Source organism: Arthrobacter sp. MYb224 (assembly GCF_002975455.1).
Lineage (GTDB): Bacteria > Actinomycetota > Actinomycetes > Actinomycetales > Micrococcaceae > Glutamicibacter.
Genome location: NZ_PCPU01000006.1, coordinates 115,343 through 171,287 on the forward strand (window position 1 = coordinate 115,343; position 55,945 = coordinate 171,287).

Annotated in this window: 58 protein-coding genes and 1 riboswitch (2 of these 59 cut by a window edge); of the genes, 26 read left to right on the top strand and 32 right to left on the bottom strand. The window is 59.8% G+C overall.

The annotated features are described in order from the left end of the window. Window positions 1-88, top strand: the end of a protein-coding gene (locus CQ017_RS12645; protein ID WP_105554009.1) for a sugar phosphate isomerase/epimerase. The gene continues 926 nt to the left of window position 1, outside the view; only the last 88 of its 1,014 coding nucleotides appear in the window; the start codon falls outside the window, past its left edge; it ends in the stop codon at window positions 86-88. A gap of 90 nt (window positions 89-178) precedes the next feature. Here CQ017_RS12645 and CQ017_RS12650 read toward each other — a convergent pair whose 3' ends face one another. The 7 genes from CQ017_RS12650 to uraD form a co-directional block, all read right to left on the bottom strand. Further along, window positions 179-784 (bottom strand): malonic semialdehyde reductase, encoded by a 606-nt coding sequence (locus tag CQ017_RS12650; protein WP_096282795.1) that lies wholly within the window; start codon window positions 782-784, stop codon window positions 179-181. A 190-nt stretch (window positions 785-974) separates the two neighbouring features. After that, window positions 975-2,186: an MFS transporter gene (locus CQ017_RS12655; RefSeq protein ID WP_105554010.1), complete on the bottom strand. Its 1,212-nt coding sequence runs from the start codon at window positions 2,184-2,186 to the stop codon at window positions 975-977. A gap of 73 nt (window positions 2,187-2,259) precedes the next feature. After that, complete coding sequence (locus CQ017_RS12660) at window positions 2,260-3,222, bottom strand: ROK family protein (protein WP_258133620.1); 963 nt, start codon at window positions 3,220-3,222, stop codon at window positions 2,260-2,262. Window positions 3,223-3,926: 704 nt separating this feature from the next. Beyond that, window positions 3,927-5,462, bottom strand: a complete 1,536-nt coding sequence (locus tag CQ017_RS12665) for a nucleobase:cation symporter-2 family protein (RefSeq protein ID WP_181150551.1) — start codon at window positions 5,460-5,462, stop codon at window positions 3,927-3,929. 77 nt (window positions 5,463-5,539) lie between these two features. Next, window positions 5,540-6,463, bottom strand: a complete 924-nt coding sequence (gene pucL / locus CQ017_RS12670; protein ID WP_096282801.1) for a factor-independent urate hydroxylase — start codon at window positions 6,461-6,463, stop codon at window positions 5,540-5,542. Window positions 6,464-6,467: 4 nt separating this feature from the next. Further along, the gene (gene uraH / locus CQ017_RS12675) at window positions 6,468-6,824 is read right to left on the bottom strand and encodes a hydroxyisourate hydrolase (protein WP_105554012.1); all 357 of its coding nucleotides are present in this window, start codon (window positions 6,822-6,824) and stop codon (window positions 6,468-6,470) included. Window positions 6,825-6,852: 28 nt separating this feature from the next. Then, a complete protein-coding gene (uraD, locus tag CQ017_RS12680; protein WP_105554013.1) occupies window positions 6,853-7,347 on the bottom strand; it encodes a 2-oxo-4-hydroxy-4-carboxy-5-ureidoimidazoline decarboxylase in 495 nt (164 codons plus the stop codon). A gap of 318 nt (window positions 7,348-7,665) precedes the next feature. Here uraD and CQ017_RS12685 point away from each other — a divergent pair, with 318 nt between their 5' ends. Next, window positions 7,666-7,851: a hypothetical protein gene (locus CQ017_RS12685; RefSeq protein WP_096282807.1), complete on the top strand. Its 186-nt coding sequence runs from the start codon at window positions 7,666-7,668 to the stop codon at window positions 7,849-7,851. Window positions 7,852-8,066: 215 nt separating this feature from the next. Here CQ017_RS12685 and CQ017_RS12690 read toward each other — a convergent pair whose 3' ends face one another. Next, window positions 8,067-9,068 carry an AEC family transporter gene (locus CQ017_RS12690; RefSeq protein ID WP_105554014.1) on the bottom strand — a complete coding sequence of 334 codons (1,002 nt, stop codon included), beginning with the start codon at window positions 9,066-9,068 and terminating at the stop codon, window positions 8,067-8,069. Window positions 9,069-9,236: 168 nt separating this feature from the next. On the opposite strand from CQ017_RS12690, the gene CQ017_RS12695 reads away from it, so the two are divergent. Both CQ017_RS12695 and CQ017_RS12700 read left to right on the top strand, forming a co-directional pair. After that, window positions 9,237-9,992 carry an SDR family oxidoreductase gene (locus CQ017_RS12695; protein WP_105554015.1) on the top strand — a complete coding sequence of 252 codons (756 nt, stop codon included), beginning with the start codon at window positions 9,237-9,239 and terminating at the stop codon, window positions 9,990-9,992. Window positions 9,993-10,070: 78 nt separating this feature from the next. Beyond that, window positions 10,071-10,469 carry a hypothetical protein gene (locus tag CQ017_RS12700; RefSeq protein WP_105554016.1) on the top strand — a complete coding sequence of 133 codons (399 nt, stop codon included), beginning with the start codon at window positions 10,071-10,073 and terminating at the stop codon, window positions 10,467-10,469. Here CQ017_RS12700 and CQ017_RS12705 read toward each other — a convergent pair. The 3 genes from CQ017_RS12705 to CQ017_RS12715 all read right to left on the bottom strand — a co-directional run bounded on the left by CQ017_RS12705 (window position 10,466) and on the right by CQ017_RS12715 (window position 11,764). Next, a complete protein-coding gene (locus CQ017_RS12705) occupies window positions 10,466-10,915 on the bottom strand; it encodes an SRPBCC domain-containing protein (protein ID WP_105554017.1) in 450 nt (149 codons plus the stop codon). The two genes, CQ017_RS12700 and CQ017_RS12705, sit on opposite strands and share 4 nt — an antisense overlap. A 42-nt stretch (window positions 10,916-10,957) precedes the next feature. Further along, a complete protein-coding gene (locus CQ017_RS12710) occupies window positions 10,958-11,212 on the bottom strand; it encodes a hypothetical protein (protein WP_096282817.1) in 255 nt (84 codons plus the stop codon). A 90-nt stretch (window positions 11,213-11,302) separates the two neighbouring features. Continuing rightward, the gene (locus CQ017_RS12715; RefSeq protein ID WP_105554018.1) at window positions 11,303-11,764 is read right to left on the bottom strand and encodes a MarR family winged helix-turn-helix transcriptional regulator; all 462 of its coding nucleotides are present in this window, start codon (window positions 11,762-11,764) and stop codon (window positions 11,303-11,305) included. A 138-nt stretch (window positions 11,765-11,902) separates the two neighbouring features. Here CQ017_RS12715 and CQ017_RS12720 point away from each other — a divergent pair, with 138 nt between their 5' ends. The 3 genes from CQ017_RS12720 to CQ017_RS12730 are packed head-to-tail and all read left to right on the top strand — an operon-like array spanning window position 11,903 to window position 14,292. Next, a complete protein-coding gene (locus CQ017_RS12720; RefSeq protein WP_105554019.1) occupies window positions 11,903-12,934 on the top strand; it encodes a tellurite resistance/C4-dicarboxylate transporter family protein in 1,032 nt (343 codons plus the stop codon). Window positions 12,935-12,943: 9 nt separating this feature from the next. Beyond that, window positions 12,944-13,945 (top strand): pirin family protein, encoded by a 1,002-nt coding sequence (locus CQ017_RS12725; RefSeq protein ID WP_096282823.1) that lies wholly within the window; start codon window positions 12,944-12,946, stop codon window positions 13,943-13,945. A gap of 14 nt (window positions 13,946-13,959) precedes the next feature. After that, complete coding sequence (locus CQ017_RS12730) at window positions 13,960-14,292, top strand: GNAT family N-acetyltransferase (RefSeq protein WP_096282825.1); 333 nt, start codon at window positions 13,960-13,962, stop codon at window positions 14,290-14,292. Here CQ017_RS12730 and CQ017_RS12735 read toward each other — a convergent pair. From CQ017_RS12735 to CQ017_RS12750, 4 genes are all read right to left on the bottom strand, one after another. After that, window positions 14,289-14,477 carry a DNA-binding protein gene (locus CQ017_RS12735; protein WP_096282827.1) on the bottom strand — a complete coding sequence of 63 codons (189 nt, stop codon included), beginning with the start codon at window positions 14,475-14,477 and terminating at the stop codon, window positions 14,289-14,291. The genes CQ017_RS12730 and CQ017_RS12735 overlap by 4 nt on opposite strands. Window positions 14,478-14,486: 9 nt before the next feature. After that, window positions 14,487-15,875, bottom strand: coding sequence for an MFS transporter (locus CQ017_RS12740; protein WP_105554020.1), 1,389 nt, complete (start codon window positions 15,873-15,875; stop codon window positions 14,487-14,489). Window positions 15,876-16,228: 353 nt separating this feature from the next. Beyond that, on the bottom strand, window positions 16,229-17,584 hold the full coding sequence (gene dnaB / locus CQ017_RS12745) for a replicative DNA helicase (protein ID WP_096282830.1): 1,356 nt from the start codon (window positions 17,582-17,584) through the stop codon (window positions 16,229-16,231). A 654-nt stretch (window positions 17,585-18,238) separates the two neighbouring features. Further along, window positions 18,239-18,739, bottom strand: coding sequence for a flavin reductase family protein (locus CQ017_RS12750; protein WP_105554021.1), 501 nt, complete (start codon window positions 18,737-18,739; stop codon window positions 18,239-18,241). Window positions 18,740-18,845: 106 nt separating this feature from the next. Continuing rightward, window positions 18,846-18,962, bottom strand: a riboswitch (SAM riboswitch). Between the two features lie 233 nt (window positions 18,963-19,195). Between CQ017_RS12750 and CQ017_RS12755 the strand changes: the two genes are divergently transcribed. The 5 genes from CQ017_RS12755 (at window position 19,196) to CQ017_RS12775 (ending at window position 24,037) form a co-directional block, all read left to right on the top strand. Beyond that, window positions 19,196-20,317 (top strand): sorbosone dehydrogenase family protein, encoded by a 1,122-nt coding sequence (locus CQ017_RS12755; protein ID WP_105554022.1) that lies wholly within the window; start codon window positions 19,196-19,198, stop codon window positions 20,315-20,317. 139 nt (window positions 20,318-20,456) lie between these two features. Further along, the gene (locus tag CQ017_RS12760) at window positions 20,457-22,067 is read left to right on the top strand and encodes an AMP-binding protein (protein ID WP_105554023.1); all 1,611 of its coding nucleotides are present in this window, start codon (window positions 20,457-20,459) and stop codon (window positions 22,065-22,067) included. An 83-nt stretch (window positions 22,068-22,150) separates the two neighbouring features. Continuing rightward, window positions 22,151-22,729, top strand: coding sequence for a dihydrofolate reductase family protein (locus CQ017_RS12765; protein ID WP_096282838.1), 579 nt, complete (start codon window positions 22,151-22,153; stop codon window positions 22,727-22,729). Window positions 22,730-22,935: 206 nt separating this feature from the next. After that, window positions 22,936-23,307: a hypothetical protein gene (locus CQ017_RS12770; protein ID WP_096282839.1), complete on the top strand. Its 372-nt coding sequence runs from the start codon at window positions 22,936-22,938 to the stop codon at window positions 23,305-23,307. A gap of 106 nt (window positions 23,308-23,413) precedes the next feature. Further along, a complete protein-coding gene (locus tag CQ017_RS12775) occupies window positions 23,414-24,037 on the top strand; it encodes a TetR/AcrR family transcriptional regulator (RefSeq protein ID WP_105554024.1) in 624 nt (207 codons plus the stop codon). 62 nt (window positions 24,038-24,099) lie between these two features. Here CQ017_RS12775 and CQ017_RS12780 read toward each other — a convergent pair whose 3' ends face one another. Then, window positions 24,100-25,575 (bottom strand): acetyl-CoA hydrolase/transferase family protein, encoded by a 1,476-nt coding sequence (locus CQ017_RS12780; protein ID WP_105554128.1) that lies wholly within the window; start codon window positions 25,573-25,575, stop codon window positions 24,100-24,102. Window positions 25,576-25,798: 223 nt separating this feature from the next. Further along, a complete protein-coding gene (locus CQ017_RS12785) occupies window positions 25,799-26,104 on the bottom strand; it encodes a helix-turn-helix transcriptional regulator (RefSeq protein WP_105554025.1) in 306 nt (101 codons plus the stop codon). A gap of 244 nt (window positions 26,105-26,348) precedes the next feature. Here CQ017_RS12785 and CQ017_RS12790 point away from each other — a divergent pair, with 244 nt between their 5' ends. Together CQ017_RS12790 and CQ017_RS12795 are read left to right on the top strand one after the other, a co-directional pair. Beyond that, a complete protein-coding gene (locus CQ017_RS12790; protein ID WP_105554026.1) occupies window positions 26,349-26,651 on the top strand; it encodes a PadR family transcriptional regulator in 303 nt (100 codons plus the stop codon). 9 nt (window positions 26,652-26,660) lie between these two features. Next, window positions 26,661-27,053, top strand: coding sequence for a hypothetical protein (locus CQ017_RS12795; protein ID WP_105554027.1), 393 nt, complete (start codon window positions 26,661-26,663; stop codon window positions 27,051-27,053). A gap of 71 nt (window positions 27,054-27,124) precedes the next feature. Here CQ017_RS12795 and rplI read toward each other — a convergent pair whose 3' ends face one another. From rplI to CQ017_RS12830, 7 genes are all read right to left on the bottom strand, one after another. Next, the gene (gene rplI / locus CQ017_RS12800) at window positions 27,125-27,583 is read right to left on the bottom strand and encodes a 50S ribosomal protein L9 (protein WP_096282849.1); all 459 of its coding nucleotides are present in this window, start codon (window positions 27,581-27,583) and stop codon (window positions 27,125-27,127) included. 17 nt (window positions 27,584-27,600) lie between these two features. Beyond that, window positions 27,601-27,840 carry a 30S ribosomal protein S18 gene (rpsR, locus tag CQ017_RS12805; RefSeq protein ID WP_026820365.1) on the bottom strand — a complete coding sequence of 80 codons (240 nt, stop codon included), beginning with the start codon at window positions 27,838-27,840 and terminating at the stop codon, window positions 27,601-27,603. A gap of 61 nt (window positions 27,841-27,901) precedes the next feature. Then, entirely contained in the window at window positions 27,902-28,489 is a 588-nt protein-coding gene (locus CQ017_RS12810; RefSeq protein WP_105554028.1) for a single-stranded DNA-binding protein, read from the bottom strand. Window positions 28,490-28,547: 58 nt separating this feature from the next. Then, entirely contained in the window at window positions 28,548-28,844 is a 297-nt protein-coding gene (gene rpsF, locus CQ017_RS12815) for a 30S ribosomal protein S6 (RefSeq protein WP_096282853.1), read from the bottom strand. A gap of 169 nt (window positions 28,845-29,013) precedes the next feature. Beyond that, the gene (locus tag CQ017_RS12820; protein ID WP_105554029.1) at window positions 29,014-31,110 is read right to left on the bottom strand and encodes an acyltransferase family protein; all 2,097 of its coding nucleotides are present in this window, start codon (window positions 31,108-31,110) and stop codon (window positions 29,014-29,016) included. Window positions 31,111-31,322: 212 nt separating this feature from the next. Further along, entirely contained in the window at window positions 31,323-31,874 is a 552-nt protein-coding gene (locus tag CQ017_RS12825) for an LURP-one-related/scramblase family protein (RefSeq protein ID WP_146112482.1), read from the bottom strand. 143 nt (window positions 31,875-32,017) lie between these two features. Then, on the bottom strand, window positions 32,018-33,298 hold the full coding sequence (locus CQ017_RS12830; RefSeq protein ID WP_105554031.1) for a M18 family aminopeptidase: 1,281 nt from the start codon (window positions 33,296-33,298) through the stop codon (window positions 32,018-32,020). Between the two features lie 311 nt (window positions 33,299-33,609). Here CQ017_RS12830 and CQ017_RS12835 point away from each other — a divergent pair, with 311 nt between their 5' ends. Further along, window positions 33,610-34,029, top strand: coding sequence for a lipopolysaccharide assembly protein LapA domain-containing protein (locus tag CQ017_RS12835; RefSeq protein WP_105554032.1), 420 nt, complete (start codon window positions 33,610-33,612; stop codon window positions 34,027-34,029). A gap of 65 nt (window positions 34,030-34,094) precedes the next feature. Here CQ017_RS12835 and CQ017_RS12840 read toward each other — a convergent pair whose 3' ends face one another. The 7 genes from CQ017_RS12840 to CQ017_RS12870 all read right to left on the bottom strand — a co-directional run bounded on the left by CQ017_RS12840 (window position 34,095) and on the right by CQ017_RS12870 (window position 41,938). Beyond that, on the bottom strand, window positions 34,095-34,796 hold the full coding sequence (locus CQ017_RS12840; RefSeq protein WP_105554033.1) for a response regulator transcription factor: 702 nt from the start codon (window positions 34,794-34,796) through the stop codon (window positions 34,095-34,097). 3 nt (window positions 34,797-34,799) lie between these two features. Then, a complete protein-coding gene (locus tag CQ017_RS12845) occupies window positions 34,800-36,089 on the bottom strand; it encodes a sensor histidine kinase (RefSeq protein WP_181148320.1) in 1,290 nt (429 codons plus the stop codon). Window positions 36,090-36,127: 38 nt separating this feature from the next. After that, window positions 36,128-36,958, bottom strand: a complete 831-nt coding sequence (locus CQ017_RS12850; protein WP_105554035.1) for an ABC transporter — start codon at window positions 36,956-36,958, stop codon at window positions 36,128-36,130. After that, window positions 36,958-37,890 (bottom strand): ABC transporter ATP-binding protein, encoded by a 933-nt coding sequence (locus CQ017_RS12855; RefSeq protein ID WP_105554036.1) that lies wholly within the window; start codon window positions 37,888-37,890, stop codon window positions 36,958-36,960. Before CQ017_RS12855 ends, CQ017_RS12850 begins: the two co-directional genes overlap by 1 nt. A 128-nt stretch (window positions 37,891-38,018) precedes the next feature. Then, entirely contained in the window at window positions 38,019-39,053 is a 1,035-nt protein-coding gene (locus tag CQ017_RS12860) for a YdcF family protein (RefSeq protein ID WP_105554037.1), read from the bottom strand. Between the two features lie 15 nt (window positions 39,054-39,068). Next, on the bottom strand, window positions 39,069-40,487 hold the full coding sequence (locus CQ017_RS12865; protein WP_105554038.1) for an NAD(P)/FAD-dependent oxidoreductase: 1,419 nt from the start codon (window positions 40,485-40,487) through the stop codon (window positions 39,069-39,071). Beyond that, the gene (locus CQ017_RS12870; RefSeq protein ID WP_105554039.1) at window positions 40,484-41,938 is read right to left on the bottom strand and encodes a glycosyltransferase family 87 protein; all 1,455 of its coding nucleotides are present in this window, start codon (window positions 41,936-41,938) and stop codon (window positions 40,484-40,486) included. The genes CQ017_RS12865 and CQ017_RS12870 overlap by 4 nt, the downstream gene beginning before the upstream one ends. Before the next feature lie 230 nt (window positions 41,939-42,168). Between CQ017_RS12870 and CQ017_RS18150 the strand changes: the two genes are divergently transcribed. The 8 genes from CQ017_RS18150 (at window position 42,169) to CQ017_RS12905 (ending at window position 50,588) form a co-directional block, all read left to right on the top strand. Continuing rightward, the gene (locus CQ017_RS18150; protein WP_181150391.1) at window positions 42,169-42,321 is read left to right on the top strand and encodes a hypothetical protein; all 153 of its coding nucleotides are present in this window, start codon (window positions 42,169-42,171) and stop codon (window positions 42,319-42,321) included. Between the two features lie 123 nt (window positions 42,322-42,444). Beyond that, on the top strand, window positions 42,445-43,611 hold the full coding sequence (locus CQ017_RS12875; RefSeq protein ID WP_105554040.1) for an acylneuraminate cytidylyltransferase: 1,167 nt from the start codon (window positions 42,445-42,447) through the stop codon (window positions 43,609-43,611). Between the two features lie 32 nt (window positions 43,612-43,643). After that, window positions 43,644-44,537 (top strand): N-acetylneuraminate synthase family protein, encoded by an 894-nt coding sequence (locus CQ017_RS12880; RefSeq protein ID WP_096282878.1) that lies wholly within the window; start codon window positions 43,644-43,646, stop codon window positions 44,535-44,537. Window positions 44,538-44,618: 81 nt separating this feature from the next. Next, entirely contained in the window at window positions 44,619-45,605 is a 987-nt protein-coding gene (locus CQ017_RS12885; protein WP_096282880.1) for a glycosyltransferase family 2 protein, read from the top strand. Continuing rightward, window positions 45,602-46,945: a polysialyltransferase family glycosyltransferase gene (locus CQ017_RS12890; protein WP_096282882.1), complete on the top strand. Its 1,344-nt coding sequence runs from the start codon at window positions 45,602-45,604 to the stop codon at window positions 46,943-46,945. The genes CQ017_RS12885 and CQ017_RS12890 overlap by 4 nt, the downstream gene beginning before the upstream one ends. After that, a complete protein-coding gene (locus tag CQ017_RS12895) occupies window positions 46,942-47,967 on the top strand; it encodes a hypothetical protein (RefSeq protein ID WP_105554041.1) in 1,026 nt (341 codons plus the stop codon). The genes CQ017_RS12890 and CQ017_RS12895 overlap by 4 nt, the downstream gene beginning before the upstream one ends. Before the next feature lie 8 nt (window positions 47,968-47,975). Then, window positions 47,976-49,208, top strand: coding sequence for a DUF6716 putative glycosyltransferase (locus CQ017_RS12900; protein WP_255248290.1), 1,233 nt, complete (start codon window positions 47,976-47,978; stop codon window positions 49,206-49,208). Window positions 49,209-49,502: 294 nt separating this feature from the next. After that, a complete protein-coding gene (locus tag CQ017_RS12905; RefSeq protein ID WP_105554042.1) occupies window positions 49,503-50,588 on the top strand; it encodes an inositol-3-phosphate synthase in 1,086 nt (361 codons plus the stop codon). Window positions 50,589-51,523: 935 nt separating this feature from the next. Here CQ017_RS12905 and CQ017_RS12910 read toward each other — a convergent pair. After that, window positions 51,524-52,972, bottom strand: coding sequence for a CCA tRNA nucleotidyltransferase (locus CQ017_RS12910; RefSeq protein WP_096282889.1), 1,449 nt, complete (start codon window positions 52,970-52,972; stop codon window positions 51,524-51,526). 124 nt (window positions 52,973-53,096) lie between these two features. On the opposite strand from CQ017_RS12910, the gene CQ017_RS12915 reads away from it, so the two are divergent. The 3 genes from CQ017_RS12915 to CQ017_RS12925 form a co-directional block, all read left to right on the top strand. Beyond that, window positions 53,097-53,636, top strand: a complete 540-nt coding sequence (locus tag CQ017_RS12915; RefSeq protein ID WP_105554043.1) for an NUDIX hydrolase — start codon at window positions 53,097-53,099, stop codon at window positions 53,634-53,636. After that, entirely contained in the window at window positions 53,620-55,377 is a 1,758-nt protein-coding gene (gene murJ / locus CQ017_RS12920; RefSeq protein ID WP_258133631.1) for a murein biosynthesis integral membrane protein MurJ, read from the top strand. The genes CQ017_RS12915 and murJ overlap by 17 nt, the downstream gene beginning before the upstream one ends. Window positions 55,378-55,475: 98 nt before the next feature. Then, window positions 55,476-55,945: the 5' portion of a hypothetical protein gene (locus tag CQ017_RS12925; protein ID WP_146112483.1), read on the top strand. Its footprint extends 1,117 nt past the window's final position; 470 of the gene's 1,587 nt are visible here — the first part of the coding sequence; the start codon lies at window positions 55,476-55,478; its stop codon lies beyond the right edge, outside the window.

Below are 55,945 nucleotides of genomic sequence, written 5' to 3' on the forward strand. Positions count from 1 at the left end.
ATTGGGTGCAGTTGAGGGGCTTGAGGTGGCCGCCAAGGTACTTCTCGACGCCGATGCTGCGCTGAGGTCTTCGCTGGCTACCCGCTAGCAAACTGGCTCAACAACTAGCGAAGCCCGGAATTCACGAAAATGAATTCCGGGCTTCGCTTGTGCGTTGCTAAAGTTCGTCGAGCGGCCCCTAGACAGTGCGGACGACTGCTTCGTAGTCGAAGCGGTCCTTTGGTGCACCGATTTCGCCTTCGGCTGGTTGGCCGATATTCAGGACCAAGAAGCTCTTCTGGTCGCCTTCTGGGAAGAAGGAAGCATCAATGGCGGAGAAGTCTGCACCGGTCATGGGTCCAACGGCGAAGCCCAGACTGCGTGCAGCCAGGATGAAGTAGCCTGCCTGCAGGTGGGCGTTGTTGTTGCCGGTGGAGGCAGTGAAGTCGGCATCGGCGTCGTACATGGCCTTGGGTGCGTTGTAGCCTGGCAGGAAGTTATCCCACTGCTCGTGCCATGCGGTGTCATAGCTGAGGATTGCCACCAGCGGAGCTGCGGCAGTCTTGGCCCTGTTGCCATGCGACAGCGCGTCGACCAGGTTCGCGCGTGCTGCGTCGGACCGTACGTAGGTCACGCGCAGCGGCTGGGAGTTGAAGGCAGTTGGGCCGAACTTGGCCAGCTCGTAGATCTCCTGGGCCTGCGCCTCGGTGACTTCGCCGGCGAAGGCGTTGGCGGTGCGTGAGTCGCCAAAGATGGAGTTGATCGCGCCGGAGCCGATCTGGGTTTCGTCAGATGCAATAGTCATACTCATACCTTTCGGATCGGCCCGCGGCCACTGGATTGGGCCACTGCCGGGCTCGGTCTTCTTCTACCGATATCCAACTAAGAACAGCTTCGCCTCATTCCAATTATTAGCGTGTTCTATGCAACATGGAGAACAGCGGCAAGCGTGAACCACGGCTTCTGGGCCAGCACCTGCCGAGCCAAATCCGGCCCTAAAAACTAGTTGAGATCACTCGATTCCCAGGACCGGCCCAGCGGCGATGCAGCTTGGCACAGCCGAGCGCACACAGCGCGATGGCTGCACCAAAGTAGGTTACCGCCATCGATTCGCCGCTGATCTGGCCTACCCAGCCCAGCCCTAAGGCACCCAGTGCAGTCAGTGCGTAGCCCAGCACCCAAAAGGCTGAGCTGGCGCTGCCTCGATGTCGCGGCTCAATGCGGCGCAACACGATTCCCAGGCCTACCGGGAACAATGCGCCGTGGCTCAGTCCCGCAACGATCAAGCCGGCAAGATACATCGCCATCGCCAAGCTTCCGCCAAGTCTTGGTGCTAGAGCTATCAGCACCGCACCAATCGCCAAGCCGGCATACCCTAGGTGAATTTTTTCGCTCACCAGCTTCCCTCCGGCCTTCTGGCCCACCGCCGTGGCGACAAAAATCAATGATCCGATGAGCCCCAGCAATCGCAGGTCCGTAATGCCGAAGGCACGGACCACCAAAATGGAAGTCATCGCGGTGCAACCGCCCATCACCGCGAAGCCCAAGGTCATCAGCCCGCCCACGCAGAAGTCGCGCAATGTGACGCGTGGCACCAGCGGAAGGCTGAGTTTCAATCCGTGTCCGCGGTGCATCACGCTGTCCGGGGCCATGGCAAGCAATGCGATGCACAGACCTGAAAGTACTGCGTGAACGCTGAAAGCAATCATCGGGACGGATGGGAAGAAGAAGGTCAGAAATGCAGCCAGGGCTGGCCCGCTGCCCAGACCCACCATATTGGCCACGCTGGAAATGCTGGCACCGCGTCCGGAGCTGGAGACCAGATCAGTCAGATAGGCGGTCGCCGTTCCAGTGACCAGCCCGGCACACACCCCGGAAAGGGTGCGGGCAATGAACAGCATGGGTGCCTCGGCGGCCATTGCATAGAGTATTCCGCTGGCGGCCGAAGCGAGAAGCCCCAGGATCATGACGGGTTTTCGGCCAATGGCATCAGATAGGGAACCGAAGATGCACAATACCGCGAGCACCACGATGGCGTATATCGCAAAAAGTTGCGTTGAGGCGGCGGTGCTTAGGCCGTATTCATCCTGAAGCATCGGATACAACGCGGTGGGCATCGTGGTACCGCACATGGCGACCGCATAGGTCCCCAAAACGACAGTCAAGGGCCAGCCGCGGATTCGGCTTGGTTTTGTGCGCAGGACCATGCCAAGACCTCGCTCCCATGTTGCGTAACAACCCGAGCCTAGATAAGTCCTAATGTCCTGTCAATGTTATTCATTATTGTTGCTGATTAAACCGCGCTAAATCAGCAGCCCCAATCAGTCCGGCCACCGGGCCCAATTCCGCCTGGCTGATCTTCGCAAAAGGACGGTATCCCCTGCCAGGCAGGGTGCGGCGATAGGTCTCCTCCGCCGTGGAAACCAGTTGCTTCGACGCAGCACCCAAACCGCCACCGATAACGACGGTTCCCGGGTCCAGAACCGAGACCAGATTCGAGATGCCCAGACCAAGCCATTCGCCCATATCCGCAATGAGATCGGCACAGGCCGGGTCGCCCTCTGCGGCAAGTCGAGTTACCTCTGCGCCGGTGACGGCCTCCGGGTCATCGTCCACGGCCTCGCGCAGCCGGAAGGCCACCGGCGATTTGCTGCGCACAAGTTCGGCTCCTTCTCGGCCCAAGGCATTGCCAGAAGCGTATTGCTCCCAGCAACCGCGGTTGCCGCACGCGCACCGATGGCCGCCGGGAACGATCACCTGGTGCCCGAATTCTCCAGCAATGCCGGACTTGCCTCGGTGGATCTGCCCTCCGAGGATCACTGCCCCGCCGATTCCCGTTCCGAGGGTCAGGCACACCATATCGCTCTCACCGCGGCCTGCGCCGAAACGGTGCTCGGCCCAGCCGGCAGCGTCAGCGTCATTTACCAGAGTCACCTCGTGTCCAACGAGCTTCATCAGGCGGTCGCGCACCGGTTCATTTCGCCAGGACAGGTGGGGGCTGAACAGCACATTCTGCCCCTTGCGGTCCATCCAGCCAGCAGCGCCAATACCCACCGGCAACGCTTCGTTGCCCTCCGAGAGCTCGCGAATCATCTCAGCCAGGGCACGTTCTGTCCCCGCCACATCATGGTCGGGCGTCTCGCGGCGGATCTGCCCGAAGGCGTTCCCCTCTTCGTCCACGAGGGCTGCAAGGATTTTGGTGCCACCGATGTCAACGCCGATGGAAAGATTTGCTGGACTCACAGTCATCCAGCTTAGACCCTCGCAAAACGCCGACAGTTCCAATGCGCCGCTGGTGCCTAGGACTGTTCACGCGCAGGCGCGACCTTCCACGCGTTGCCCACCATCTGGCATCCCTGCGAATTCAGGACTCATGCAGGCTATTTACCGCCAGCTACGATTCTTTTCGACCCGCCCCCGCCAAGCGGGCTGCTCCCGAACGATTCAGGGTCTAAACTCCGGGTTAAATGATTGGCTACAAGGTAGCATCCGCTCGCGAGATGTCGCAGTCCGGGAAGACACCCAACGGCTAAGGGCTGAATTGGGGTTTGTACCATTTCCGAGATTTCCCTCGCTTACCATGCCCACTGCTCATAGTGCGGAAAACGTCGAGCGGAACGTGGCCGCACCAGGTTCGAATTCGTGCAGCATGCACCGGAAGGATCCGTCCCAGGGCCTCCATAGGAAATCGGTTCACTGCGCCCATCGACCAAGGAATTCAATGCATTGCTTGTTTCCATGGGAACGCCCGAATTCAATGCCCTCGGGGTCCGCTGGTAGACCATCTTCGCTGCCGCGGGCATCATCGCCCGCGCAAGTGCGGCCGGAGAATAGTTGGAGCACAAATGAAAGTGCTCGCAAACCGGGGTTTGCGAGCACTATCCGCTGATGGTTATTTCTCGTCATCGAGCACTTCGTCGACGCTGGGGGCAGGTTCAGCCGTTTCCTCAGTGTTCCGCGGTTTTGGCAACTCTGGGTACAGGCATCTCGATGGCCCCCGTCTGGATCTGCTCGAATTCTTCCGGCGTGACCACGGGGATCTCGTAACCCTCTTTGTCGATGAGCTTTCCACCTTCATAGTGGTCTCCCTCTATCAGCCCGCAGATTTCTTCGCGCTTCACCATGCGCGGCGGGGCGGCGGAGAACACCGAAGAGTTCTTCGAATTCCCGAATTTCAGTTCGTTGAATAGCAGGTTCAACAGCACCGCCATGATCGCGGCCGAAGAGATCCCCGAGTGGAAGATCGTTTCGAACCAGCTTGGGAAGCTCGCATAGAAGTCCGGCTTGACGATCGGGACGCAGCCAAAGGAGATCGATGCGGCCACGATGACTAGGTTCATCCCGTCATATTTGATCTTGGACAGGGTTCGAATTCCGGAGGCGGCTACGGTGCCGAAGAGCACGATTCCGGCACCGCCGAGCACCGGGGTAGGAATCGCGGCGACCACACGCCCCAGGATCGGCAGCAGGCCGAGCACCACCAGAATGCCGCCACCGGCCGCGACCACGAAGCGGCTGGTGATCCCGGTGATGGCCACCAAACCGACGTTCTGCGCGAAGGCCGACTGCGTGAAGGTGTTGAACAGCGGAGCCAAGGCCGAGGAGGCCATATCGGCACGCAGCCCGTCGGCAATGCGCTTTGAATCCACCCGGGATCCGGCGATCTCACCGACTGCCAGAATATCGGCGGTGGTTTCGGTCAGGATAACCAGGACCACGATGGTCATGGAAATGATTCCGCCCAGCTCAAAGACCGGCATGCCAAAGGCCAGCGGCTGCGGGAAGGCGAAGACCGAGCCGGTACCGACCGCGGAGAAATCTGCCATCCCGAGCAGGGCCGCGGCCACGGTGCCGAGGACGATAGCCAAAAGGATCGACATCCGCGAAATTGCGGCGTTGCCGACCTTGGAAAGCAGCAGCACGGCGAGCAGCGTACCGGCGGCGAGCCCGATGTTCGGCAAGGAACCGTAATCGGGAGCCTCGGCGCTTCCTCCCATGGCCCAGTTCGCCGCGACCGGAGTCAGCGAGATGCCGATCATCGTAATGACCACCCCGGTGACCACCGGCGGGAAGTACCTAATCACCCGCGCGAAGAACGGCGCGATGAGGAACCCGATGAGCGCGGCAACGAGAACCGCGCCGAAGACCGCCTGGATGCCTCCTCCCCCGTTGACGATGGCAACCATCGTGGCGACCGAGGCAAAGGAGGTTCCCTGGACCAGCGGCAGCTGAGCTCCGAAGAAGGGAATTCCTACAGTCTGCAAGATAGTTGCCAGCCCGCCAATGAACAGGCAGCTGGCCACGAGCAATCCGACTTCTTCGCTGCTCAGCCCCGCCGCACCGCCGATGATCAAGGGCGGGGCGATGATTCCCCCGTACATGGTCAGGACATGCTGAAGCCCGTAGGCCAGTGACTTGCCAAATGGTAATTTAGCGTCCTCTGGCCGTAGTGCTTTGATAGATTCATCAGGTGTAGCGCTCAAGGCTGACCTCCTACGTCAGTCGCTGCCATAAAGGGTGTGCCGGTGTGTCCGCACCGGCACACCCTTTTCACATCGGGTTAGATAAATGCAGGGATATTGGCCCACACCGGATGGTTGACCTCGGTTCCCTCGCGGGAGAGGGTTGCTTCGATCAGTCCATAGGGCCGATCTGCGGCAAAGAACACTTCATTTGGGTTGTCCTGGCCGAAGACTTCCAGGTCCACCAGGAAGTGGTGCTTGTTCGGCAGGGACATCTTGATCTCTGCAATTTCCGGATGCGCCTCAAGAACCGCTTGGCCCATGTTGTACATGCTCTGCTGCAGCGCGTACGAGTGGGTCTGCGCAAACTGGGTGAGCATCAGCGAACGCACCGAGCTGTATACGGCGTCGTAGTCGATGCCGGCCGCGACGGCCTCCGGGTTATAGCGCCAGCGGGCGGTGACATCGGTGGCCAGGATGCGGTCGGTGGTTTCCTTCAGCGTCGTGTACCGATCAACCGGGAATCCGTGGAACTCGCTGCCCGTGGACTTCAGGACGGTGAGGCCTTCCAGCCCCGCGACGATGCTCTTTTCTCCGTCGGACCCGATTTCCAGGACGGCCGTGCGAATTTCGGACTTGTTCTGCGAGAAGGCGTGGTCGTGATCGTTGATGCGGTCCCAGAAGAACTGCTGCGCCGCCCATCGGCCACCGGTGATCCAGTCGAATTCGCCGGTGAAATGATTTCCCAGCTGAACCAGGAAGTCTTCGATAGCGCCCACGCCGTTGCGGGCCAATCCGTAGACGGTGTTCTTCTGGGTGTCGGTGGGTACGACTCGGGCGTTGTCTCCGTCGATGTGGGCGGCCGTGAAGTCGCCGTGCAGCTGGCTGGTGACGTTCAGATCCTGGATCTGGTGGCGATCGGTGTCGCGGGTGATTTTTACCAGGCGGACCTCGGCCTTGCCATACTGGTTGGATCCAAGCACGATCTTGGTTCCTGCTGGGGCATTGATTTCGGTAGTCATGGTTCTAACTTCCTCGGTACGTGGAATATGCAAACGGGCTGATAAGAAGAGGTACGTGGTAATGCTGGTCGACGTCATTGACGTAAAAGTCGATGCTTACCGCGGGGAAGAAGCTTTCCGTTCCCTGCTTCCCGAAGTAGTCGCCGGTTTCGAAGGAAATCCGGTAGCGTCCTGCTTCAACCTGAGCCGGCCCCAGAGTCTTGATGCGGCCGTCCGCATCGGTGAGTCCGGATCCGATTTCTTGCCAGCCGGATGCCCTGTTGGCTTCCAGCGTGGCCTTGACACCGGAGGCAGGCCTCCCGGTCCCGGTGTCGAGAATGTGGGTGGTGATGTGACTGCGTACTGCGGTCGATTCATCCATGAAGTACTCCTTAGCTCAAGGGTTGGCTTTAGCCACTGACCGCGCTGGACATGCGGAGCAGCGCAATCGCACGCAACTGCTCGGCTACTTCGCGCAATTCGGTGTCCTCGTCATTGCCGAGGCGGCGTTCGCATTCGGCGAGGATTTCATTGCTGCTCCGCCCCGCGGCACGGATGAGGAAAACCCTGTTGAAGCGGGCTTCATAGCGGCGGTTGGCTTCGGCCAGACGGGAGGTGACATCGTCATCGAGCCGCAGGCTTGCTTGCTCGCCCCGGGAGAGCGAAGCTTCGGCGGAATCTCCCTGAGCCCGCTCGCCGATGCGGGGGTGATGCGCCAGCGCCGCAGCGATTTCTGACTCGCCAAAGGGCGCGGCACTGCGTTGGGCTGCGGCCGTTAGCGCAGCACTGTCTGCATAGGGGCGTGCCGCCACAAGCTCGTTGATCCAACGCTCCACATCGAGGCATGGCCGCAAGACGGCGGCAGCGTCTGCCTCGGGTAAGTTGTTAAAAACATGCAGGTCCATCGGGTGATCAGCTCTTTTCTTACACCACGATCCGATGGCTGAACACCCTTACCACCGATGGTTCTATCGGCTTCGACTCGATGTTTTTGGATCGTGGAATCTTCGTTCCACTACTGTAAGCCAACTCACACTACCTCCGTCAAGTGGTTTTCGAGGGAAATTTTTTGAAGTGTGATTTATTGTCGGAAATTTCGGTCGCAGGGAAGTTTTTAGGCCGATCCCCTTGCCAGGAGCCGCGCTCACCCGACATACTGTTTTCGTAGGACAAAAATAAACTTCCGCATTACGGAATCAACTTATCGCAAAAGGAGGGTCGCCATGACCGCCAACCAGTCGGCAAGCATCAACTACTCACCTAAGGAAGCGCGGGTTCTCTCGGCGACCGCGGCGCTCCAGACGGGCATGTTCCAGCCAATCGAGAATCTGGACCCTGACATGTCCCCGCGGGCACGCATCAACACTTCGGCACCGAGCTTCCTGGACCGCCTGCTGCGCAGAAACTAGTTCGCCGACCCCTAGGGGTGCAAAACTTCATAAAGGCCATGTTCCGGAGGCGCCGAGCATGGCCTTTATGTTCTTAAATGGCCCACGTCAAACGGACGTGGGGCTCAAGGGAGGCATCGAAAGATCATTGCGCTGCGTGCTTGGCGCCAGGATCGTTCCACGAACCCGCTTCGGCGCGAGCTTCAACCATGAAGAGAAGTGCTGCCCGCGAGGATCTACTTGAGCACCAGCTGCGCCAAGACCGGAAGCGCGATTACCGACAGGGCGCAGGTAATCACGATGGCCAGCGCCGTCGGCTCACCATCGCCGGTGTCATTGTGAGCCATGATGTAGGCCGTGGCGGAGGTCGGCATAGCTGCCATAAGCACCGCAGTGTTGAACCACATCGATTCGAGATCCGGCGCGAATATCCAGAGCATCGAAACGGTCAGCAGAGGCAAGGCCGCCAGCTTGCCAACCACCATGACCAGCATGGTTCGCTTGGCTCCACGCACCTTGGTATGCGCCGTCCCCGCCCGCCGGTCCAGGGTGCGCTGAACGGTGCGCCGCAAGGATAGACCGATTACGAACAAGGCTCCGGGGGCTGCCGCGGCGGCAATGAGGTCTACGGTGTCATCAAGCGGTTTCGGAATGGGGATCCCCCACATCACCACTGCTCCGCCAAACACCATGGCCCAGGTAACCGGGCTATAAAGCAGTGCATTGCGAACCGTCAACGCGATCCGGCGACCGCTGGGCTTATGCCTGTTTCCCGGGCCTGCCGGCATCATCAGCTGGGCCAAGATGGGAAAACCCACCATAAAAATAACGTTGTGGACCAGCTGCCCCATGCCTGCGGCGAGACCGGCTTGGCTGCCGAGCACCCCGAGAACTACCGGAATTCCCAGATAGGAGACGTTGCCAAAGCTGGTGCTGAGCATGCCAGCCAGGCTCCGCCCGCGCTCTACGCGCAACACATAGCGGAAAAGGACCCAACAGATGAGGGCGAATGCCAACGTCGAGACGATGCTGACCCACAGGAAATCGAACGGAACTCCCCGACTAACATCGGCCCGGGCAACCACCTTGTACAGCAATGCAGGCAGTGCCACGTAAAAGACAAAAACGTTCAGAGCCGGTTCCACGCTGGGCGGGAATTTCGGTGAATAACTGACCGCGTAGCCAATGAGCATCACGAAGAACAGCGGCAGGACACCGAACAGCACGTCGAGGAACACAAGACTCCTTCAAAGTTCATTTTTGAGTCTTTCCAAGCCTAGTTGTCCTTCCCGCGGCAACCTGCATCGGCTTCGCTGGACCTGCCGAACTTCAGGCATGCTCCGGCGGATTCACATACGCGGCTGCCATGGCACCTGCGACTAGGCTAGATGCCAAAAGGAGTTAATATGCCATCTGCAAACATGCCGACGTCCAGCATCCTGATCACCGGAGCCGGCTCCGGCATAGGTCGGGCCACCGCACGGCTGCTACTAGCCCAGGGCTGGAATGTGGTCTTGGCCGGACGCACCGAACAGACACTGCAGGAAGCAGCACAAGGCCACGGCAACGCTCTAGTGGTCCAAGCCGATGTCTCCTCCGCCGAAGAGGTTCGATGCCTATTTGCGAAGGCGACCGAGCATTTTGGTCGTCTCGATACGCTATTCAACAATGCCGGAACGTTCGGTCCCGCGGTCTCCATCGATGAGCTAAGCGCGGAGGACTGGGAGAAAGTCTGCCAGGTGAACCTGACCGGAGCGATGAATTGTGCCCGCGAAGCTTTTAAGCATATGAAGCTGCATGGCGGCGGAAGAATTATCAACAATGGATCAATTTCCGCTCAAGTGCCCCGACCACGGTCGGTGGCCTATGCAGTTACCAAGCACGCCATCACGGGGCTGACTAAGTCCATTGAACTCGATGGCCGCCCGTTTGGCATCTGCGCTTCACAGATCGACATCGGCAACACTGCTAGCGACATCATGGACGAACTCGGCACCTCGCAAGGAGCCTTGCAAGCCGACGGCTCGCGCAAGGTTGAGCCAACATTCGACCTGCAACAGGCAGCGCAAGCCGTAGCCTTCCTGGCTAACAGCCCACTCACCGTCTCGGTCAATCAGCTCACCATTACCGCTGCAGGGATGCCCTATATTGGCCGCGGTTAGTTCGCTTTGCGCGCGGAGTTCAGCTGGTGGCTATAGTGGGACGAACCGTTTAGAGTCCAAATTCAGGCAAGTGAGAAGATGAGCGCCGAACCGTCAGCAATGCAAGTGAGCTATCCGGAGAATTGCGGTAATGCCCCACGGCATCTGGTGATTCAGGAAGTGATCGTGGCGCTGCACGGGCGAGATCTGGATCATCTCAGGCTGTGGCTCACCGAGGACATTGAATGGGAAATAGTTGGCTTTGAAACGCTGCACGGGATCGAGGCGCTCTGTAGCTGGGTAATGATTTCAGGAGATACGAAATCACTCGAATTCAAAAGCGTGCTCACTCACGGTCGCGAAGGAAGCACCGATGGAAATATCACCAACGGTCAGGATATCTCCGCGGCTTTTAGCCATGTGCTGCGCTTTACCGGAGCAGCGAAAACCGCACGGATCAAGTCCGCGCGCAGCTATCTGGTGTCGAAGCCAATTTAGAAGTACTCGGCCAAGAACGATTCAAGCTTTGCAAACGCGGAATTCCAGGCCTTTTGGCTGCTCTCGATGACTTCATGTGGCAATGGGCCCTGCGTCAAGGTCACATAGGTCTGGCCGGCAAATTCCTTGAAGTCCAGCTTGGTGTGAATGACCAGATCCAGCGTCATCTCATGCGGACCATCGGCGCTGGCCAGGCATACCTGTTCGTCAAAGATCGTGACCACTGCCTTGAGCGGCACCTGAGCTTCCGGGTTATCGCTTTGTGCCATGGTCAGCTCATGGCGTCCCCCGACCTTCGGCTCGAGAATTACCGAGCCCTCCTGCACCGTCCAGCCATGCGGTCCCCACCACTGCGTAATAATCTCCGGTTCGACGAATGCGGCCCAGACCGCAGCACGAGGAGCGGCGAATTGCCGGGACAAGACAAGTTCATTCATTTCCTGCATACTCGGATTTTACCGTGCTCTCGGCGGGGAATCTAAAGCCGGCTATTTGGGGCGACGGGATTCCATGCGGCTAGCGGTATATACGGTTAGCTCATCGGCCTGAGTTCCGGCGGCCTCGTGGGCGCGCAGCACCATCATGGCGCGGTCCCATTTAATGCGTTCGCGTGGGCTGGTCATGATCGAGCGTTCGGCCGGGCCGAAAATACTCAACCCCAAATACTTCAGGCGCCATCGGGCACGATATCCAAGACTCAAGCCGGTGGTGTCGCTGATGATGGGCAGTGGTGACTCGTCCATGGGGAAACCTCAATTTGTCAGGGCGCCGGAGCCAATTGCGTCCGTGACTTAAGCCTACTCCAATAGTTGGTGCACCAACTATATCCTTAATCACTCGGCGGGCGCCGCGATTCCCGCGTCCACCACATCGCCCAGAATCTTGCACAATTCAACGACTTTTTGCTCGCTTAAGTTCAGCCGACTCAGCATCTCATGGGGAATATCCAACGCCTGCTCACGCAGCATTTCACCCTTCTGGGTAGTCTCAATCAAGATCGCGCGTTCATCGCGCGGATTCTTTCTGCGCTCGAGCAATCCGGCTTTTTCAAGGCGCTTGACCAGCGGGGAGAGCGTCCCGGGATCCAGATGCAGCTTTTCGCTGAGCTCCCGCGCACCGATTGGAGCAGATTCCCACAGGGCCAGCATCACCAGGTATTGCGGGTGGGTCAGCCCCAATGGGTCGAGCACCGGCTTATAAGCTGAAATCACCGATCGTGAGGCGACAGCCAGTCCAAAACACAACTGCCGCTCAAGCTTGAGCAGATCATCACGACGAAGATTGGAGCTGTCCACGATGTTTTGTTCTCCTTGGGGTTCATGCCGGTACCGACACTAAGATCGTACGCCAGCATCCTGAGACGGGGCTTGGCGGCAGAGCGCCACAGGCGTTAGCCTCAACATCTCGGCAAAGAAGACTTCAAGGAGACCTAGGTGAACCCAGAACTGCGTGCTAGCCGCTCACGATTCACCCGATGGGTAGCCACCCTTGCCCCGTCGGTATTCTCCAGCGTGATGGCCACCGGCATCGTAGGCATGGGTCTGCTGCTTTCCGGGTTCTCCGCCCTCGGCCAGGCTTTCTGCATCCTGGCCGGTATCATGTTCCTCGGACTACTCACGGTGCTGGTCCTGCGCGTCGTGCGCTATCCGACGGCGGTGCAAATTGATGCGCTGAACCCGGCCGTTGGTTTTGGGTTCTTCACCGTGGTCGCGGCCTCGAATGTCCTAGCCCTCGCACTGGCGGTTTTGAAGCTCCCGGGCGCCGCACTGACCGCGCTGATATTCGGGACGCTCATTTGGCTGATCACCACCTACGCGATTCCCGCCGGGCTGGTGCTGCATGAACGTCCGGAACCGGCACTGACCCACGCAAATGGGTCGTGGTTCCTCTGGGTGGTGGCCACCCAATCCGTTGCCGGCGGATTAGCGCATCATACGAGCTTCGGCGCCTGGGCCGCCATGCTTGCCTTAGCTATCTGGTTGCTAGGCTGCGCGCTCTATCTGCTGACCGCTACCCTCGTGACGGTGCGCATGATCCGCTATCCGAACCGCGCCGAGACGCTTTCACCGACGTATTGGATCTTCATGGGGTCCACCGCGATCAGCGTATTGACCGGTTCGCAACTACTCGGCTTGGCAAACCGCGGTGAGATTCCGAACTGGCTGCAAGCAAATATCGCCTTTACCACCTTGGCGTTGCTCGCCATAGGGTTATGGTTCATCCCCCTGCTGCTGGTCTTCGGAATCTGGCGGCACATCATCCACCGCCACCCGCTGAGCTATGAAACGGGCCTTTGGGCGATTGTCTTCCCGCTGGGCATGCTCGCCACCGCATGCCTTTCCCTGGGATCAATACCGGATTTCTCGGCTCTCTTTACGCTGGGGCAGATAGTGATTTGGGTGGCCGTGGCCAGCTGGGCGGGAACCATCGCCCTATGGGTGGCACGAATCAGGCATCCTGCCTAGTCTTAGGTTATGAGCAACCTTGAACAGGCACCGGCGGAAATCGACTGCAGCAACCTCGATGCACGCTCAGAGGTTCAGGCGCTGGAGCCCCGCCCAGTCCCCCTCGGTGGCCCGCGAGCCATGACGGTCTCCCGGACTCTTCCGCAGAAACAGCGCAGCCTGATCGGCGCGTGGTGCTTCCTCGACCACTACGGACCGGACGACGTAGCGCTCACCGGCGGGATGAACGTTCCACGGCATCCGCACACCGGACTGCAGACCGTCTCCTGGCTCTTCTCCGGCGAAATCGAACACATCGACTCGGCCGGGCATAAGGCCAAAGTGCGCCCCGGTGAATTGAACCTCATGACCGCTGGATACGGAATCACGCATTCCGAAATGCTCTGCGAAGAAACCACGATCTTGCACGGAGCCCAGCTATGGACCGCCCTGCCTGACCGGGTGCGCAATATGGAACCAACCTTCGAAAATTACCGTCCCGAACCGATATACGGCCAAGGATGGATGCTCAACGTTTTCCTCGGCACTCTCGCGATTGGCGAGCAGAGCCTCACCTCCCCGGTGAAGACGCATACCGAACTCAGCGGGGCCGAACTGCACCTCGACCCGCATACCGAGGTCGAAATCGTGGTCCCCGCACATCACGAACACGGTGTACTCGTTGATCAGGGCCGCCCGACGGTCAACGGCAAACCACTTGAGCACCGCGAACTGGGCTTCGTCCGGGCCGGATGCACCACGCTGCGCATCACTGCCGGCGAGCAGCCGGTCCGCGCTTTGCTGATCGGCGGAGAGCCGCTGAAAGAGGAGATCCTCATGTGGTGGAACTTCGTGGGACGCAGCCATGAAGAAGTCCTCGCATTCCGCGCGCAGTACCAAGCGGAAATCGGCGCCGAACCAGGAGACAGCTCGGAGGACCGCTTTGGCCCATTTCCGGAAAACACTCCCGCGCCATTGCCGGCGCCGGCGCTACCTACCGTCCGACTACGTACACGAGTTAACCCCTCCTAGAAAGCGGCCACCAAATGAGCGAAATCACCCCTGTTTTCCTGCCCGAACGTCGGCGATATGCACTGGACGATGATGGAAAGGTCATTGGCGCAACCCACTTTCGAGAATTCACCGGTTCCGCTGGCACCGAGCGGATCTTTTTCCACACGACCGTGGACGAAGAATACGGCGGACAAGGACTGGCCAGTGTGCTGGTGAAATTCGCGTTGGACAACACCATCGCCGGTGGAGCCAAGATCGTGGCAGTTTGCCCGTACGTCAAGGCCTATGTCGCTAAGCACGCCGAATACCAGCCACACCTCGTCGCGACGACCCCAGAGCACCTGAAAGTCCTGCCACGCGCCTAGCTGCGCAGCTCAAGACCCTGCTTGTCCAGGGCTTCACGGAGGATGCGCAGCGCTTTTGGTCCGACGCCATGCAACCGAAGCAGCGCTTTCTCGCCGGTTTCGCCCGCTTGTTCGAGGCTCGTGATACCAGCGCTTAGCAGCGCCCTGGTGGCCGGTGCGCCGATGGCTGGGAGCTCAGTTTCCATACGCCTGGGCTACTTAGGGCCAGCCGCCGCCGGGGATTCGATCCGCGGCGTAACGACCAGCAGTACGATGATCAGGAACAACGAGAAGGCAAAGACCGCGGCGAAGCCCAGCCCCACTGCCACCGTGGCGAAGATGACCCCGCCAAGCGCGGTCACTCCCGCGTTGCCCAGCGCATCCGCCATGGTCATCGCCGAGGAGTTGAACCCTTGTTCCTGCTTGCCGGAGAGGGCCAGCATATTCACGTTTTGGCGTGGGAAGATCATTCCCATTCCAAATCCGCCTATCGCCCAACCAACCACGATGATGGCCACCGACGGGTGGAACAACGCGGCATAAAGCGCGGTGGAGATGGCGAACGCCCCGGCCAGGGCGCCGATTCCGATGCATGCGGAATTGCTTAAACGTTCACCGGCTTTCCCCTGCAGCCACGAGCCCAGGGCCCAGGACAATGCGGAGGCGGTGAGCACCAGACCCGCGCGGTCCGGAGGCAGAAAATAGTCTTCGCGCAGCAAATACGGCAGGTAGACCTCTGTGCCGAAAAATGCTCCAGCCACCAGCGATCGGGTCAGCACCGTGGCTGGCATTCCACGCCGGGCGCTGAAGGTCCCTACGGGCAGCAGCGGCCGGATCGCCAACAGGGCGAGCGCCAACGCTGACAGCAGGGCGACGACGGAGGGCCACCCATTGTCCATGAGCCCAAGCAGGTTCATGGCGATCACCGAAGCCCCGGTGAACCCCGCGAGCAGTAGCCGCTTGATGGAGACCGGACCGAGGGTTGCATCGCGTGCAGAATCCATGCGATGCAGGGTCGGGATGACCGCCACGATCGCGAAGGCGATGAAGATCAGCACCCCAAGGAATACCCAACGCCAACCGAGGTATGTGGCGATCAGGCCCGCAATCCACGGTCCGAGCAACGCCGGGATCACCCCGGCGGCGGCGAAAAGTGCGAAAATTTTGCTGTGCAATTTTGCCGGATATGCCCGAGCGATCAGCACAAAGATTGCCACGGTCACGGCGCCGCCACCGATGCCTTGCAAAATTCTTCCGAGGATCAGCACCTGCATATCCGCCGCGGTGCCGCAGATAAGCAGGCCGCCGGCAAAAATAGCCACGGAAGCGTACAGCGGAATCTTCGGGCCTCTTCGGTCCGAAACCTCTCCCGCAGCAACCATGCCAAGCATCGCGCTGGCAATCGGTGCGGCAAAGGCCAGCGCGAAGTACTTCTGTCCATCGAGCAGCTCACTGACCAGCGGCATGATCGTGGAAACCGCCAACGCTTCGAAACCCACCAAGAAGACCAGGACGAACATGCCCAGGGTGGTCGCCAAATATTTGGCGGCATAGATCGACTCAACCGTTGCGGAATCTACCGCAGAGTCACGTGGTGATGGCATGCGGCCATTCTTTCATTGAACTTCTCGGACGCCGATTCGGCACCGATGGTTAGTGGATGCACCGCATGGCTTTGTAAGCTGAACCCATGCTTAACGAAGATACGCGTCGCCGACTGGTCAAGATCACCGCGCTCTGCCTAGCGCTGATGGTGGGAGCTACCGGGATACTCTCCAGCGGTGTCCTTGGCCTTTTCTAGGCAGCCAGCCCCACGCGCGGCGCGAATGGACGGCGCTTTCAGCACTATCATCGGCACGAAGCCATGCACGGAGAACGCAGCTGAACCAAGGGGCAGGGCCAAGAAATCTTGCGGATTTCTGGACCCTGCCCTGTGCCGTAGGCCTGCCTCGGCAGGCTAGCCGTCGTTCTGCATGTTGCTGAAGCGCGAATAGTGGCCCTGGAACGCCACGGTGATGGTCTTGGTGGGGCCGGCACGGTGCTTTGCGATGATCACGTCGGCTTCACCCGGACGGTTTTCCTTGTCGTAGACATCGTCACGGTGCAGCAGGATTACCATATCGGCGTCCTGCTCGATCGATCCCGATTCACGAAGGTCCGAGATCATTGGTTTCTTGTCGGTGCGCTGCTCGGAACCACGGTTCAGCTGCGAGAGGGCAACCAGCGGAACATCGAGTTCCTTGGCCAGCAGCTTGAGGTTACGCGAGAACTCGGACACTTCCTGCTGGCGCGATTCCACGCGCTTGCCCGAGCTCATCAGCTGCAGGTAGTCGAGGATGATCATGCGCAGCTCGTTGCGCTGCTTCAGCCGTCGGCACTTGGCGCGGATTTCCATCATGGACATATTCGGCGAATCGTCGATGAACAGCGGAGCTTCGTTCAAGCGACCCATCGTGGTCGCAATCTTCGTCCATTGTGCGTCTTCCACCGAACCCTTGCGCAGATCCTGCAGCTGGATGGATGCTTCTGCCGAGAGCAGGCGCATCGCAATTTCGTTGCGGCCCATTTCCAGCGAGAAGAAGACGGTGGCCATATTGTTCTTAATTGCCGCGGAACGGGCGAAGTCCAGGGCGAAGGTCGACTTACCCACTGCGGGGCGGGCGGCGATGATGATCATCTGACCACCCTTCAACCCCTGGGTCAGTTCGTCGAATTCGTAGAACCCGGTTGGCACGCCGGTAATTCCGTCGCCGGCGTTCGCCGCATTCTCGATCTCATCGACGGTTCCCTCGATGATGTCGCTCAGGCGCACGTAGTCTTCGCTGTTGCGGTTCTCGGCGACCTTGTACACCTCGGCCTGCGCCTCGTTGACGATCGCGTCAACCTCACCATCGGGCGAATAGCCCATCTGGACGATCCGGGTCCCGGCATCGACCAGTCGGCGCAATACGGCGCGTTCGCGCACGATTTCGGCGTAGTAGCCGGCGTTCGCGGCGGTGGGCACCTGCTGGATGAGGTTGTGCAGATAGGCGGCGCCACCCACGCGGGCGATCTCGCTGCGCTTGGTGAGCAGATCGGAGACCGTCACGGCATCGGCTGGTTCGCCTCGTCCGTAGAGATCGATGATTGCGTCAAAAATGGATTCATGGGCCGGGCGATAGAAATCTGTTCCGCGCAGCGCCTCGACCACGTCGGCGATCGCATCCTTCGACAGCATCATGCCGCCAAGAACCGACATTTCGGCAGGAATATCCTGCGGCGGGGTGCGACCCGCTTCCGAACCCTGACTCTCGTAGACCGGCTCCGCGCTCATAACTGACACTTCCATCCCCTATTGACCCTCTGGGAAATACCCTTGTGCCATGATGGCAACACTCAAGCATGTCACCGCCAACCGACGTTATCGTGTCGGCGGTACCTGTGGATATATCAGTCCCAAAGCCAACAGTAGGTCTCTTATCCATAGCCGCAAACTCTGTTATCCACAAGATCTGTGGATAATCCCCCTCTAGCTGTGGATGACCCTGTGTGCGACTTGGGGAGAAGCTTGTGGATTACCCCACTTAAGTTGTGCTAATGACTATCTGACTTGGAGTTTGTTGTTTGCACACCTGTGGATAGAAAGTTAATTTCTTTGTAGAGTCAACCTTCGCAAATGACGTTATCCACAGCATAACTCGCGGGATTCCGGTGTTTTCAACCTGCTTCATCGACTTATCAACGTACCATCCACAGAGGTGTGGATAGTTTTGTGGAAAGAATCTTCGTGAAGAACGCGGTAGTCACCGCTCCAAAAAGCTACTGAAACGTAACTTCGAGGCGAGTAATCCACAATTCGATGCAGAGCACCCCTCTGCGGTCATATGAACTTAACGCGCCCGCGCGGTCCAAGCTTGCCGGGCCAGTTAAACGACTGCGCGCCACTTGTCAGCGAAAATGACAGGTGGCGCGAAGCGAAGACAACTATTTAGACGAGTTCCGGGACTGGTAACGAGTGAAATCGTGAATCATGGAAAATCGACGGTGAATGCTCGGCGACCTTATGGCCATGGACCTGCAACAGGATGACCCAATGGTCTCCGGCCTCAACCTCACTGTAGATCGTCGTGTCGAGCCACAGCGTTGAGTCATGGATGAACAACGAGCCGTCGTCGCTGGTGTGGGTGTCCACACCGCGGAATCGATCTCCGCTCTTGGAAGCGATCTGCCTGCAGACCCCTTCATTGCGCTCGCTGAGCACCGAAACGCCGATTCGATTTGCGTCCCGCAGCTTCGGCCAAGTGTTCGAGGTTTTCTGCACGGCAAACATCACCAACGCCGGTTCCAAGGAAACCCCTACGGTGAATGAGGAGGCGACGATTCCCGTCTTTTCCCCGTTGACTTCGGCGCACAGAGTGGCAATTCCCGATGGGTGCTGGGCGAAAACCTTGCGCAGCGTCAGTGCGTCAAGTTCTTGATTCAAAGACATGCCTTGACTTCCTTTGCTTCATGCCCACCGGTACGGCGACGGTCGGCGGCAGGCTAAAGCAGCTTTGACTTGCTCTTACCCGCCGTCGAAGGTTTAACGCCTCGATGTGCGGTACTTGTATCGTGCGGTGTTGCGCGACACCGAATCTTCACCTGGAGCACCCCGCTACCGTATAGAGGGTTGCCGGCCAGCTAGCCAGGGCCTTTAGCTGACGCTCATGATTCTGATTAAAACGATATTGGCCTAAGCTCCCGCGCGTCAAACAAATTGCTTCGCAAATCGAAATATTCAACCCAAAATTCGATGAGCCACAAGTATTCGAGGGTCCATCGGAAATTTATTCAATCACAGGAGGGTTCGGATGCGGCTGCGCGGCCCGCTGATACCGCTCCCCTTCGGTGCGATACGAAGCGCCCAGCCTCTTGCATAGCGAACGGATCTTGCTAGCCTGAAACCATGCGGCCTCGAATAGCTGGTAATCCGAAGATCACGGTTTTCCTTGGAATTCTCGCCTGCGCCGCGATGCTCACCGGATGCGCCGCCGAAGCACCGCGTTCCCCCGGCGCCACGTCAAGCAGCAGGGCAGTCGATACCAAGTCGCCCGAACCGCGAAGGATCGCAGCCGAGCTAGCCGCCCCCTGGTCCATGGTCTTCGCCGAAAATACGCTGATCGTTTCAGAACGCGATTCGGGGCGGATCGTGGAAATAGATTCAGCGGGCAATGCCCGGCAAATCATCCGCTTGGACGACGTAGTTCATGGTGGCGAAGGCGGACTGCTTGGGCTGGCCTTTCAACAGCCCTACCTTTTCGCCTACTCCACCGCAGAAGACGGCAACCGCATCCAGCGATTCGAACTTTCCGGCGACAGCGGTGCGCTCGCGCTGAGTCATCCGCGGACGATCCTGTCCGAATTGCCATCGGCAGGAATTCACAACGGGGGGCGTCTAGCCATCGGACCGGATTCGATGCTCTACGCGACCGTGGGAGACGCTGGAAATGAATCCTCGGCTCAAGATCTGGAAAGTCTAGGCGGAAAGATCCTGCGGCTGACCATTCAGGGCGAGGTCCCCGGCGACAACCCCTTCCCCGGTTCGCCGGTATTCAGTTTCGGCCATCGCAATCCACAAGGTATCGCTTGGGCTCCCGACGGAACCATGTATGCCAGCGAGTTTGGGCAGAACCGCTGGGATGAATTGAACATTATTGAGCCCGGAGCCAACTACGGCTGGCCGGTGCACGAAGGCATTGCGGAAGATCCCGAATACCGCGACCCGATCCAGCAATGGAGCACGCAGTCCGCGAGCCCCAGCGGCATCACCATTTACGACGGGGTCCTCTACATCGCCAACCTGCGCGGGGAGCGCCTGCGAACCGTGGAGCTGAGCACGCCTCACGATTCCACCGAGTTCCTCGTAGGTGACCATGGGCGCCTGCGGGACGTGAAGGTCAGCGAGACCGGCGAGCTCTGGGTGCTGACGAATAACACCGACGGTCGCGGCACCCCGCAAGAGGGTGACGACAGGATTCTCGGCATCTCCCCGGAGACGCTCATCGACCGAACTGCCACCCGGCGCTGAATTTCGGCCACTGAACGAATTGATACTGCGGTTCTTGGATTGAACCCGAGGTCCATGCCACCATGAAGGTCGCAAGTGCTTCAGCTCACAGGCGCAGGCTGAAGGAAACCACGGATACGAATCGAAGGATATCGCACACATGGTCATGACTCAGGCTAACCACTCGGAACTCACACCCCTGCGATTCCTGCAGCGTTCGGCCGAGGTATACCCGTCGAAGACCGCGGTGATCCACGGGACCCGCAGGTACAGCTACGCCGAATTCGAGCGGCGCGTGCAACGCTTCGCCCAGGTCGTCAAGGCGCGGATCGCGCCCGGGGACCGCGTCGCGGTACTTGCGCCGAATACTCCCGAGATGCTCATGGCCCACTACGCGGTTCCGCTGGCCGGGGGCGTGCTGATCGCACTGAACACCCGCCTGTCGGCGCCCGAGCTGCGCTATATTATGGATCATTCCGAGTCGAAGCTGCTGTTCGCCGATACCGAATTGTTGGCAAATACTTCGACCCTGCGTTCCGAGATTCCGAGCTTGGAAGCGTTGATCGAGATCACCGATGACCAATACGCCGGTACGCGCCCGACCGTCGCCGTGGACGCGGTGCTCTGCGAGCTGCTGGACGCGGCCGGCGAGGAACGCCTGAGCTACGAGGTGGCAGATGAGCGCGCCCCGATCACGTTGAACTACACCTCGGGCACCACCGGCAAACCCAAGGGCGTGCTGTACTCGCACCGCGGCAGCTACCTGAACTCGCTGAGCGAGGCCCATCACCAAGGCTTCACCGCAAAGACCCGTTACCTGTGGACCCTGCCGATGTTCCACTGCAACGGCTGGTGCACCCCTTGGGCGGTCACCGCCGCGGGTGGCACGCACCTGTGCTTGCGCGGCGTGCGCGAGGATGCGGTGTGGGACGCCATTGAGAATCTTTGCGCCACACATCTGTGCGGAGCCCCCACGGTCTGCTCGATCATTGCCGACTCACCGCGCGCCCACGCCCTGTGCGATCCGCTGCGTATCACCACCGCCGGCGCCCCGCCGTCCCCGGCAATCATCACGAAGCTGCAGAAGCTGGGCATCGAGGTGGTCCATGTATATGGGCTCACCGAGGTCTATGGCCCCTACACCATCTGTGAATACCAGGATGACTGGGATCAACTGGATGCGGACACGCGAGCCGCAATGCTCTCCCGCCAAGGCGTGGGCATGCTGACCGCCGAAAGCGCACGCATCGTCGACGAGAATATGGTGGACGTTCCCGCCGATGGGCAAACCATGGGTGAGATCGTCTTGCGCGGCAACAACGTGATGATTGGCTACTACCGCGATGAGGCAGCCACCGAGCAGGCCTTTTTCGGCGGTTACTTCCATACCGGCGATCTGGGAGTGATGCACCCGGACGGCTACCTCCAGGTCCGTGACCGGGCCAAGGACATCATCATTTCAGGTGGAGAGAACATCTCCACCATTGAGGTCGAACAGGCTCTCGCCGCGCACCCGCAGGTGCTGGATCTTGCGGTGGTGGGCGTCCCCGACGACAAATGGGGCGAGCGTCCGGTCGCCTATGTCATTCGCACCACCGGTTCGAGCCTGGACGAGGCGACCCTGATCAATTTTGCCCGCGAACGGCTAGCTGGATTTAAAGTGCCACGCACCATCGTGTTCCCGCAGGATCTGCCGCGCACCTCTACCGGCAAGGTGCAAAAGAACGTGCTGCGCAATCGAAGCCTTGCAGCGCATTCAGAGAACGCCTGACTTGATGCCTGCTTTGGGTTCCCCCGCGCACCTGCGAGGCGTAAGGTGAGGTGCACTTAGCGCCGATTTCACGGGGAGTTCCCATGGCAGCGACATATACCTTCGACATCTTCTCCAGCCTCGACGGCTTCGGCAGCGCCACCGGAAATTGGGGCGGCTACTGGGGCAAACAGGGCCCGGAGCTGCTCGCTCGGCGGCTCGAGCACTACTCGCCACCCTGCCGGATGGTCTTCGGCGCAAACACCTATCGGCTCTTTGCCCAGTTCTGGGCCGAGGCGGAGAAATATACGGATGTGGATGACCCTTGGGGCGAGGCCATGCACAAGCAGCCTGCCACCGTCATTTCCAACTCCCTCGTCGGCCCGCTGGACTGGCCCGACGCGGCCATTGAGCGCGGTGATGCCCTTGCCGTAGTTCCGCGGCTGAAAGCCGAGTCGCTGGTGCCGCTGCGCTCTCACGGTTCGCTGTCCATGAATCGTTCGCTGTTGGCAGCCGGCCTCGTCGACTATATCCAAGTCACCATCTTCCCGGTGCTCACCGGACTGACCGGGCAATCACCGATCTTCGAGGGGGCCGAGGACTTCGACCTGGAACTCGTAGAGTCCCGACTGCTCGATGGCCGGACGCAAGAGCTCATCTATCGCCCGAGCCTGCATCACTAGCGCCGGTGAACCGGCAAAAAGTCGTCGTTGGCTACCGGAAATACGACCATCAGAGGGCTGCTTGCCCGGCGGCATGCGCGGCGCGAATCGGCTCCCCAGCCGCAGTCCGGTACCCCGGATAAACTATTGACCGGGCGGTCAATCAAACATAAATTGGAAATTGACTCCCAAAGGGAGCACTCCGACCTCTAGGAAGGTGATTTTCAATGAAGAAGTGGACTCGGTGGCAAGATTGGGTTGTCGTGGTGGCTGGCGCATACGCCGCGCTGTCGACAACATGGGTCGCGGGCACCACGATGTCCATGAACCTGATGGTGGGCCTTGGCGCCCTGATGGTCGTAGTCGGCATATGGAGTGTCGCCATGCCACGGCTGGTCAGCTTGGAGTGGGTGCTGGCCGCGGTCAGCGCGCTCTTGGTCGTCTCCCCTTGGCTCGGATCCTATGCAAGCGGCTATGCCACTGCTTCTTGGGTCTCGTGGATCTGTGGCGCCGTCGGCCTGGTTGCTTCTCTCTGGGCAATAGCACCGGCGATGCACATGCGCCACGAAGCCCACGGCGGCACGCGGGCAGCGCACTGACAACCATCTGCAACACGCAACCGGACGCGTGCGGGACAACGGGCAGAGCCCGCTGAGTCGCACGCGTCATTCTTGCCCGCAGCTCAATCGCGGAAGGATCTCCCCAATGCCCCTGCGCACCCCGACCCACGGCGGCAAGCACTCTCCTCGTGCCAACGACGAAACCGGAGCCTCCGCACGCACCCGCATCCTGAATGCAGCCGAACAGCTGTTCGCGGCGCAAGGCTTCGATGGGACCCCTACCTCGCATATCGCCAGGGATGCCGGCGTACCCAAAGGGCTCCTGTTCTACTATTTCCCGGCGAAGTTCGCCCTGCTCACGGCCTTGCTGGAGGAACGCCTCCAGGGCACGGAGATCGATTCCGGCGCGCTGGCAGTTCCCGGCGATCCTGCCTCGGGCCTCGTGATGATCGCCGAACGCTACTGCGCGGAGCAGGCGCGCTCCACCATGCTCCGGGTGGTGCTGTGGCGCGAACAGCATACCCACGCGGAGGTGGCGGCAGCCTTGGCAAGCTATCTGCATGATTTGGAGCAGTCAATCGAGCAGCTGCTGAGCCTGAGCGTGAGTTCCGCGGTGGATCAGCGATTTCTGCAGGCCGCCAGCCGGCTCTGGGCCGGCTATTTGAGGACTCTGCCGTTGCCGGGCGCGGCAACCGGCGGGCAGCGGTCCGCCATGGAGCTGCGCCTGGCCGCGGACCTGGTCTGCTCCGGGATGAACTCGGGGCAGTGAACGCGCGCGAGCCCGCGAGAACCCAAGGGTTTTCGCGGGCTCGTTGCACGGTATGCGGCGGACTACTGGGCCAGGCGCATATCCCCGGTTTCGTAGTAGCGCTGGTGCCAGCTCAAGGCCTCGCCAAGCAGGTGCGGGGTGTGCTTGCCGTAGCTTTCGCTCCGGGCCCGGTCGAAGTAGTCCTGGAGCATTGGGCGGTACGCCGGGTGCGCGCACTTGTCGATAATCAGCTGGGCGCGCTGCTTCGGCGACAGCCCGCGCAGGTCGGCCAGGCCCTGTTCGGTAATCAGGATCATGGTGTCGTGCTCGGTGTGGTCCACGTGGCTGGCCATGGGCACGATGCCCGAGATCTTGCCGCCCTTGGCCACCGACGGAGACATGAACACCGACAGGTAGCCATTGCGCGCAAAGTCGCCCGAGCCGCCGATCCCGTTCATCACATGCGAGCCGAGCACGTTGGTGGAGTTCACGTTGCCGTAGATGTCCGCCTCGATCATGCCGTTCAGCGCGATGCAGCCCAGCCGGCGAATGATCTCCGGGTGGTTGGAGATTTCCTGGGCGCGCAGCAAGATGCGATCGCGGTAGTGGGCCACGTGCTTGTTGAACTCGTCGATGCCCGCCGCCGACAGTGAGAAGCTGGTGGCGGAGGCGAACTCGATGGTGCCGTCCTTGATCAGCTCCAGCATCCCGTCCTGGATGACCTCGGTGTAGGCGGTCAAGCCCTTGTAGCCGCCGCGGGCCAGGCCTGCGAGCACCGCGTTGGCAATGTTTCCCACGCCCGACTGCAGTGGCAGCAGCTTCTCGGTGAGCCGTCCGGCGCGGATCTCGTAATCCAGGAAGTCCAGCAGGTGATCGGCAATCTGCGTGCTGGTCTCGTCCACCGGGGCAAAGGGGCTCAAGCGGTCGGGCGCGTCGGTTTCGACGACCGCGACCACCTTGGTGACGTCGATGTCCAGGTATTTCTGGCCGATGCGGTCGCGCACCGTGGTCAGGTTGATGGGTTTGCGGTGCGGTGGCAGCGCGGTGCCGTAGTAGATATCGTGCATGCCGTCCAAGGAGGCGGACTGCTGAGTGTTGACCTCGATGATGATCCGGTCTGCCATTTCCAGCCAGGTCTTGTTATTGCCCACCGAGCTGGAAGGGATCAGGTCGCCTTCTGCGGTCACCCCGACGACCTCGACGATAGCCACATCGATCTTGCCGTAGAAGCCGAACCAGGCGTGCTGGGCGACGTGGGACAGGTGAATGTCCATGTACTCCATGTTGCCGTCGTTGATGCGGCGGCGCAGTTCCGGATCGGACATGTACGGCAGGCGCAAATTCATGCCCTCGGCCTTGGCCAGCACTCCGTCGAGCTCGGGGGCGGTCGACGCGCCGGTGAGCACGTTGATCTTGAAGTCCTTGCCCTCGCCATGCTGGCGTTCCATCTGCGCCGCGAGCGCGCCGGGTACCGCCTTGGGGTATCCCGCACCGGTGAAGCCACTCATGGCCACAGTCATGCCGGGTTTGATAAAAGTTGCCGCCTGTTCGGCACTCATCAAACGGTCAACAAAGGCTCGGTGGTGAATACGCTCGTGCAAAATAACCCCTTCTAAACTTCCTTGTGATGCAGGTCTATAACCTGCATCTCACCGGAATACTTTAGCCGTTATTCGCCTGCAGTTAGACCTCTACCAGGCCTTATCCGCGATAGGTGGGGATATTAGCGACGAGGTGCGTCCAATTTGCGCCGACCGGTCTAGCCTGCGGCGGCCCCTTGGCCTAGTTCAGGTCCACGTGAATGGTTTCGCCGACAACCCTTGCCTGCAGCCTGCCACCCATCGCTTCGACGTAACGGCGCAAGGTTGCGAACTGCACGCGATCGATATCTCCGGTTTCCATGCGGGCCACGCGATCAACGCTGAGCTTCAGCGATGCGGCCAGTTCCACCTGGCTCATTTGCGCTTCTTCGCGCATTTCGCGTAGTGACAGCTTGCGGGATTCTTCCTGCACGGTACGCCGATGCTCGGCAACCGCGTCGCGCTGGGAATCAGTTAATACATCTGGATCGGCATACGCAAAGCCCATGTGTTCCACCGCTTCTCTTTATTTAGGTCAACCATAGCCACTCTCACATTCGAGGCTATGGGCGGCAGCAGCGTTCCCCAATGATTATGACGACATTAGTTCCGGTCAATTTGGTGAATTATGGGCCAACACAGGGTTTCGCCATGGCATGGAATGTAGTTAAGCGCGAACGACTAGGGAAAATCGGGAAATATCATCCGAAAGCAGGATGAAAACCTAGCTATGTAAGAATCATACTTAAGGGATGGACGAGAATAAGGTAGTTCATCAAATCAGACGGTCCATGCTGCCCGTCGTGATCTTGAGCCAATTGCTCCAGGGGCCAAGCCACGGTTATTCAATGCTTTCAAAATTCGATGAGCACGGCATCACGGGGATCAAGAGCGGCACCTTGTACCCCCTGCTACGCGGCATGGAAGAGGCCGGAGATATCGCAGCCGAGTGGGAAATCGCCGACCGCGGACCGGCGCGCAAGAACTTCAAAATCACCGAACAGGGCCAACAGACCCTGCAAGAAATTCGACTCTGGCTACGCCAGATTGGCTAGGAGCGCCTTATGCAAGATATTGACACTTACCTCGAAGAGCTGCGCTTCAGCCTTTCACTGCGCAACCTGAACGCCGACACCATTCGCGATATTCTGCGCGAAGTGAGCTCAGAGTGCAATAACTACGAAGAGGCAACGGACAACTTCGGCACGCCAAATGACTACGCCGGCAGCTTCCCCAAAAAGGGCGCGGCAAAGGGGCATCAAATGTTCATGATGATCGGAGTGGCCTTGGGAATACTGTGGCCAGCATTTCAGCTGATCGATCGCGCCCAAGACCCCGATGGGCTCAACGGGCTCGGAACGATAGCCAAAACCTGGCTCCCAGCGTTGGGCTTTATCGCACTTGGAATCCTCATCGACTTCTCACGCGCGCTAAGCCGTTCCCGGAAGACCCGCTAAACGCCAATGGGCGGTGCACTCCCCTTGCGGAGAATGCACCACCCATTGAGAAGAGGTGAGTCTAGGCAGACTTACTTCTTGGCAGCAGCTACAACCTGAAGCTTCAGGTTTGCAACAACATCCGCGTGAATGCGAACGGTTGCGCTGTAGTTGCCAGTCGACTTGATGTGGTCGTTGACCTCAACGTTGCGCTTGTCGATCTTACCCAGACCGGCAGCCTCAACTGCGTCAGCGATGTCAGCGGTCTTAACGGTGCCGAACAGGCGGCCGTTAGCGCCAGCCTTGACGGTGATCTTCACCGGCTGGGACTTCAGCTTCGCCGCAATTGCCTGAGCTTCCTCAAGGTTTGCAACGGCACGAGCGGCACGAGCAGCCTTGATGGACTCAACCTGCTTCTCACCGCCCTTGGTCCACACGAGTGCGAACCCGCGTGGAAGGAGGTAGTTACGGGCGTAGCCGTTCTTTACCTCAACAATGTCGCCCGCAGCACCCAGACCGGATACTTCGTGAGTCAGAATGATCTTTGCCATTTTGCTATCCCTCTTCCTTAGCCTCGGCCAGCGCCGGAGTAAGGCAGCAGGGCTACTTCACGTGCGTTCTTGATTGCCTGTGCGATCTTGCGCTGTTCCTGAACCGATACGCCGGTCACGCGACGAGCGCGGATCTTTCCGCGATCAGAGATGAACTTGCGCAGCAACGCTACGTCCTTGTAGTCGATGACGGTGATGTCAGCGGCCTTCAAGGGATTGGACTTTGGTTTGGGCTTACGGATTTCAGCCTTAGCCATCGTGGAGCTCCTTAGGTTTGGAGCCCGCAGAGAGATCTGCGGGATGGTGAATAAATAATTGTTAGAAAGGTGGCTCGTCGTTGCCTGGGTTGCCCCAGCCACCGCCGCCGCCGTTGTTACCGCCGGAGTTGCCTCCGGTGCTCCACGGGTCGTTGGATGGAGCATTCCATCCACCGCCCTGCTGCGGCTGCTGCTGCGGCTGCTGTGGGGCATTTTGCTGCGGCGCGTTGGAGAAACCTCCACCGCCACCGTTGTTGCCAAAGCCGCCCTGGCCACCGCCGGAGCGCTGGGTGCGGGTTACCTTGGCAGAGGCAAAGCGGAGCGACGGGCCGATTTCATCGACCTCGAGCTCCATGACGGTGCGACGTTCGCCTTCCTTGGTGTCGTACGAACGCGAGCGCAGACGACCCTGGGCGATGACTCGCATGCCCTTGGTGAACGTCTCGGCTACGTTTTCTGCAGCCTCACGCCACACCGATGCACGCAAGAACAGGGCTTCCCCGTCCTTCCATTCATTGGACTGGCGATCGAAGGTGCGAGGAGTCGAAGCGATCGTAAAGTTCGCTACGGCTGAACCGGATGGCGTGAATCGCAGCTCCGGATCGGCGGTCAGATTTCCGATGACGGTAATAACAGTCTCGCCTGCCATTGACTCTCCTTACTCAGAATGAACGTTTGTCGTACAACGGAAGATGTTGCCAGCGTAATTAAACGCGGGCCTCTTCCGGACGGGTGACCTTGTGGCGCAGGATCTGCTCGTTGATCTTGAGCTGACGCTCAAGCTCGAACGAAGTAGCTGGATCCGCGGTGTAGTTCACCACGATGTAGATGGCTTCTGCCTTCTTCTGGATCTCGTAAGACATCTTGCGACGTCCCCAGATATCGACCTTCTCGATCGATCCACCAGCAGCGCGAACAACCTCGAGGTACTTCTCGATGGTTGGTTCTACGGTGCGGTCATCGACCTCTGGATCGATGAGGACCATAAGTTCATAAGCACGCATGTGAACCCACCTCCTTTGGGCTAAACGGTCGCGGCATTTCCGCAACAGGAGGTTCTTGCGTTATCCGTGCTCCGCGGCACCCAAGTTTCGGGCGTGCAGTAGCACAGACCTTTCAATCCTACCCGAGATGTCGGTCGGGGCAGAACCCTTGGTGTCCTAGATCATGAACTCATTTTTGCTCGCCGTCCATTGCAGCTTCCAGACGCTGACCGAAAACCGGCGCCAGTGTGCGCATATAGGTGTCCGAGACATGATGCTTATCCCGGTAGACCAGCACATTTCCGATGACCGCCGGGCAGCGCTGGTCGATGCAGAACTGATCGCTGAAATCCAGCACCTGAACCCGCGGCTCAAGCTTCGCGGCCTGCCGCGTGGCATCCCCCTCTTCGAAGGCGGACTCCTTGTCGAAGGAGCACTGCTCGGGGTTGGAGGAGTGTTCCTCCACGCAGTCGCGTGCATAGGAATCCTGCGGCGGCCGCGGCGTATCAACCACCGCGTACACCTGGCGTCCTGCGTTTTCTAGCTTGCCCCACTGCTCGGCGTATCCCTGAGCCGCGTCCCCGACGAAGCTCGCGCCGCCCCAGTTGGCCGCAACGACCGCGTTGAGGTCCTCGCGTTCACTGAGTTTCTTCAGTGTCTGCTCATTGGCTTCGGCGCAGTTGATCCCTCCCTCGCGTTCGGCGGTGCGACTTTCGGCGCTGAACGGGCAGGAGTTCTTCAAATAGGTCACGATCTTCCAGCCGCGCTCCTTGGCGTGGCCGGCGAGCGCCTCGAACCAGTGGGCCGCGTGGGAGTCACCTACTAGGGCCACCGTAAAGGTGGCGTCCTTGCTGCCGAATTCGCATTCCTTGATCTGGGTGGATTGCGGGTCTTGCACGCATTCGCCTAGATCCGGCTGATCATCTTCGGCCGTTGCCGGCACTGGAATGATCTGGGGCTGATCTGCCAGGTAGGCCGGGGCGCCAGCGGATACGGAGGCGGCGCCGAAGCCGGCCGGCGGGTTCTGCAGCAGCGCCGCGACTTGTTGCTGCTCGCGCTCGATCGATTCGCGCTGCGCTACGCCCGGAATCAGCGCCACGGACGCAACCACCGCGATCATGGTGGCCCCTGCGAGCAGCGAGCGCTTCGCGGAGGCCGCCACTGGCTGCCAATGTCGTGCCGGGGTTTCGACGAAACGCAGGCTGGCCCAGGCCAGCGCCAGGGATCCTGCCATAAGCGCCAATGATTCCACCGGGGTCGGATCATGCCCGGTGAGATGGGTGGCGAAAACTATCAACGGCCAATGCCAGAGATACAAAGAGTATGAGGCCAACCCGATCCATTGCACCGGAGCAAAATTCACTAGCGCGTGCAGCGAACCGGGACCCGAGGTGGTGCCTGCGGCAATGATTGCCGCACAGCCAAGCACCGGAACGGCGGCAGCGATTCCGGGGAATACGGTCTGCGCGTCATAGCTGAAGGCCGCACCGAGAATTGCGGCGAGCGCGAGCAGCACCAGCCCATTGCGCACCGACCAGGAGCTGACCCAGCGCGGAAGCGTGAAGGCGCCATTGGCATGCCCATCCGCTGCAAGGGCGAGCAGCCCTCCGGCCGCTAGTTCCCAGATGCGCGTAGTTGTCACGAAGTAGCCCGCGGCGTCCCCGGAATATCCGGTGAAGATCGAATAGCCCAAGGAAAGCAGTGCGATAACTGTAAAGGCGATCCACAGCATCCGGCGGCGGGAGGCAAAGCGATCGGCTCGCGGGCCGGGGAGGTTGTGTTTGACCAGCAGGCAGGCCGCCAGCACCAGCAGTGGCCAGAACAGGTAGAACTGCTCCTCAACCCCTAGGGACCAAAAGTGCTGCAGGGGTCCGGGTGCCTGCTCGGACGCAAGATAGTCCACGGAATCCGCGGCCAGCACCCAGTTCTGCACCGAGAAGGCCGAGGCGAGGCCCTGCACGGTCAGTGTCCCCCACTGGGTTTTGGGGAAGATGGCCAGGGCCGCCGCAACGACCACCAATATGACGAGCATTGCGGCTGGCAAGATCCTGCGGGCACGCCCGGCGAAGAAGGAGGCCAGGTTCACCGTCCCGGTACGCTGCGCCTCCCGCAATAGGTGCGAGGTGATCAGGAAGCCGGAGATCACGAAAAAGATGTCCACGCCAATATAACCGCCGGGCAGCAGTCCAGGCTCCAGGTGGTAGGCAACCACCAAAAGGACCGCGAGGGCACGCAGCGCCTGGATCTCGGGCCGGAAGTTCTTGGGGGCAGCAGGAGGGGAGCTCATAGAGTTCTATCCGACCACCGCCGGGTTAACGGATAGTAACTATCCGATGACTCGCAGGCCATCGGCAGGTACCAATCCCCTGCGCCGGAGCTGCAAGAAGCCAGAGAATCCGTATCTCCATGCACCTGCCGCTCCGGGGCACTGCTGGCTCGATATCAGGCTTCCCTGCCTCGCCGATGCGCGTGCCCGGGAGCTAAGGTGCGGGATTCTGCTCAGCTACTACGTTTTTGCTTCTCCCGAATGAGGTCGAGGGCCAAGATCGACCCGATGACGGCCTGACGCTGCCCAATTGTGAGGCTTGGGGCAAGCCGCAAGGCATAGGTGGATTTACCGAGCAGGGCATTGCCCACACCCGACCATTCGCGCGCAACGCTGGCTAGCACACCCGCCGCTCCGGTGACTTGGAAATCGAATCCCCAAATATCACCGGACATTTCCAGCTCCTCACCCTGAAAATCGATGGTGATTCGAGTTTTGAAGAAGGTGATTCGCTTGACCAGACTAGCCAGCGGATTGCCCGGGCCATCTAGGATTTCCAAGCGGTCGCGGCCTAAGGTCATGGTGTCTTTCACCTGTATGACCGGATTGTCTGGACCGTCAAAAACCGTAAGCTGCCGGGCCCCGGCAAACATCCGGCCCAGCGCGCTGCCACCCGTTTCAACGTGGGCAACCTGCACGCCAGCGCCGTCCCTGATGGCGAAGTCATTCTTCGAGATGTTTTTGGTCTGCTGGAACACCAACAGGTCCTGAGCGAAGATCGTCATGAAGGCGATTATGCCATCAAGCGCCGCGGTACCTCGAGGCTCGAAGTTGCCAGCGAACTCAGCGGCAACGACCAACTCAAACTCCAAATGAACTCGGAATCAAAGCAAGATCTTGAGTTCATTTGGAGCTGAGATCATTTTCCCTAGGCTCCGAAGAACTCGCGGGAGACCTTCGAGAGGTACCAAGGATCATCCACGCCGCACATCTCGCGGGCCGAATGCATCGATAGCAGCGCGACGCCTACGTCCAGGGTGCGGATGCCCAAACGGGTGGCGGTCAGCGGGCCGATGGTCGAACCGCACGGTACCCGGTTGTTCGAGACGAACTCTTGGTATGGAACTCCTGCGTTCTCGCACCAATTCGCGAAGGCAGCTGCCCCGACTGCGTCGGTGGCGTAGCGCTGATTGGCGTTGATCTTCAGCAAGGGTCCGCCGTTGAGCTGCGGTCGGTTGGCCGGGTCATGGCGCTCCGCATAGTTCGGGTGCACCGCGTGGCCGGCATCCGCGGAGAGGCAGACCGAGGCCGACATCGCCCGGGCGGTGTCTTCGGTGCTCGCGCCGAAGGATGCCTGGATCCGGCCCAGCAGTTCTTCCAAGAATGGTCCACTGGCACCGGAACGCGATGCCGAACCGATTTCCTCATGGTCGAAGGCGGCGAGCATGGCGATGTGGTTGCCCGATGGGTTCCGCGAGTAACCGGTCAACGCAATCAGCCCGGCATGCACGCTAGTGAGGTTGTCCAGTCGTGAACTGGCGAAGAAGTCCTTGCCGTGGCCGAATACCTCGCCACGCTGGGCCGGAGCGGTCAGCACGTCATAGCCTGCAACCAAGCCCGGGTCCACGCCCGCTGCGGCCGCCAGAATACCTAGAATGTCTGCGTCTGCCAGCTCCCCGGCGCCGAAGATGGGGTTGGTGTGGGCCTGCTTGTCCAAGGTCAGGCCGTCGTTGACCTGGCGGTCCAGGTGAATCGCGAGCTGCGGGATGCGCAGCAGTGGTTCGGTCTGAGCCAGGTGCACGGACCCGTCGCGCAGCACCAGACGTCCGGCGAGCACCAGTTCGCGGTCCAGCCAGGAATTCAGCAGCGGACCGCCGTAGACCTCAACCCCTGCCTGCCACCATCCATTGGAGCCGGTGGTTGGTTTGGGCTTGAGCTTAAAACCGGGTGAATCGGTGTGCGCACCGAGGATGTGGAAACCGCTGGTTGCGGTGGCGGCTTCGGGCTGGACCCAGGCGATGACGGCGCCGTCACGCACCACATAGTAGGAGCCCGCGCTCAGCTTCCACGCGGCCGATTCGTCCAATGCGGTGAAGCCCGCGGCATCCAATCGTTTGGCGGCGCTGGCTGCCGCGTGGAAGCTCGACGGGGAGGTCGCTACGTATTCGGCCAGGTCTGCAATGTGGGCCATTGCTGCGGCTTGTGCCATAACTGGGTGCTCACTTCTTTCATCAGGTTTCGGTGTCGGCCTGAATTGCCGAGCTTTGTCCAGCTTAGTGGGCTTCTGCCGTTAGCGGCTATGCCAACGAATGCACCATGGAGTTTTCAGCAACTTGCCTGCGGATCCTTGGAGTCCGGGCTGGCTTGGCGCATACGGGCTGACCCGATGCATGGCTCAACTTCGGCATTCTTGATCATCGAATAGCTCTGACCAGCGAATCAAAAGGTATTGCACTTGACGAAGTGCCCATATTCGGGCAATGCTGGCAGAAAGTAGCCAACTAGGAAACGAGCGAAATCATGACATCGACTCCTCACAGCCCAGATGAGATCCCGGTTGGTCACGAGCCAACACCAGATCCAGACGAAGTTGCGGTAACAAAACCGGTAACCGGTCCGGTCGACCAACCGAAAAAATCCAAGGGTAAGACCCCGCCACCTGAACCGGAGGCCAAGTTGCCTGTCACCAGGCTCGGACGGATCTGGACGGCATCCGTGCTGGGGCTCATTGTCCTGGTGCTGCTCATCATTTTCATTGCCCAGAATCAGGATCAGGTGACGCTGCGCTACTTCACCTACGAAGGCCAGGTAAATCTTGGACTGGCGCTCTTCATTGCCGCCGTCGGCGGTGGCTTGTTGATTGCTGCAGCTGGGGCTGCCCGCGTGATTCAGTTGCGCGCCACCGCCAGGAAAGAGCGCAAGGCTCAGAAGCGCCGTTAAGCGCAGAATCGCTGTTGGCGGCACCCTATACGGGTGCCGCCAACGGCGATTTTTTTGCGAAAGCCTTAGAAGTCCAGCCCCTGCGAAGGGATGACCAATCCTGTCTCGTACGCATAGACCACGGCCTGCACCCTATCTCGCAGATGAAGTTTGGTCAGGATCCGTCGCACATGCGTTTTGACCGTCGCCTCGGAGAGGAAAAACCGATGCGCAATCTCCGCATTGGACAACCCCTCGGACAGGGCGCGCAGCACTTCCTGTTCACGAGGCGTCAGATCATCGAGTAACGGATCGCGTTCCACAGCCTCCGCATTCTTCGCAGGCTGGCCTTTAGCGCCGTTGCGCACATAGGTCTCAAGCAGTCGCGCGGTCACACGCGGTGCAACAACCGCGTCCCCCGAAGCAACCAGCCGTACCGCGGAGACCAGCTCCTCTGGGGCCACATCCTTGAGCAAGAAGGCACTGGCACCGGCCTGCAAACCGGAAAACGCGTACTCATCCAGGTCGAAGGTGGTCAAGATGATGATCTTCGTTTCCGGATGCTGCTTGGCGATCCGTTCGGTCGCCTCAAGGCCATCCATCTTCGGCATGCGCACATCCATCAGCACCACGTCCGGGGTCAACGCCGCGGTCTGCGTCAACGCTTCCAGGCCATCTGCAGCCTCCCCAACGATATGCATATCGGTTTCGCCTTCGAGAATCAGCCGGAAGCCCATGCGCAGCAGCGGCTGATCGTCGACCAGCAACACTTTAATATTTTCTTCCATGAGCTACTCCTTGGGACTTGGATTCTGCGTGCTGTATTCGGGCAATTGCAAGGAGGCTTTAACGATCCAACCGCCGTTGGCCGCCGGCCCTGCGTTCACCGTTCCGTCAAAAAGCGCCACGCGTTCACGCATCCCGCGCAGTCCCTGACCGGTGCCGACACTTGGCACACGGGTTGCATCACCGTCATCGATGATTTCGATCCGCACCTGGCTCGCACAGCGTTCCATGCGCACCTGCACGTTGCTGACATTGTGGGCGTAGCGCAAGGAGTTGGTCAATGACTCTTGGATAATACGGAAGATCGTCAGCTGGAAGGCGGCGTCCTCGGGAAGTTGCTTTCCGGTGTATGTATAGGTCAGCGGCAATCCTGCAACACGGAAGCCCTCAAGCAATTGGTCGAGGCTGCCTCCGGTTGGTTTAAGCTCTGGCTCACCGGTCTCGTTCTGGCGTAAGACCCCGAGCATGCGGCGCATGTCGGCGAGCGCCGCCCGGCCGGTGCCCGAGAGTTCTTTGAGCACCTGCTCGGAACGTTCCTGGTCGCGCCGCCCGACCACGCGCGCCCCTTCGGACAATGCAATCATCACCGAAAGCGAGTGGGCGACCACGTCATGCATTTCGCGGGCAATACGGTTTCGTTCCTGCACCTGGGCAAGGCGCGAGACCTGTGAGGCCCAATGGTTGAGCTCGGCCTCGTGAATGCGCGCATTGCGGATGTTCGTACCGATAGCCGCGGCGGCGGCGTAAATACCAATCAGGAATCCGCCGGTGACACCGATGAGAATACCGGAAGCCGCAGCGTCATCGAGGTTTTCTTCATCTGGTTCCGCGGTCAGATCCGAAAGGTCCGGGTAACCCATCAACACCATCATCAACAGTTGGAAGCAGCCGGCGAGCAGCGCGATGGGGATCGCGCGCCGTCCAGAATAACTGGTTCCCACCGTGTACAGGGCGATGGTCATGCCGACCCCGCCCATTCCGCCGCCTTGACCGGCAATTAATATGCCGACGAATTCAAGGACAAAAACGATGCTCAGCACGGTTAGCGGCGCCTTGCGACGCCAGAGCAGCACGAGCCCGATACTCACCGTCAGCAGCAAATACAGCGCCGGAGGTACCTGTGGCAGATAGGCCATCATGACGGTGTTGGGGAGCGCCAAGAAGAAGTAGATTACTACGGTTCCCACAACGACCACACGCGGATGGGTGCGCAGGTACCTGCGTACCCGGCCCATCCGCTTGGCCGCCAGCTCGTCGAAGGAGACTATCGGCTCCTGCAGCGATGTTTGGCTCATGTCATCCAGTCTAGTTTGCTCAACTGCTACAACTCTTCTTAGACGTCTCGGCTCTTCAACAGCCAAGCACCCAGAATGAGCGGAATCAGCGTCCATCCGGCTACCCCGAGCAGCTGCTGCCACTGCTCAAGCTCGCTGGGGTAGGACAGCGGCATAGCCAATGACATGCTCAGATTGTCCGGAAGGAAACGGACGATGTCCTGGACCCAGTCGGCAACCAAGGTGAGCAGCCCGGTGACCGCGGGAAGCACAAAGAACAACGCCACCAGCGAGGTAATTCCACCGGCAGAGTTGCGCAGCAGTGCACCCAGAGCCAAACCGATCAGCGCAGCCATTACCACGGCCAAAACTCCGTACCAGAGCACGTTCTGGAAATCGCCGCCGAAGTAGTCCAGCTCCATGTTGTAGTTCTTGGCCAATGGCATGCATACCAGGTAGGCAAGTGTGCTTCCGATGACCTGGACTACGGCGCAGAGCAGGGTAATCAGCGTAGCCTTGGCGGCGAAGACGCGCAGACGCTGCGGGCTGGCCAAGAAGGTGCTCACCGCCGAACCGGTGGTGAATTCGCCGCTGATGAGCAGCACGCCCAAAACACCGAGGATCAGCTGGGAGAACGCCAGGCCGGAACCCACGAGTTCTGCGGTAAAGGCCGCACTTGACATGTCCGGGGCGCCTGGCACCGGTGGGGCCTCGCCGGCAAAGGAGCCAACTCCCCACACGCCAATTGCGGCAATGCCCATATTGAGCACGATCGCCACAAGCAGCAGAATACGAGTGGAATTCAGTGAGAAGAAACGAATTGATTCCGAACGCAGCACACCACCGAAGGTGACCTTGCCGCGTGTTGGGGTTGCGAGCTGGGTACTCATTAGTTCGTTCCTCCGGCAACTGCTTCGTTGAGAATTCGTGATTTGTATTCGACCTCGTCGCGGGTCAATTCCATGTACGCGTCTTCCAGGGTCCGCTGCATTGGACGCAACTCGCTCAGCACGACTCCGGCTTCCAGGGCGCGGCGGCCGATCGATTCGGAATCCGGGCCGGCGACGCGCAAGGTTTCCGCATCCAGACGGGTCAATTGCACCCCATCGGCTGCCAAGCTGCTCATCAGCAGCTCCAGATCGCTGGAGCGGACAATGGTTTGCGAGAGCCCGTCATCGATGAACTCGTTGATCGGAGCATCCGCAAGGATCCGGCCGCGGCCGATCACAATCAGATGATCAGCGGTCTGCGCCATCTCGCTCATCAGGTGCGAGGAGATGAATACGGTCTTCCCCTCGGCCGCCTGCTGGCGGGCCAGGTTACGCACCCAGGCGACACCTTCCGGGTCCAGTCCGTTAACCGGTTCGTCCAAGATCAGCACTTGCGGGTCCCCGAGCAGCGCCGAGGCGATCCCCAGACGCTGTCCCATGCCCAGCGAGAAGCCACCAACCTTCTTGCGGTTAAGTTGGCTCAGGCCGGTGAGTTCCAGAACCTCGTCCACCCGGGAAGTGGGAATTCCCCCGGTGGCCGCCATGGATCGCAGGTGGGAGCGCGCGGAGAGCGACTTATGTACCGATTTGGCTTCAAGTAGCGCGCCGACCTCGGTCAACGGGTGTTTAGAGGAGGCGAATTTCCGGCCATTGACGGTGACCTGCCCAACGGTCGGCTTGGCTAGCCCCACGATCATGCGCATGGTCGTTGACTTGCCCGCGCCATTAGGGCCGAGGAATCCGGTCACCATTCCCGGCTGCACCGTAAACGACACGTTGTCGACTACGGTTTTCGCACCATATTTTTTGGTTAACTCATGTGCCTGAATCATACTTCCAGTTTAGAAACCGCACAGTTGGAAAGCACCGCCCCGAATGCTGATCTTGGCTCTCACTCCAAAGACTGAGCCAGCAGCTCGGCGGCGATGAGCATACACCTATAGGTGCACGTATTTGCTGCTTAGAGCACCTGGTCGTAGTTCAACAGAAGCATCAAGGCCCCGATGACCACCGCGGCGAAAGGCAGCGCTAGCAACCCCATGGTCAGCTTATGATCCCGCACGATGGCCACGCATTCGCGCAAGAAGGCGCTCGGCCGATAGTAGGCCGCGGTCTTGCCGCCGAAAGCCCGTGCGTCCAACCCGAGCTGGCGAGAAGCAAAGCCTGCACGCAGCGCATGATAGTCGCTGGTCACCACCCACAGTTGGCCTTCGACTTTCTGCTGACGCACCAACGCATCGGAGAAGACCAGATTCTGGATCGTGTCCTTTGCCTGATCTTCAACCATGATTTGCGCTTCGGGTATGCCCTGCTCTTGCAGGTAGCGTGCCATGCTGACGCCTTCGGGCTCCACCTCGTCGCCACCTTGCCCACCGGTCGGAACCAACAAGGGTTTAGGCTCGGACGCGGTTTCGTAGAGCGAGATTCCCCTATCCAATCGACCGCGCAGCAAGGGAGTGACTTTGCCTTTAATGGTGCGTGCCCCCAGTACTACCACCGCGGCTGCTTGCCCCTTGGAGGGGAACTTCGCCTGCACCCAGGCATAAAGCAGCAGCATCGAGAAGAGGCAAGCGGCCAAGGAGGAGGACATGAACAGGACAAAGGCGAACGCGTAGGCCCACCAAGTATTAATGGACAAGATCACAAACGCCGAGACTGGCAGGCCAAGGACCGCCAGGCCCGCGACCAGCGAGAGCAGGTTCGACATCCTTGGGCCTTCACGCCGCCACATCACGACACCGTTGTGGATTAACGCTCCGGCAAACACGATAAAGATCAGTGGAGCCAGCAAGAAGACCAGCACAAGCACCAAGCCGAGGCCGGGCACCAGGCTGGTCAGTAAGTTGATGCTCAGCGAGATACTCCCCAGCACCAGCGGAAAGAGCAGTATCGCGTTGCTCAACCGGCGCGGATCCTTGCGGTACCGAATGATGAAGACCGCCCACACGATCAGCAAGATGAATGCCGGGAAAACCCCGAAGTACGTCGAATCCATCAAAGTCCTCAGTTCTTAGCTTCCCAGAGAGTATTCGCGACGGAGCATTGCCTTGGCGCCGAGGTAGCCGGCCATGCCATGCACCGAGGGGCCCGGAGGCGTCGCCGAAGAAACCAGGTACAGCCCCTTGGACTGCAAGTACCACGGCTCCGGGGAGAGCCGGGGGCGCATGATGCTGCCGAGCAGATCCATGGTTCCACCCGAAAGGTCACCACCGACCAGCGCGGCATTCTGTCGTTCCAACCCGGTGGCCGGAACGACATAGCTTTCCCTGACTAAGTCGCTGAAGCCCGGGGCCGCGGCTTCGATTTGAGCGGTGATTTGGCGCTTCATATCGGCGGCAGAGCCCAATGGCACATGGCAGTAGGCCCAGATGACCTGTTCTCCACCCGGAGCCCGCGAATCATCGAAGACCGAGGGCTGGGCAACGATCAGGTATGGATGCTCGGCGGTACGCCGGTTGGCGATGCGTTCGGCCCGGCCGATTTGGCGAGCGGTCCCGCCTAGGTGGACGGTACCGGTTTGGCCGAGGACCGGGTCCTTCCATGGAACCGCTTCACGAAGCACAAAATGTATCAGGCAGCTCCCCGGCGAGCGCCGGGTCTGGGACAACGCCTTGGCTAGTTTCTCGGGAATTCTGCCGCTGGTCAGGTTCGCCGCGTCTTCGGCAGAGGTGTCGAGCAGGATAGACTCGGCAGCCAACTCATCAACATGCGACACCTTGTGCCCGGTATGGATTTTGCCCCCGTGGGCGGTGACTTCCGCGGCGAGCGCGTCCGAGATGGCCTGCGACCCTCCGCGCGGGATAGCCCATCCCTGGCTGTGGGCCGCGGCCGCGAGAAATAGCCCGGCCCCGGCGTTGGCCGGGCCGCGCGATCCGCCAGCCACATGTGCGGCGCAACCGGCATAGAGTGCGGCCGCCTGCGGGAACTTCCCTGAGAGCACATCTTTCAGCGCCATGCCGCCGAGCGTTGCGGCGCCAAAGATGCCCAGGGTCAACGGATGCGCCGGCACCCTCAGCAACGGGTTCAGCAAGGTGTCCCCCAGCTGCGTCATTCGGTCCACCAAAGGGCCAAGCAACCGGGTATAGGCGACCCCGTCCCGTGCGCCCAGGTCCTCACCGGTGCGCTTCAAATCCCGCCAGGCGTAGGCCGTGCGTTCGTCAAGGACATGCGCAAAAGATAGCTCCGGGACAATGAAGTCGACCCGTTCGTGCACGTTGAGCTCATGCATCGCCTCGGAGAGCATCGCCATCGGATGCACCGCGCTACCCAGGTCGAACTTCGCGCTCGAGCCCTCCAGGGGCTGAGTTCGCGCGGCCCCGCCGATCGTTTCATTTGCCTCGTAGACCTCAACTTGCAGTCCCGCTCGGGCGGCCACGGCGGCGGCGGCCAGGCCATTGGGTCCCGAACCAACCACTGCAATCGAGCTCATACCTGTTGCTCCTGAGAAGTATTAGTGGACTTGCGCAGTCCGCGCAAGGTGAAAACGTCTTTGGCTCCGGCGAAGGCACCAGCCAGCGGGTCCTCCTGGCCTACCGCACGGATTGGATCGCGGCGCGGGTCAAGGATCGAGCGCACCACCTGGAACATCAGGTAGGCAAGCATGCCCATATGCGCGAGCACCAGCACCACGTAGCCGATTTCCGGGAAGGTTTTATGCGGGTCTTGCTCTCCGGAGAATGCATCGAGATAGTTCCATAGCCCGTAGAAGTGGGCGACCTCCACCATCATCCAGACCAGGAACAACCGCCAGCGTGGCAGTGCCAGCGCGAACAACGGAATCAGCCAGACGATGAACTGCGGAGAGTAGACCTTATTGACCAGCACGAAGGAGGCGATGATCAGGAATGCCAGCGACCCCAGGCGCGGAGTACGCTTGGCCAGCAGACCGAGCACCGCAACACCGGCGCAGCAGCTGAAGAACAGAATCAGGCCGTAACGGGAGATCTGTTCTGCCTCGAAGGTACCCATGGAATCGGTTTTTGCTGCCACCGCGTTCCACGCGTGCCAGAAACTTGAAAGCCCGGCACCGCGTTCCGAGGAAAAGGTGAAGAAGTGCCTAAAGGAGTCCGGATAGGCCAGCGCGTAGGGCAGATTTACCAGGACCCAGGTGGCCGCGGCGGCGCCGCCGGTCACCCAGAAGACCTTGAGTTTTCCGGTGCGAAGCGCGATCACCAGTATCGCGCCGAGGATGAAAAACGGGTAGATCTTCATCGCCGCGCCCAAGCCAATCAGCACCCCGGCAAGTACTATGCGTCCGCGGGCGAAGGACAGCATGCCCATGGCAAGCAGTGCCACGGCCCACATATCCCAATTGATGCTCGCGGTCAGGATGATGCCCGGGGCGATCGCCACCATCGCCGCGTCCCAGGGACGGCGCCCGCCCATGCGCAGCGTGCACACCACGGTGACCACCCAGAGGATCGCCACGATGGTCAGGTTCATATCGAAGTAGAGCAGCGAGCGGTTCTCCAGACCCTGCGGGACCAGCGCGGCAACCGCCGAGGCCACCGCGCTCATCAGCACCGGGTATTCGAATTCGGCCCCGCTGCTGAACGGAACCCACGGGTTGTCGGCGAATCCGCGCGCCCCGAAGAGCGGCACCCAGTCGGTGTAGCAGGCATATACGTAGGGGTTGGAACCGCCCCAACCATTAAGCCTGCAGGGGTTCTTTGCCAAGAGCATGAACAGCGCGCCGAGGGTGGTCAGCAGGATCATGACGCGTTCAACACTGAAGAATCCGGGACTAACTCGCCCCGGATCGCTGCGGCGACCCAACGGGCCACCGATCAGCGCGGTGAACTGGCGCAGGAATCCGTCGGCCCGCGAGGGGACGGTAATCCGCAGCGGACCACGCTGGCTCGGTTTATTCGGGGCACTCATAGGTTCCAGCCTAGTTTGCCGGGGCACCGCACTGCACCATTTAGTCCGTTGATTCGGTTATTCGCACCGCTTCCATCGACTTCGAGCAGGCGGCAGGATGCCACTATGCACAGTCAATCCAAGGAAAGCCTGGGCCAGCCGGCGCAACTCCTCCGGGCGATCACCTAAGCCATCGACCGGCGCGAGGAAGTTTTCGCGGCAATCGAAAAGTCGATTCGCGCGCCGCGGCCGTGGCGAGCCTGGGCAACCTGTTGCAGGTAGACGAGTCTGGCACCCGGGCCGTCCTTGATATGCAGGCCCGCCGCTTCGCCGGTGAAGAACGCCAAAAGCTAAACGAACACTTGACCGTGCTGCGCGCCCAACTAGCGGCCCGGGAACCGTAAAACGACTGGATAAGCTCAATGACATGGGCATACAGGGTTTTCCCAGCAAGCTAAACCTGTTCTTCACCCTGCGTTAACCTGATGTAGGGCAGGTGGCCAACTCGGCTTCCTAGGCTCATGGATGTGAGTAAAACCGACAAGCCCAGCGTCCTAGCGATCATCCCAGCCCGGGGTGGTTCCAAAGGCGTCAAGCTCAAAAATCTACGCACCATCGGGGGCATCTCCCTGGTGGGCAGGGCCATCCTTGCGGCGCGTTCTGCGACGACAGTCAGCGAAGTCGTGGTCAGCACCGATCATGAACAAATCAAGGCCGAGGCCCTCGCCTACGGGGCCACCGTGATCAGCCGACCGGCAGATATCGCCGGAGACACGGCTAGCAGCGAAGCGGTGCTTCTCGATGTTTTGTCCAAGGTCTCCGACACTCCGGATATCACCTTGTTCATTCAATGCACCAGCCCGCTGATCGATCCTGCGGACCTGGACGCTGCGGTGGGCGCGGTCCGCGACGGCGGAGCCGAAGTCAGCTTCGCCGCGGTACCCGACCATGGATTTCATTGGACCGCCGATCCCCAGGGGCTCGCGCTGGCCAGCGGACATGACGCGGCGAACCGGCCGCGCCGCCAAGACCGCGAGGCACGCTGGCTGGAGACCGGGGCGTTCTACGCCATGGAGACCGCCGGGTTCCAGGCAGCCAAGCACCGGTTCTTCGGCCGAGTTCGCATCTGCGAGGTCGCCGCGGAACACGGGATGGACATCGACACCGAAGCGGACCTGGCGCTGGCGCAACTGCGCGTCCCGCAGCACAGCGAACCGATCCTAGTTGATGCGGTAGTCACCGATTTTGACGGGGTGCATACCCCGGACACCGCCTACGTGGACGAACACGGTACCGAAACCGTGCGCGTCTCGCGCTCCGATGGCATGGGCGTGGCCCGGCTACGAGCGGCCGGCGTGAAGTTCCTGATCCTGTCCAAGGAACGCAATCCGGTAGTCGCCGCCCGAGCGGCAAAACTGAATGTCGAGGTAGCCCACGGCATCGACAACAAGGCCGAATACCTGGCCCGCTGGCTGGTCGACGAGTCGATCAACCCGGCCCGCGTTGCCTATGTAGGCAATGACATCAATGATCTGGCACCTATGGAGCTGGTCGGCTGGCCGATCACGGTCGCCGACGCCAGCGACGAGGTGCATCGAGCCGCACGGCACCGCCTGACCCGCCCCGGCGGGAATGGTGCGGTCCGTGAGCTCGCCGAGCTGGTCCTCGCGGCCCGCTCCAATCCTCAAGTTTGAATTCCCAAGTTTTCCCAATGAAAGGCAAGTCAATGACCTCCGTGAACACCGAAATCAAGCCAGTAGCCATCGGCGAATCCCTGCTCGGCACCGGCCAGCAGGTTTACGTCATCGGCGAGATCGGCATCAACCACAATGGCGACATCGAGATCGCCAAGCAGTTGATCGACGTCTCGGCCGAGGCCGGCGCCAACGCGGTCAAGTTCCAGAAGCGCACCCCGGAGATCTCCACCCCGATGGACATGCGCGACAAGATCCGCTCCACCCCATGGGGCGACATGACCTACCTGGACTACCGCTACCGCGTCGAGTTCGACCAGGCACAGTACAAGGAGCTCATCTCCTACGCTGCTTCCAAGGGCCTGCACGCCTTCGCTTCCCCATGGGACGTTCCTTCGGTTGAGTTCATGGAAGAGCAGGGTGCAGTCACCCACAAGGTCGCCTCGGCCTCGGTCACCGACATCGAGCTGCTCAAGGCCCTCGCGCAGACCGGCAAGCCAATCATCCTGTCCACCGGCATGTCCACCATCGAGCAGATCGATACCGCGGTGGAGACCCTGGGCACCGACAAGCTGGTTATGATGCACGCAACTTCCACCTACCCATTGCCTCCAGAAGAGGCAAACCTGCGCATGGTCGAGACCCTGCGCGAGCGCTACCAGGTGCCGGTAGGCTACTCGGGCCACGAGCGCGGCCTGCAGATCTCGCTGGCAGCCGTCGCCTTGGGCGCGGTCACCGTCGAGCGCCACATCACCCTGGACCGCACCATGTGGGGTTCGGATCAGGCTTCTTCGCTGGAGCCAAAGGGCTTCGAATCGCTGATCCGCGACATCCGCATCCTCGAGCAGGCCATGGGCGACGGCGTGAAGAAGGTCTTCCCGGGCGAGCTGGCACCGCTTTCGCGCCTGCGCCGCGTCGACGCCTAGCCACGGCACACAACCGGCGGTTGGACTCACCGACGGGTCCAACCGCCGTTTATTTTTGCCCCGCCTAGCCCAGAAGGAACCATGAGTTTGATCCCCGGTCGTATATCAGTGGTGATTCCCGCCTATAACCAGGAGGAATACATCTGCGATGCCCTCACCTCGCTGACCCGCCAAAAGCTGGGCAAGTGGGAACTAGAGGTGCTGGTGGTCGATGATGCTTCCACCGATCAGACCGCGAATCTGGTGCTCGGCTACCAGCAGAAGCTCGAGGGCCTCGAGCTGGTCAGCCTCACCGAAAACGCCGGAGTCTCCGCGGCCCGCAACGCCGGGCTCGAGCGGGCCACCGGCGAATTCTTCACCTTCCTGGACCCGGACGACTGGTACGCTCCGGAACACCTCGCCACCCTGGCCGCGGCCTTGGAAGACCTGCACGTGGACTTCGTCCGCACCGACCACGTGCGGGTGACCGGAACTAACCGGGTGCTGCACCGCGCCCCGCAGGCGCTGCGCGGCCTGCCCCTGAACCCGGCAGATGATATCGAGCCGATCGACTCCCCCTCGATGGTGGACTATGCCTTCGTTTGGGCGGGAATGTATCGCACCGAACTGATGCGCAGCAAGGACACCTACCTGTTCGACGCGGACTTGCACAGCGCCGAGGACCGGCTGTGGCTTTGGAAGCTGCATCTGCGCACCAGCCGCTACGCGGTGATCTCCTACCCCGGAGTGTTCTACCGCCGCGGGTTGCCCGGTTCGCTCACCCAGGTCTTCGACCAGCGCCAGCTCGGCTTCATTCCGGCCTATGCGCGGATCCTGGAGGAGGTGCGTGCCCATGAGCACGCCGACCGCCACCTGCCCAAGGCGATGCGCCAGTTCTTCGCGATCGTGTGCCATCACGAGAAACGCGCCAAGCACTACCCGCCACAGGTGCGGCTAGAAATGAAACAGCAGCTACGAAAGATATTCACCACCATCGACGTTAATATTGCACAACAGGTAGCGCTCGAAATGGATATTGCGCGCCGCCGCCACATCCTTTCCTTCCTTCAGGTCGGGGCCGCTAAATGATCGCTTTAGTCGAGGCCAGCAGCTATTTTCAGTTAGCTTCCCTGGCCGCCATGGCCGACGCCGGACTGCTGCCGCAGGCAGATGAATATGTTCTGGTGCTCGCCAATGGCTCGCAGCTGCCCGAACTGACCACGCCCCTTCACGAAGCCCCGGGATTCGCCGAGCTTGCCGCCCGATTCGATCGGGTGGTGGATTTCGCCGCGCTGATCTCCCCGCGCCGGCCTGCCCAGTTCAACCCGCGCGAAGACGAATTGCTCATCTTCGAACGCTTGCTGCGCAGTGCCTGGGATCTGGGAGACGAACGGCTGACGCTAGTTCTCGAATCGATCCAGGTAAACCCGGCTCGGGCGCTGGCGCGGATCTTCTTCGACGCGTCGATCTGGGTGCATTCGGACGGTCTGATGTCCTACGGTCCGACGCGCAATAAGCTGCAGGTCCCAATGGCCCAGCGCCTGGCCGGGACCATACACGTCGATCTGGTGCCGGGCCTCGAGCCGCAGTTGCTCGCCGAGCAGCAACCATCACGCTTGGTCTTGCAGGGAACCGCGCTGGCGCCGGTCTTTGCGCAACTTGCACGGGAGGCGCAGCTGCAGCTGCCCGAGGGCGCCGCCCTGATCCTCGGCCAGTATCTGGGTTCCCTCGGCCTGATGGATGCCGAGGAAGAACTAGAGCTGCACGAGCAGATGCTCCGAGCCGCCAAGGACCGAGGGCTGCACACCATCTTGTTCAAGGCCCACCCGTCGGCCAGCGCCACCTCGGCGGCCCGATTGCGCGCCCGCGCCCAAGACCTCGAGCTGGATTTCCATCTGCTCGATACCGATCATCTGGCCGAAACCGTGATCCTCGCGGCGAAGCCGGAAGTTGTCATCTCCTGCTTCTCCACGGCGCTGGTCACCGCCCACTATGTGCTCGGTACGCCGGTTCAGGCCGTGGGTACCGCCAAGATGCTGCAGCTTCTCGCCCCCTATGAGAACTCGAACCGTATTCCGCTATCGATCATCCACGGGCTCTTTGTCCAGGACCTGCCGGCTCCCGCTCGCGCCGGAAGCATCGACATGCTCAGCGACTTGCTCGGTGCCATTTCTTATTGCATGCAGTCCACGCAGCTCCCGCATTTGCGCCCGGTCGCCGAGGCTTTCCTCGCCGAACACTACGGCGTGTTTTCCGCCCACTTCAAGCGTCGACGCATCACCAAGCTTGCGCTGCCACCGCAGTGGGCCCACTTGCAAGCACGTCGTTCGGTGCCGGCCAAGGTCCGTGGCGTATCCCGCCACATGCTGCGCCACGGCTCACGGACCTTGGACACCATGTCCAAATCCCTGAGTCGACTGGCAAAATGAACGATACGATGATCAAAATTTCCCAACCCGACACCCAGGAAGTGCCACGGCCACGCTTTGGCACCGCCCATGTGTGGGTGGAATCTCCCCTGCAGCTGCTCTCGGCCGTGGAAACTCACGCCGCCGGATTGCTCGGCGATGAGGTGCGCATCATTCCGCGGCGCGGGATGCCGCTGGAGGCAACCACCGGCGCACTGCTGAGAAATTCGCCGGCTGGTTTGCACTTCATGCCCGCGGCCAAAAGGCCACCGCAGCCTAGCTCGGCGCGAGACAGGTACGTCACCGGCGATGCCTATTCGGGCCGGATACAGCGCACCATGCTGACCGGGGTCAAGGCCAAGGAAATTGTCATCATCGATGATGGGCTGGCCACGTTGGCGCTGATCCGGCAGCTGGTCAGCGAGGAACCTACCGCTGTGTTGCGCGCCCGCGCGAAGAACACCGCTGCCCGCGTGGGCCTGGGCTTGGCGATGTGGCACCGGCTGCGCGGCTTGGCTCGAGAGGGACGTCTGCTGATCGTCTCTGCCTTGCAGGTTGAACCGGAAATCAGGAAGCGCATGGATGCGCTGGGCATCAAGTTCGCCCAGCACAGGTTCGAGTGGCTAGCTACTCAACCCGTCGCCGAACGATTCACCGAACCGACCTTGCTCATCGGCTCGGCCATGGCGGCGGACGGAATTATTCATGCCGCGCCGTATCTGCAATGGATTCGTTCCATTGCCGCAGAAGGGCCAGTAGCCTTCTTCCCGCACCGCCGAGAGACTCCGCAGATATTGGAAGAACTACAGCAGATTCCCAACGTGGTGCTGAAGGAGCATACGATTCCGATCGAGATGCGATTGCGCGATTTGCGTCCCGGACAAGAAATCAGGGCGCTTCCTTCTACCGTCATTCCCTCCTTGCGCCTCCTGCTCGGTAATGAAGCACGTAACCTGTACGCGCAACCGGTGCCGGATCATTGGTGGACGCCGAGCACCTCGCAAGATCTTCGTGACCATCTATCAAGCTCGTTGAGGGTGTGACGATCCTCGTGAAACCAGCAATTCTTGCGGTCGCGGATTCAGACTCGTATCTGAAACTCGCCACCACATTCCTGCACCGTCTGGGCCCGAGTTGGGACCGTCGCGTCGTATTGGCGCGCACCCCTGTCATGCCCACCGAAGAACAGATCGCCGCAGCATTCGAGGGAACCGACCTCGACCCCGCAGATCTAGAGGTCTTAGCCTTGAATCAGTTCAATGCGCAAACCGTTGGCGAAGATGTCGTCTTCGCCGCCGCCACTGGGCCAGTGGTCGCCGAGTTGTATGCTCGAATGCTGCGCACCGAGCCGGTGGACCAACGACGCACCGCGCTGATCTCCGCGCTTCCCGGGGTCGCCTATCCTGCCACCCGCAAAGGATGGAATTACCGCCGGCCAGGTGACGCATTCATCTGCCATTCACACGCCGAGGCGCGCGATTTTTCATTTATGAACCTCGACCACGAGGGTCATCAGCCAACGATCATGGTCAGCAAGCTTCCCTTTCTGCGTTCCTCGGGTTTTCCCACCAGTTCATCTGCCCCGATCAAGCGACTGGTCTTTGCACCGCAGGCCAAGGTGCCTGTCGGTAAATCCGAACGCGAGAGCATTCTGGTCTCGCTCGAGCAGGCCGCTCGGCTCAATCCGGGACTGGAAGTCATGGTCAAATTGCGAGCGCGCGCTGGCGAACCGCAGACGCATCTCGAGGCCTACCCCTATGACCTACTTTTTGAAGAGCTTGTTCGCTCTGGCCGGTTGGGAAAGTCCACGCATCTGCGCTTCGTGACCGGCAGCATGTCTGAAGTGCTTACGGAGCATAGCGCGCTCGTGACCGTTTCATCCACGGCAGCGCTCGAGTCGATCGATCGCGGATTGCCGACCATGGTGCTCTCCGACTTCGGCGTAAATGCCCAGATGATCAACGTCGTTTTCGAATCCTCCGGATTGCTCGGTACTCTGCAGGACCTCGAGGACCTGAACTTTGAACCGGCAAACAAGCCCTGGCTACGAGAAAACTATTTTCACCGTGTGGACAACACGTTCAATGAATCTTTGACCATCCTCGCGCATCGTGCCCGGGGCGGTCAGCTAAAAACAGATCCCGAGATTCTGGCTTTCATCAAGCACCAACCACTTCGTCAACGGGTCCGGACGGCACTTCCGACACCAGTGCTCAGGGTATTGCTGAAAATTCGCAGACACATGAAGTTGTCACGACAATCAAACCCAAGGTCCATGTCATGATCAAAATTATCTATGCGAGTGACGTAGGAAATTCGTTATTCTTTCAGTAGCAGTCATAGGCATAATTGGCTTTGCTCTTGTACAAGAATAGCTCCTTGATCCGCCTTTTCCCGGATTGCTGCATGCCAAACTCACCACGATCAGCCTGCCTTCCGTTGAAACATCCGGTGATTGCAACCACTATGGGAATGTTTCTTGGCCAAAAGGTCTTAAGATCATTAAGGGCCCATTAATAGACTGTGCTATCGCGCGGTCATTTTGCCCACAGATTTGTATATTTCATTAGGAGTTCATGTGTCGGCGAGCCCGATTCGCGTTGCCATTGTTGGTGTGGGTAACTGCGCCACTTCCCTTATCCAAGGTGTCGAGTACTACCGAAGTGCCGACGAAAATGCCTCTATTCCGGGCCTGATGCACGTGCGATTCGGTGATTACCACGTGGCCGACGTTGAATTCGTTGCGGCATTCGATGTGGATGCGAAGAAGGTCGGCCTCGACCTATCCGACGCTATCCTGGCCAGCGAAAACAACACCATCAAGATCGCCGACGTACCAGCCACCGGTGTCACCGTGCAGCGCGGGCCCACCCTGGACGGTCTGGGCAAGTACTACCGGGAGACCATTGAAGAGTCGACCGCCGACCCTGTTGACGTCGTCAAGGCGTTGAAGGAAAACAAGGTCGACGTCATGGTCTGCTACCTGCCGGTGGGTTCCGAAGACGCAGCAAAGTTCTACGCTCAGTGCGCTATCGATGCAGGCGTTGGCTTCGTCAACGCCCTGCCGGTCTTCATTGCCGGCACCCCGGAGTGGGCACAGAAGTTCACCGATGCAGGCGTGCCAATCGTGGGCGACGACATCAAGTCGCAGATCGGCGCCACCATCACACACCGTGTGATGGCCAAGCTCTTCGAAGACCGTGGCGTGGTGCTTGATCGCACCTACCAGCTGAACGTCGGCGGCAACATGGACTTCAAGAACATGTTGGAACGCGATCGTTTGGAATCCAAGAAGATCTCCAAGACTCAGGCAGTCACCTCGAACACCTCGGCCAAGCTCACCGCTGACGACGTGCACATCGGACCTAGCGACTACGTTGCCTGGCTCGATGACCGCAAGTGGGCGTTCGTTCGCCTCGAGGGACGCAACTTCGGTGATGCTCCGGTGAATCTGGAATACAAGCTAGAGGTTTGGGACTCGCCAAACTCGGCCGGTGTCATCATTGATGCTGTGCGTGCAGCCAAGATCGCGCTTGACCGCGGCATTGGCGGCCCGATCCTGTCGGCTTCGAGCTACTTCATGAAGTCCCCACCAGAGCAGTACGACGACGAGTCGGCTCGCGCAAAGGTCGAAGCCTTCATCCGCGGCGACATCGAACGCTAGAAAGTCCCCCGGGACGAAGCAAAAAAGATCCGTGCGTGGAATTCTGGAATAGAGTTCCATGCACGGATCTTTTTGTATGCTCCTTCTATAGCGCGCGGCTTGCCCCGGACGCGGAGAAGCCCGCCGGCTGATAGGCCGGCGGGCCTCTGCTGAATTGTTTGCGAGTTCATTTCGCACCCCTTCCTGTAGTTGGCAACAACGGTAATGGCGTTGAGCTCAACTATCGGATACGGAGGTACATTTCCGGTGGCACATGGTTGACCAACTCCCGCTGACTTAGTCGGCGGTTTAATTCGGCACTATCAAGTTGCTTCCGGTTCTTAGCAAAACGCTTTTTCATTATTGTTCCCTCCCTTCTAAACAGATCGGGGAGGTGGGAAGGTCCTGGTGCGTAGTAGAAACTGCGCGAGCTTTCAGGCTTTCGGGACCTGCGAAGATGAGTTCCGAGGTTCGAACGGCCCGTTGAACAGAGCTATCAAAAAGTGGAGCAGACATGAAAAAAGTTCCTAAGGGAGAATGTCGATTACTGACTGACCGCCCCAGGAACTTTTGCTTGAATTCGTAGAAGTCTAGGAATCCATCATTCCGGAGGCAGGGGAAACGCCATGGCGCGCGGCAAAGCCGAACCAGCAATTTGAAAAGGCCATTTTGCCTGATCGCATGCCGCCATAATTCCAGTTATCTCGATTTGTAATCACGTTTCCCACCTCCTAAAAATCTGTCCGAGTCAATCGCGCAAAAGCCCGAGACTCACTTAGTATTGTCTTTTTGATCCGCAAGTCTCATTGAGACTTCCCAATCACAATATTCAGCATACATGGAGAATTTCGCACGCGCCAGTGATTTACTCAAATTCTTCAATAAGTTTCTTTAAAGCCGTGTAGGGACGCTCTGGGCCTGCCCCAAAACGTCCCTACCTGCGCTAATTGCAACTACTATTCGGCTGCTGGTTGCTGAGATTCCGGTTGTTCCGCCCACCATGCACGGAGTCTTTCTGCGGCGACTTGCTCTCCCAGCGGCCCGTCATCCAAACGCAGGTTGAGCATGAAATTGTAGGCGCGACCTACCAATGGCCCGGCTTTAATGTCCAGCAAAGCCATAATCTGTTCACCATTCAAATCTGGACGAATGGACTTCAGCTCTTCCTGCTCGGTAATTTCAGCTATCCGCGTCTCTAGATCGTCATAGGCAAATCCGAGGCGCTCGGCCTTACGGCGGTTGCGGGTCGTGACATCCGACCGGGTCAGGCGGTGCAATCGCTCAAGCAGTTCGCCCGCGTCGGTCACATAGCGGCGCACAGCCGAATCGGTCCAACCGGCGTCTCCATAGCCGTAAAAGCGCATGTGCAGTTCAACCAGGCGCGCCACCGCTTTGGTGGTGTCCTTGTCGAATCGCAGGGCGCGCATGCGCTGTTTCACCAATTTCGAACCGACCATGTCATGGTGGCGGAATGAAACCGCGCCATTGGACTCGAACTTACGAGTTGCAGGCTTTCCAGCGTCATGCAGCAACGCCGCGAAGCGAAGAATGAAATCTGGCCCTGGAACGGGGCCCTCGCTATCGGTTTCATGTCCTATGGCTTGTTCAAGCACGGTCAGCGAATGCTGATAGACATCCTTGTGCCGGTGGTGCTCATCGATTTCCAAGCGCAGCGCTGAAACCTCGGGCAGCACCTTGTCTGCCAAACCCGAATCGACCAGCAAATCTATGCCCGCACGCGGGTCGGCTCCGTTGATCAGCTTGATCAATTCGTCGCGTACTCGTTCGGCAGAAATGATATCGATGCGCTCGGTCATTTCGCTCATCGCCTGGCGAACCTCGGAGGACACCTCGATGCGAAGCTGCGATGCGAATCGTGCGGCTCGCATCATGCGCAACGGGTCATCCGAGAAGGAGATATCGGGGGAACCTGGAGTGCGGATTAGTTCATCGCGCAGCGAACTGACCCCGTCGAAGGGATCCACCAGTTCCAAATCGGGCAGACGTAACGCCATGGCATTCATGGTGAAGTCTCGGCGGTACAGGTCATCATGCAGGTTATCGCCAAAGGCAACGATTGGCTTGCGCGAATCCTTGTCATAGGCGTCAGCCCGGTAAGTCGTGACCTCTAATGTGTGCTCACCCTTTTTCAAGGCGATGGTCCCGAATTCGCGTCCCACATCCCAGATGTTGTCGGCCCATCCCGAGATCACCTTAACGGTTTGCTCCGGCTTCGCGCTGGTGGTGAAATCCAGGTCGGGAGAGACACGGCCAAGATAAAGATCGCGGACCGGACCACCAACCAGGGAAATCTCATGACCGGCACGAACGAAACGATCGGCGAGCTCGAAAATGACCGAAGGCAGGATCTGGCGCAGGGCGTCATGAGATGGAAGTGCGTACATAGTTCCTTAAGCGTGCCAGATTTCTGGTGTTCTCGCTTGAAAAATCGCGGAACTTCCTTGCGAGATACCTCTCTTGTCCAAGTCGCTAAGGCGTAGATCGCCAAAAAGTCGATAGAGTGGTTTCATGAACCGTCCGATCCCGTCTGCCCCAAAGCGCACGCCATTGACTGCGTCAATGGCTTCTGCGCAGGCGTCCGGCGGTCCTCAGACACTTCCAACGGTCGAAGAAGTTTCCTCCGGCGGCATTGTTATTGACTTTGACAACCCTGATTTTCCAGTCGCAATCATTGCACGGTACAACCGCGGTGGACGTTTGGAATGGTGCCTTCCTAAGGGGCACCCCGAGGGCGAAGAGATCAATGAGGAAGCTGCCGTCCGCGAGATCGAAGAAGAAACCGGCATTGCCGGTCGTATCCTCGCTCCGCTGGGCTCTGTGGACTACTGGTTCACAGTAACCAATTACCGGGTTCATAAGACCGTGCACCATTTCCTCCTGGAAGCCACCGGCGGACACCTCACGATCGAGAACGACCCAGACCATGAGGCGGTAGATGTCGCATGGGTACCCTTGAATGCGCTCGGTAAGCGTCTTTCCTTCCCTAATGAACGCCGGATCGCTGACCTGGCACGCGAGGTCCTTACGAAGTATGTCTCAGGTTCCTAATTCACCGCTCAGCCCCGATCAGCCGAATACCGGAACCCACGAACAGGTTACTGAACTAGCGACTCCAGCGGCCCCGGCTTCCGGTGGAAGATCAAAAACCTATGCGCTGATGGCGTCGGGCACATTGGTTTCCCGCATGCTCGGCTTCGTCCGCACCGCCATGCTGGCCATGGCCATTGGTTCGGTCACCTCGGTGGCAGATATCTTCGAGAAGGCGAACGTCATCCCGACGATCATCTTCATGCTGCTAGCTGGCGGCGTCTTCAACGTGGTGTTGATTCCACAACTTATCAAGGCCTCCAAGGCCAAGGACCGTGGAGCCGCATACACCTCGAAGCTAGTCACCCTCACCATCGTGGTGATGGGTACGCTGACGGTTGTGCTGACCTTGTGCGCCCAACCAATTATCATTGCGCTCACTAACAACTGGACCGATCCGATGATCGCGCTCGGCACGGCGTTCGCCTATTGGTCCTTGCCACAGATCTTCTTCTACGGGCTATATGCGGTGCTTGGGCAGGTCCTCAATGCGCACGGCAGATTCGCCGCCTTCATGTGGGCTCCTGCGGCCAATAACCTGATCCAATTATTGGTAATCGGCTCGTTCATGCTGGTCTTCGGCGCCTATTCTTCGGGCGATCCGATGGATTCTTGGAGCACCGGAAAAACTATATGGCTTGCCGGCGGTGCGACCCTAGGCATCATCATGCAATCTCTCGTACTGCTCTGGCCATTGAAGAAGACTCACCTCAAGCTCCGCTTCGATTTCTCCTGGCGTGGGATGGGACTGCGCCGGGTCGGCCGGCTAGCTATCTGGACGCTGGCGGCGATGGTCATCGGCAACATCTCTTCTTTGATCTACTCGAAAATCGTCTCCGGAGCGACGGCGGCCCGTACCGAACTATCTGCCGAACAGGCCGCCTCAGTAGCCGGCGAATACGCGCTGAATACCTCGCAGCTAATCACCGTGTTGCCACATTCACTGTTCGCACTGACCGTGGCCACCGTCCTTTTTAATGACTTCACCCGAGCCTTTGCCGACCGCCGGCGCAAAGATATCGGACCACTGCTCAACCAGGGCATGCGCTCTACCGCAATCCCTATCATTTTCTTCACCGTGGTCTTCATCGTATTGGCCGGTCCGTTGGGGCGCCTCTTCGCCGGCAGTTCCGAAAATTCCGTTCAAGCGGCAGCCGCCATCGGCCAGTTGCTGGTCCTCACCGCTCTGGGGCTTCCGTTCAAGTCGATCCAGTTCTTCATGTTGCGCGTCTTTTTCGCCGACGAAGACACCCGGACTCCCATGCTGATCCAGAGCAGCATTGCCGCGATCGGTCTGATCGGCGCCGTGTTGGCAGCCTGGCTGGTCGACCCGATAAATATTGCCGCAGCGATTGCCTTCATCTACGGCATCACCAATGTCATCTCGGCAGTCATCACGCATTATCTGATCAAACGACGCTACGGCGACTATGGCGTCACCAAGGTCATCGACACCTATATACGAATCGGTTGGATGGCCACCCTGTCTGCAATTATTGGCTGCATTCCCCTGGCTTTATTGGGTGGTTTCAGCTTCGGATTCGCTTATGAATCGCTGTTCAGCGCCGCTGTCACGATCTGTGTTGTGGGCCTAGTTATGGCCATAAGCTTTGTGTTGTTGTTGCATCGGACCAAGGTCCCGGAGCTCGCCGGATTCCTCGGCCCGCTTATGCGCAGAATTCCGCGCCTTTCCAAGCCGTGATTCTGCTCAAATGACCAACAAATGACGGGTTTGGGCAGGTAACATGAAGGATGGTGGGTCTGCCTGCCGTTCGAAGCAATCAAACCTTGGAGATGCACGTGTCGCAGCCCATCGATGTCGGTTCTGTCCTTAGCGGGCGCTACCAGGTCACCGAAACCGTTCTGACCACAGCCGAGGGAGATCTGGTGCTTGGCGGCATCGATCAGGTGCTCAACCGATCGGTCAGCATCGTGGTCGCTTCCGCGGCCAACTCCTCGCAGCTGGCCACCAGCGCGCGTGAAATTGCCATGGGCGAGCGTCAGGCCAACGTCCAGGTACTGGACCTTGGGATCACCGAAACGAATCAAAGCTACTTAGTGGCGAACGTCGCCCGCTCAGCCGACCTGCTGGATCTGGTGCTCGAGGCACAAGACGCGCCGTACGTCGAACCGTTCTTCACTGATACCCTGGGCACCGAGCTATTCGGCGAGTCCCGTCAGTCGGTACCCGAGACTTACGAAGACGATGCTGAATACTACGAACAGCTGCGCTACGAAGACGAGCCTGAAGAACAGAACAAGGTTGGCAA

Bases quoted from the DNA above. Each gene is read 5' to 3' on its own strand.
- CQ017_RS12735 (WP_096282827.1), bottom strand. From the start codon at position 14,477: ATGGAAACTGAGCTCCCAGCCATCGGCGCACCGGCCACCAGGGCGCTG.
- CQ017_RS12730 (WP_096282825.1), top strand. From the start codon at position 13,960: ATGAGCGAAATCACCCCTGTTTTCCTGCCCGAACGTCGGCGATATGCA.
- CQ017_RS12750 (WP_105554021.1), bottom strand. From the start codon at position 18,739: ATGTCTTTGAATCAAGAACTTGACGCACTGACGCTGCGCAAGGTTTTC.
- CQ017_RS12890 (WP_096282882.1), top strand. From the start codon at position 45,602: ATGATCGCTTTAGTCGAGGCCAGCAGCTATTTTCAGTTAGCTTCCCTG.
- murJ (WP_258133631.1), top strand. From the start codon at position 53,620: ATGTCTCAGGTTCCTAATTCACCGCTCAGCCCCGATCAGCCGAATACC.
- CQ017_RS12725 (WP_096282823.1), top strand. From the start codon at position 12,944: ATGAGCAACCTTGAACAGGCACCGGCGGAAATCGACTGCAGCAACCTC.
- dnaB (WP_096282830.1), bottom strand. From the start codon at position 17,584: ATGAGCGCGGAGCCGGTCTACGAGAGTCAGGGTTCGGAAGCGGGTCGC.
- CQ017_RS12850 (WP_105554035.1), bottom strand. From the start codon at position 36,958: ATGAGTACCCAGCTCGCAACCCCAACACGCGGCAAGGTCACCTTCGGT.
- CQ017_RS12845 (WP_181148320.1), bottom strand. From the start codon at position 36,089: ATGAGCCAAACATCGCTGCAGGAGCCGATAGTCTCCTTCGACGAGCTG.
- rpsR (WP_026820365.1), bottom strand. From the start codon at position 27,840: ATGGCTAAGGCTGAAATCCGTAAGCCCAAACCAAAGTCCAATCCCTTG.
- CQ017_RS12860 (WP_105554037.1), bottom strand. From the start codon at position 39,053: ATGGATTCGACGTACTTCGGGGTTTTCCCGGCATTCATCTTGCTGATC.
- CQ017_RS12825 (WP_146112482.1), bottom strand. From the start codon at position 31,874: ATGACGATCTTCGCTCAGGACCTGTTGGTGTTCCAGCAGACCAAAAAC.
- CQ017_RS12770 (WP_096282839.1), top strand. From the start codon at position 22,936: ATGAAGAAGTGGACTCGGTGGCAAGATTGGGTTGTCGTGGTGGCTGGC.
- CQ017_RS12710 (WP_096282817.1), bottom strand. From the start codon at position 11,212: ATGGACGAGTCACCACTGCCCATCATCAGCGACACCACCGGCTTGAGT.
- uraH (WP_105554012.1), bottom strand. From the start codon at position 6,824: ATGGATGAATCGACCGCAGTACGCAGTCACATCACCACCCACATTCTC.
- CQ017_RS12835 (WP_105554032.1), top strand. From the start codon at position 33,610: ATGACATCGACTCCTCACAGCCCAGATGAGATCCCGGTTGGTCACGAG.
- CQ017_RS12885 (WP_096282880.1), top strand. From the start codon at position 44,619: ATGAGTTTGATCCCCGGTCGTATATCAGTGGTGATTCCCGCCTATAAC.
- CQ017_RS12820 (WP_105554029.1), bottom strand. From the start codon at position 31,110: ATGAGCTCCCCTCCTGCTGCCCCCAAGAACTTCCGGCCCGAGATCCAG.
- CQ017_RS12785 (WP_105554025.1), bottom strand. From the start codon at position 26,104: ATGGGCTTTGCGTATGCCGATCCAGATGTATTAACTGATTCCCAGCGC.
- CQ017_RS12840 (WP_105554033.1), bottom strand. From the start codon at position 34,796: ATGGAAGAAAATATTAAAGTGTTGCTGGTCGACGATCAGCCGCTGCTG.
- CQ017_RS12765 (WP_096282838.1), top strand. From the start codon at position 22,151: ATGGCAGCGACATATACCTTCGACATCTTCTCCAGCCTCGACGGCTTC.
- CQ017_RS12795 (WP_105554027.1), top strand. From the start codon at position 26,661: ATGCAAGATATTGACACTTACCTCGAAGAGCTGCGCTTCAGCCTTTCA.
- CQ017_RS12895 (WP_105554041.1), top strand. From the start codon at position 46,942: ATGAACGATACGATGATCAAAATTTCCCAACCCGACACCCAGGAAGTG.
- CQ017_RS12790 (WP_105554026.1), top strand. From the start codon at position 26,349: ATGGACGAGAATAAGGTAGTTCATCAAATCAGACGGTCCATGCTGCCC.
- uraD (WP_105554013.1), bottom strand. From the start codon at position 7,347: ATGGACCTGCATGTTTTTAACAACTTACCCGAGGCAGACGCTGCCGCC.
- CQ017_RS12740 (WP_105554020.1), bottom strand. From the start codon at position 15,875: ATGCCATCACCACGTGACTCTGCGGTAGATTCCGCAACGGTTGAGTCG.
- CQ017_RS12650 (WP_096282795.1), bottom strand. From the start codon at position 784: ATGACTATTGCATCTGACGAAACCCAGATCGGCTCCGGCGCGATCAAC.
- CQ017_RS12695 (WP_105554015.1), top strand. From the start codon at position 9,237: ATGCCATCTGCAAACATGCCGACGTCCAGCATCCTGATCACCGGAGCC.
- CQ017_RS12775 (WP_105554024.1), top strand. From the start codon at position 23,414: ATGCCCCTGCGCACCCCGACCCACGGCGGCAAGCACTCTCCTCGTGCC.
- CQ017_RS12910 (WP_096282889.1), bottom strand. From the start codon at position 52,972: ATGTACGCACTTCCATCTCATGACGCCCTGCGCCAGATCCTGCCTTCG.
- CQ017_RS12855 (WP_105554036.1), bottom strand. From the start codon at position 37,890: ATGATTCAGGCACATGAGTTAACCAAAAAATATGGTGCGAAAACCGTA.
- pucL (WP_096282801.1), bottom strand. From the start codon at position 6,463: ATGACTACCGAAATCAATGCCCCAGCAGGAACCAAGATCGTGCTTGGA.
- rplI (WP_096282849.1), bottom strand. From the start codon at position 27,583: ATGGCAAAGATCATTCTGACTCACGAAGTATCCGGTCTGGGTGCTGCG.
- CQ017_RS12810 (WP_105554028.1), bottom strand. From the start codon at position 28,489: ATGGCAGGCGAGACTGTTATTACCGTCATCGGAAATCTGACCGCCGAT.
- CQ017_RS12865 (WP_105554038.1), bottom strand. From the start codon at position 40,487: ATGAGCTCGATTGCAGTGGTTGGTTCGGGACCCAATGGCCTGGCCGCC.
- CQ017_RS12685 (WP_096282807.1), top strand. From the start codon at position 7,666: ATGACCGCCAACCAGTCGGCAAGCATCAACTACTCACCTAAGGAAGCG.
- CQ017_RS12655 (WP_105554010.1), bottom strand. From the start codon at position 2,186: ATGGTCCTGCGCACAAAACCAAGCCGAATCCGCGGCTGGCCCTTGACT.
- CQ017_RS12830 (WP_105554031.1), bottom strand. From the start codon at position 33,298: ATGGCACAAGCCGCAGCAATGGCCCACATTGCAGACCTGGCCGAATAC.
- CQ017_RS12870 (WP_105554039.1), bottom strand. From the start codon at position 41,938: ATGAGTGCCCCGAATAAACCGAGCCAGCGTGGTCCGCTGCGGATTACC.
- CQ017_RS12700 (WP_105554016.1), top strand. From the start codon at position 10,071: ATGAGCGCCGAACCGTCAGCAATGCAAGTGAGCTATCCGGAGAATTGC.
- CQ017_RS12915 (WP_105554043.1), top strand. From the start codon at position 53,097: ATGAACCGTCCGATCCCGTCTGCCCCAAAGCGCACGCCATTGACTGCG.
- CQ017_RS12760 (WP_105554023.1), top strand. From the start codon at position 20,457: ATGGTCATGACTCAGGCTAACCACTCGGAACTCACACCCCTGCGATTC.
- CQ017_RS12780 (WP_105554128.1), bottom strand. From the start codon at position 25,575: ATGAGTGCCGAACAGGCGGCAACTTTTATCAAACCCGGCATGACTGTG.
- CQ017_RS12755 (WP_105554022.1), top strand. From the start codon at position 19,196: ATGCGGCCTCGAATAGCTGGTAATCCGAAGATCACGGTTTTCCTTGGA.
- rpsF (WP_096282853.1), bottom strand. From the start codon at position 28,844: ATGCGTGCTTATGAACTTATGGTCCTCATCGATCCAGAGGTCGATGAC.
- CQ017_RS12880 (WP_096282878.1), top strand. From the start codon at position 43,644: ATGACCTCCGTGAACACCGAAATCAAGCCAGTAGCCATCGGCGAATCC.
- CQ017_RS12705 (WP_105554017.1), bottom strand. From the start codon at position 10,915: ATGCAGGAAATGAATGAACTTGTCTTGTCCCGGCAATTCGCCGCTCCT.